The organism is Paenibacillus sp. FSL H7-0737 (assembly GCF_000758545.1).
Taxonomy (GTDB): Bacteria; Bacillota; Bacilli; order Paenibacillales; family Paenibacillaceae; genus Paenibacillus_AQ.
On record NZ_CP009279.1, the window covers coordinates 173,015 to 230,685 of the forward strand.

At 44.2% G+C, this 57,671-nt stretch carries 52 protein-coding genes, 1 tRNA gene and 1 other RNA gene (2 of these 54 running past the window's edge); 45 read left to right on the forward strand and 9 right to left on the reverse strand.

Annotation, left to right across the window (positions count from 1 at the left end; all coding sequences use genetic code 11):
• The 20 genes from hisIE to H70737_RS00940 form a co-directional block, all read left to right on the forward strand.
• Positions 1-138, forward strand: the end of a protein-coding gene (hisIE, locus tag H70737_RS00845; RefSeq protein WP_042184008.1) for a bifunctional phosphoribosyl-AMP cyclohydrolase/phosphoribosyl-ATP diphosphatase HisIE. Its footprint begins 579 nt before the window's first position; 138 of the gene's 717 nt are visible here — the last part of the coding sequence; its start codon lies off the left edge, out of view; the stop codon is at positions 136-138.
• A 15-nt stretch (positions 139-153) separates the two neighbouring features.
• The gene (gene hisJ, locus H70737_RS00850) at positions 154-981 is read left to right on the forward strand and encodes a histidinol-phosphatase HisJ (protein ID WP_042184010.1); all 828 of its coding nucleotides are present in this window, start codon (positions 154-156) and stop codon (positions 979-981) included.
• A 23-nt stretch (positions 982-1,004) separates the two neighbouring features.
• The gene (locus tag H70737_RS00855) at positions 1,005-1,955 is read left to right on the forward strand and encodes a ribose-phosphate diphosphokinase (RefSeq protein WP_042123288.1); all 951 of its coding nucleotides are present in this window, start codon (positions 1,005-1,007) and stop codon (positions 1,953-1,955) included.
• A 235-nt stretch (positions 1,956-2,190) separates the two neighbouring features.
• Entirely contained in the window at positions 2,191-3,927 is a 1,737-nt protein-coding gene (locus H70737_RS00860) for a tetratricopeptide repeat protein (RefSeq protein ID WP_042184012.1), read from the forward strand.
• A 40-nt stretch (positions 3,928-3,967) separates the two neighbouring features.
• Positions 3,968-4,921, forward strand: a complete 954-nt coding sequence (gene trxB / locus H70737_RS00865) for a thioredoxin-disulfide reductase (RefSeq protein ID WP_042184014.1) — start codon at positions 3,968-3,970, stop codon at positions 4,919-4,921.
• Between the two features lie 160 nt (positions 4,922-5,081).
• Positions 5,082-5,870, forward strand: a complete 789-nt coding sequence (locus tag H70737_RS29555; protein WP_052404101.1) for a class I SAM-dependent methyltransferase — start codon at positions 5,082-5,084, stop codon at positions 5,868-5,870.
• A 212-nt stretch (positions 5,871-6,082) separates the two neighbouring features.
• Positions 6,083-7,510 (forward strand): glucuronate isomerase, encoded by a 1,428-nt coding sequence (gene uxaC / locus H70737_RS00875; RefSeq protein ID WP_042184016.1) that lies wholly within the window; start codon positions 6,083-6,085, stop codon positions 7,508-7,510.
• A gap of 57 nt (positions 7,511-7,567) precedes the next feature.
• Entirely contained in the window at positions 7,568-8,566 is a 999-nt protein-coding gene (locus tag H70737_RS00880) for a LacI family DNA-binding transcriptional regulator (RefSeq protein ID WP_042184018.1), read from the forward strand.
• Positions 8,567-8,728: 162 nt separating this feature from the next.
• A complete protein-coding gene (locus H70737_RS00885; protein ID WP_042184020.1) occupies positions 8,729-10,198 on the forward strand; it encodes a tagaturonate reductase in 1,470 nt (489 codons plus the stop codon).
• Positions 10,199-10,232: 34 nt separating this feature from the next.
• Complete coding sequence (locus H70737_RS00890; RefSeq protein WP_042193094.1) at positions 10,233-11,723, forward strand: UxaA family hydrolase; 1,491 nt, start codon at positions 10,233-10,235, stop codon at positions 11,721-11,723.
• A 202-nt stretch (positions 11,724-11,925) separates the two neighbouring features.
• Entirely contained in the window at positions 11,926-12,153 is a 228-nt protein-coding gene (locus H70737_RS00895; protein ID WP_042184022.1) for a DUF1858 domain-containing protein, read from the forward strand.
• Positions 12,154-12,193: 40 nt separating this feature from the next.
• Positions 12,194-13,456 carry a DUF438 domain-containing protein gene (locus H70737_RS00900; RefSeq protein WP_042184024.1) on the forward strand — a complete coding sequence of 421 codons (1,263 nt, stop codon included), beginning with the start codon at positions 12,194-12,196 and terminating at the stop codon, positions 13,454-13,456.
• Between the two features lie 209 nt (positions 13,457-13,665).
• Entirely contained in the window at positions 13,666-14,616 is a 951-nt protein-coding gene (locus tag H70737_RS00905; RefSeq protein WP_042184026.1) for an ROK family glucokinase, read from the forward strand.
• A 45-nt stretch (positions 14,617-14,661) separates the two neighbouring features.
• Positions 14,662-15,561: an RNase adapter RapZ gene (rapZ, locus tag H70737_RS00910; protein ID WP_042123306.1), complete on the forward strand. Its 900-nt coding sequence runs from the start codon at positions 14,662-14,664 to the stop codon at positions 15,559-15,561.
• 57 nt (positions 15,562-15,618) lie between these two features.
• The gene (locus tag H70737_RS00915) at positions 15,619-16,566 is read left to right on the forward strand and encodes a gluconeogenesis factor YvcK family protein (RefSeq protein WP_179085868.1); all 948 of its coding nucleotides are present in this window, start codon (positions 15,619-15,621) and stop codon (positions 16,564-16,566) included.
• Between the two features lie 144 nt (positions 16,567-16,710).
• Complete coding sequence (whiA, locus tag H70737_RS00920) at positions 16,711-17,640, forward strand: DNA-binding protein WhiA (protein WP_042123310.1); 930 nt, start codon at positions 16,711-16,713, stop codon at positions 17,638-17,640.
• 97 nt (positions 17,641-17,737) lie between these two features.
• The gene (locus tag H70737_RS00925) at positions 17,738-18,007 is read left to right on the forward strand and encodes an HPr family phosphocarrier protein (RefSeq protein ID WP_036687106.1); all 270 of its coding nucleotides are present in this window, start codon (positions 17,738-17,740) and stop codon (positions 18,005-18,007) included.
• Positions 18,008-18,157: 150 nt separating this feature from the next.
• On the forward strand, positions 18,158-18,913 hold the full coding sequence (locus H70737_RS00930; protein ID WP_042184030.1) for an SIMPL domain-containing protein: 756 nt from the start codon (positions 18,158-18,160) through the stop codon (positions 18,911-18,913).
• Between the two features lie 126 nt (positions 18,914-19,039).
• On the forward strand, positions 19,040-20,140 hold the full coding sequence (locus H70737_RS00935) for a PdaC/SigV domain-containing protein (protein ID WP_052404102.1): 1,101 nt from the start codon (positions 19,040-19,042) through the stop codon (positions 20,138-20,140).
• Positions 20,141-20,225: 85 nt separating this feature from the next.
• Entirely contained in the window at positions 20,226-20,864 is a 639-nt protein-coding gene (locus H70737_RS00940) for a GDSL-type esterase/lipase family protein (RefSeq protein ID WP_042184032.1), read from the forward strand.
• A 95-nt stretch (positions 20,865-20,959) separates the two neighbouring features.
• Here the strand turns inward: H70737_RS00940 and clpP are convergent, their stop codons facing one another.
• Positions 20,960-21,556: an ATP-dependent Clp endopeptidase proteolytic subunit ClpP gene (gene clpP, locus H70737_RS00945; RefSeq protein ID WP_042184034.1), complete on the reverse strand. Its 597-nt coding sequence runs from the start codon at positions 21,554-21,556 to the stop codon at positions 20,960-20,962.
• Positions 21,557-21,749: 193 nt separating this feature from the next.
• A tRNA-Arg gene (locus tag H70737_RS00955) sits at positions 21,750-21,824 on the reverse strand.
• 433 nt (positions 21,825-22,257) lie between these two features.
• On the opposite strand from H70737_RS00955, the gene H70737_RS00960 reads away from it, so the two are divergent.
• The 11 genes from H70737_RS00960 to H70737_RS01005 all read left to right on the forward strand — a co-directional run bounded on the left by H70737_RS00960 (position 22,258) and on the right by H70737_RS01005 (position 35,430).
• Positions 22,258-23,310 carry a sugar-binding transcriptional regulator gene (locus tag H70737_RS00960; RefSeq protein ID WP_042123320.1) on the forward strand — a complete coding sequence of 351 codons (1,053 nt, stop codon included), beginning with the start codon at positions 22,258-22,260 and terminating at the stop codon, positions 23,308-23,310.
• Positions 23,311-23,412: 102 nt separating this feature from the next.
• Positions 23,413-24,423, forward strand: a complete 1,011-nt coding sequence (gene gap, locus H70737_RS00965) for a type I glyceraldehyde-3-phosphate dehydrogenase (protein WP_036687120.1) — start codon at positions 23,413-23,415, stop codon at positions 24,421-24,423.
• Between the two features lie 116 nt (positions 24,424-24,539).
• Positions 24,540-25,721, forward strand: a complete 1,182-nt coding sequence (locus H70737_RS00970) for a phosphoglycerate kinase (RefSeq protein WP_042184036.1) — start codon at positions 24,540-24,542, stop codon at positions 25,719-25,721.
• Between the two features lie 27 nt (positions 25,722-25,748).
• Positions 25,749-26,501, forward strand: coding sequence for a triose-phosphate isomerase (gene tpiA / locus H70737_RS00975; RefSeq protein WP_042123325.1), 753 nt, complete (start codon positions 25,749-25,751; stop codon positions 26,499-26,501).
• Between the two features lies 1 nt (position 26,502).
• Positions 26,503-28,047 (forward strand): 2,3-bisphosphoglycerate-independent phosphoglycerate mutase, encoded by a 1,545-nt coding sequence (gene gpmI / locus H70737_RS00980; protein ID WP_042123328.1) that lies wholly within the window; start codon positions 26,503-26,505, stop codon positions 28,045-28,047.
• A gap of 68 nt (positions 28,048-28,115) precedes the next feature.
• Positions 28,116-29,402 (forward strand): phosphopyruvate hydratase, encoded by a 1,287-nt coding sequence (gene eno / locus H70737_RS00985; RefSeq protein WP_042123330.1) that lies wholly within the window; start codon positions 28,116-28,118, stop codon positions 29,400-29,402.
• Positions 29,403-29,613: 211 nt separating this feature from the next.
• Positions 29,614-29,847 carry a preprotein translocase subunit SecG gene (gene secG, locus H70737_RS00990; RefSeq protein WP_042123332.1) on the forward strand — a complete coding sequence of 78 codons (234 nt, stop codon included), beginning with the start codon at positions 29,614-29,616 and terminating at the stop codon, positions 29,845-29,847.
• A gap of 346 nt (positions 29,848-30,193) precedes the next feature.
• Positions 30,194-33,061: a ribonuclease R gene (gene rnr / locus H70737_RS00995; RefSeq protein WP_042193099.1), complete on the forward strand. Its 2,868-nt coding sequence runs from the start codon at positions 30,194-30,196 to the stop codon at positions 33,059-33,061.
• A gap of 731 nt (positions 33,062-33,792) precedes the next feature.
• On the forward strand, positions 33,793-34,272 hold the full coding sequence (gene smpB / locus H70737_RS01000; RefSeq protein ID WP_042123338.1) for an SsrA-binding protein SmpB: 480 nt from the start codon (positions 33,793-33,795) through the stop codon (positions 34,270-34,272).
• Between the two features lie 198 nt (positions 34,273-34,470).
• Positions 34,471-34,835, forward strand: a transfer-messenger RNA (tmRNA) gene (gene ssrA / locus H70737_RS30090).
• Positions 34,836-35,064: 229 nt separating this feature from the next.
• A complete protein-coding gene (locus H70737_RS01005) occupies positions 35,065-35,430 on the forward strand; it encodes a hypothetical protein (protein ID WP_042184038.1) in 366 nt (121 codons plus the stop codon).
• Between the two features lie 347 nt (positions 35,431-35,777).
• On the opposite strand, the gene H70737_RS01010 is transcribed toward H70737_RS01005, so the two are convergent.
• The gene (locus H70737_RS01010; RefSeq protein WP_042184040.1) at positions 35,778-36,521 is read right to left on the reverse strand and encodes an NADPH-dependent oxidoreductase; all 744 of its coding nucleotides are present in this window, start codon (positions 36,519-36,521) and stop codon (positions 35,778-35,780) included.
• 161 nt (positions 36,522-36,682) lie between these two features.
• On the opposite strand from H70737_RS01010, the gene H70737_RS30095 reads away from it, so the two are divergent.
• The 3 genes from H70737_RS30095 (at position 36,683) to H70737_RS01025 (ending at position 40,270) form a co-directional block, all read left to right on the forward strand.
• Positions 36,683-37,171, forward strand: a complete 489-nt coding sequence (locus H70737_RS30095; protein WP_081951000.1) for a MarR family transcriptional regulator — start codon at positions 36,683-36,685, stop codon at positions 37,169-37,171.
• Between the two features lie 443 nt (positions 37,172-37,614).
• A complete protein-coding gene (locus H70737_RS01020) occupies positions 37,615-38,922 on the forward strand; it encodes an aminoacetone oxidase family FAD-binding enzyme (protein WP_052404105.1) in 1,308 nt (435 codons plus the stop codon).
• A gap of 31 nt (positions 38,923-38,953) precedes the next feature.
• A complete protein-coding gene (locus H70737_RS01025; protein WP_042184042.1) occupies positions 38,954-40,270 on the forward strand; it encodes a BaiN/RdsA family NAD(P)/FAD-dependent oxidoreductase in 1,317 nt (438 codons plus the stop codon).
• A 142-nt stretch (positions 40,271-40,412) separates the two neighbouring features.
• Here the strand turns inward: H70737_RS01025 and H70737_RS01030 are convergent, their stop codons facing one another.
• The gene (locus H70737_RS01030; RefSeq protein ID WP_042184044.1) at positions 40,413-41,402 is read right to left on the reverse strand and encodes a zinc-binding dehydrogenase; all 990 of its coding nucleotides are present in this window, start codon (positions 41,400-41,402) and stop codon (positions 40,413-40,415) included.
• A 128-nt stretch (positions 41,403-41,530) separates the two neighbouring features.
• On the opposite strand from H70737_RS01030, the gene H70737_RS01035 reads away from it, so the two are divergent.
• Together H70737_RS01035 and H70737_RS01040 are read left to right on the forward strand one after the other, a co-directional pair.
• On the forward strand, positions 41,531-42,388 hold the full coding sequence (locus H70737_RS01035; RefSeq protein WP_042184046.1) for a LysR family transcriptional regulator: 858 nt from the start codon (positions 41,531-41,533) through the stop codon (positions 42,386-42,388).
• An 87-nt stretch (positions 42,389-42,475) separates the two neighbouring features.
• Positions 42,476-43,729 (forward strand): mechanosensitive ion channel family protein, encoded by a 1,254-nt coding sequence (locus tag H70737_RS01040; RefSeq protein ID WP_042184048.1) that lies wholly within the window; start codon positions 42,476-42,478, stop codon positions 43,727-43,729.
• A gap of 141 nt (positions 43,730-43,870) precedes the next feature.
• Here H70737_RS01040 and H70737_RS30925 read toward each other — a convergent pair whose 3' ends face one another.
• Positions 43,871-44,047: a hypothetical protein gene (locus H70737_RS30925; RefSeq protein WP_179085866.1), complete on the reverse strand. Its 177-nt coding sequence runs from the start codon at positions 44,045-44,047 to the stop codon at positions 43,871-43,873.
• Between the two features lie 335 nt (positions 44,048-44,382).
• Here H70737_RS30925 and H70737_RS01045 point away from each other — a divergent pair, with 335 nt between their 5' ends.
• The 5 genes from H70737_RS01045 (at position 44,383) to H70737_RS01065 (ending at position 50,607) form a co-directional block, all read left to right on the forward strand.
• A complete protein-coding gene (locus tag H70737_RS01045; RefSeq protein WP_042184050.1) occupies positions 44,383-46,524 on the forward strand; it encodes a pectate lyase family protein in 2,142 nt (713 codons plus the stop codon).
• A gap of 241 nt (positions 46,525-46,765) precedes the next feature.
• On the forward strand, positions 46,766-47,020 hold the full coding sequence (locus H70737_RS01050) for a hypothetical protein (protein WP_042184053.1): 255 nt from the start codon (positions 46,766-46,768) through the stop codon (positions 47,018-47,020).
• A 302-nt stretch (positions 47,021-47,322) separates the two neighbouring features.
• Entirely contained in the window at positions 47,323-48,006 is a 684-nt protein-coding gene (locus H70737_RS01055; protein WP_042184055.1) for a Crp/Fnr family transcriptional regulator, read from the forward strand.
• A gap of 144 nt (positions 48,007-48,150) precedes the next feature.
• Positions 48,151-48,774 (forward strand): hypothetical protein, encoded by a 624-nt coding sequence (locus H70737_RS01060; protein ID WP_042184057.1) that lies wholly within the window; start codon positions 48,151-48,153, stop codon positions 48,772-48,774.
• A gap of 12 nt (positions 48,775-48,786) precedes the next feature.
• Entirely contained in the window at positions 48,787-50,607 is a 1,821-nt protein-coding gene (locus H70737_RS01065) for a cyclic nucleotide-binding domain-containing protein (protein WP_052404106.1), read from the forward strand.
• Between the two features lie 338 nt (positions 50,608-50,945).
• Here the strand turns inward: H70737_RS01065 and H70737_RS01070 are convergent, their stop codons facing one another.
• The gene (locus tag H70737_RS01070; protein ID WP_042184059.1) at positions 50,946-51,416 is read right to left on the reverse strand and encodes a MarR family winged helix-turn-helix transcriptional regulator; all 471 of its coding nucleotides are present in this window, start codon (positions 51,414-51,416) and stop codon (positions 50,946-50,948) included.
• A 261-nt stretch (positions 51,417-51,677) separates the two neighbouring features.
• On the opposite strand from H70737_RS01070, the gene H70737_RS01075 reads away from it, so the two are divergent.
• The 3 genes from H70737_RS01075 to H70737_RS01085 all read left to right on the forward strand — a co-directional run bounded on the left by H70737_RS01075 (position 51,678) and on the right by H70737_RS01085 (position 54,928).
• Positions 51,678-53,066 (forward strand): MFS transporter, encoded by a 1,389-nt coding sequence (locus tag H70737_RS01075; protein ID WP_042184061.1) that lies wholly within the window; start codon positions 51,678-51,680, stop codon positions 53,064-53,066.
• Positions 53,067-53,280: 214 nt separating this feature from the next.
• Positions 53,281-54,168, forward strand: a complete 888-nt coding sequence (locus tag H70737_RS01080) for a DMT family transporter (RefSeq protein WP_042184063.1) — start codon at positions 53,281-53,283, stop codon at positions 54,166-54,168.
• A gap of 103 nt (positions 54,169-54,271) precedes the next feature.
• Positions 54,272-54,928, forward strand: coding sequence for a 2OG-Fe(II) oxygenase (locus H70737_RS01085; RefSeq protein ID WP_371915751.1), 657 nt, complete (start codon positions 54,272-54,274; stop codon positions 54,926-54,928).
• Between the two features lie 83 nt (positions 54,929-55,011).
• Here H70737_RS01085 and H70737_RS01090 read toward each other — a convergent pair whose 3' ends face one another.
• Positions 55,012-55,620 carry a zf-HC2 domain-containing protein gene (locus H70737_RS01090; protein WP_042184067.1) on the reverse strand — a complete coding sequence of 203 codons (609 nt, stop codon included), beginning with the start codon at positions 55,618-55,620 and terminating at the stop codon, positions 55,012-55,014.
• Positions 55,617-56,099 (reverse strand): RNA polymerase sigma factor, encoded by a 483-nt coding sequence (locus H70737_RS01095; RefSeq protein ID WP_042184069.1) that lies wholly within the window; start codon positions 56,097-56,099, stop codon positions 55,617-55,619. Before H70737_RS01095 ends, H70737_RS01090 begins: the two co-directional genes overlap by 4 nt.
• 196 nt (positions 56,100-56,295) lie before the next feature.
• On the opposite strand from H70737_RS01095, the gene H70737_RS01100 reads away from it, so the two are divergent.
• Entirely contained in the window at positions 56,296-56,637 is a 342-nt protein-coding gene (locus H70737_RS01100; protein WP_042184071.1) for a nitrous oxide-stimulated promoter family protein, read from the forward strand.
• 52 nt (positions 56,638-56,689) lie between these two features.
• On the opposite strand, the gene H70737_RS01105 is transcribed toward H70737_RS01100, so the two are convergent.
• On the reverse strand, positions 56,690-57,671 hold the 3' portion of the coding sequence (locus H70737_RS01105) for a uracil-xanthine permease family protein (RefSeq protein ID WP_042184073.1). Its footprint extends 371 nt past the window's final position; the window shows 982 of its 1,353 coding nt (coding positions 372-1,353); the start codon falls outside the window, past its right edge; the stop codon is at positions 56,690-56,692.

Here is a 57,671-nt window from a genome sequence, read left to right on the forward strand (position 1 = left end):
AATGCCGAGCTGCGTCTTGAAGTTAGTGATCTGATCTACCACTTACTAGTACTGCTACAAGAGCGCAAGCTTCCGCTGGATGAAATCATGGAAGAGTTGAGTACCCGCCACGAGCGCCCACGCCGGGACCAGTACTAGGGAGGGAACTGACGGATGCATATCGATTACCACACGCATCATGAGCGCTGCGGTCATGCCGTGGGCAAGCTTGAGGAGTATGTGCAGCGTGGGATACAGCTTGGTCTTCAGCAGCTAGGGTTATCCGACCACTTGCCGCTCATCCATGTTGATCCCGCTAGCTATTACCCTGAAATGGCCATGCCAATGGCTGAACTGCCTCGTTATGTGGAGGAATGCCTGACGCTGAAGGAACGCTACCGCGGAGTCATAGATCTGCGGGTAGGGCTGGAAGCAGATTATATTGAAGGTTACGAGGATCAAATTAGTGAGATTTTAACTACTTACCCATGGGATTATCTGATAGGCTCTGTGCATTTTCTCGGGGAGTGGGATATCACAGATTATCGACAGGTTGATGGCTGGGAAGGCAAGGATGAACTAGAGGTATATCGCCTTTATTATGATGCTGTAAAGAAGTCGGCGTTATCAGGATTATATGATATTATAGGACATATGGATGTTATTAAACGGTTCGGCTATGGTCCTCAGACACCAGAAGGTAAAGCAGAGGTGAGAACGCTGGAGCTGGAAACCTTAAAGGTTATAGCGGATAGCGGAATCGCCATGGAGCTGAATGCTTCAGGACTTACCAAGCCATGTGCTAAGATGTTCCCGGCGGAACATCTGCTACAGGAGGCTTTTAAGCTCAGTATACCGCTTACGCTCGGCTCGGATGCACATGACCCTGCCAAGCTTGGCGACGGCCTGCAAGAGGCACGTAGCATGCTTTGGCACACAGGCTTCCGTGAGCTGGCTGTATTTGAGGGACGCCGTCGTACCACTGTTCCGTTCAAACTATAATTTATAATCCGCAGGAGGGTATTATGCATCATCAACAATTACGTATTTTTTCCGGTTCGTCGAATCCAAAGCTGGCGGCAGATATTGCAGAGCGACTTGGTGTTGAATTGGGGCAGATTAAGCTGACCCGTTTCATGAGCGGCGAGATTTACGTGCATTACGAAGAGAGCATCCGGAACTGCGACGTATTTTTGGTGCAATCCCTATCCCATCCCATTAATGAGATGTTCGTGGAACTGCTCGTGATGATAGATGCTGCTAAACGGGCATCAGCACGTACAGTTAACATTATTGTGCCGTATTATGGATACGCTCGACAGGAACGTAAGTCTGCACCTCGTGAACCGATCTCGGCTAAGATGGTAGCTGATGTACTTACGACCGCGGGCGCAACCCGTGTAATCACTATCGATTTGCATGCAGCGGCAATTCAAGGCTTTTTCAACATTCCGGTCGATCATTTGACTGCTCTCGATTTGATCAGCAGCCATTTGAAGGCCAAGGCTATGTCTGATTTGGTCATTGTTTCTCCGGATGCGGGACGTGCATCTATGGCTGAGAAGCTCGCAAATAAGCTGGATTCACCTTTTGCCATTATGATCAAGAAGCGTCCAGCCCATAATGAATCTGTAATCACTCATGTCATTGGTGATGTCGAGGGACGTACACCGATCATTATCGAGGACCTTATTGATACAGGGACTACCATCGTGAATGTGGTTGAGGGTCTGAAAGAGAGAGGTGCGAAGGACAGTATCGTCTGTGCAACGCATGGATTGTTCTCAGGACCTGCGCTGCAGCGGCTTGACCATCCCTCTGTTCAGGAAGTGGTCATTACGGACTCTATTGCACTGCCAGATGATCATTCAAGTCGGTTTACGGTCTTATCGGTGGCACCGATGCTTGCACAAGCTACACGTATTATTCTTGAGGGCGGTTCGATCGATAAGCTTTTCAGAGACGCGGGAATTTAATTCCCCGTCTTTTTTTATTTTTATGTGAAAAAGTTGCTGTTTGTGGAGTGGTAGAGTCTTTCTCAACTTGAGAATCTCGCGGTCACATGTGGTATACTGTGTGAAGATAGCCGCACCCATAAAGGGAACGGAATAGCGATTAAGTTTGGAGCTCCGGTATACCCCATTGGGCGCCGTCCTCCTATTTTTTCGTTAGTATAAAAGGAAGCTTCTTATAAGGGGGTGCCTTGCTTCCATGATGGAGAGAACTTCAGAGTATGAGGAGAATGGTAATGTTATTCCTGTCACTCTGAATGCCAATTTTTTCTTTGAAAGAGCCGTTCGGTCCTTGGATCGCTTTCAATATGATAAGGCATTAAAGAATTTTCGCAAAGCTGTAGAGTACGAACCGGAGAACCCGGTAAATCATTGTAACGTAGCAGGTGTATTATCAGAGATGGGTAATTATGAGGCGTCTAACGACATTTTGACCCATGTGCTGGAGAATATTGATCCTGGAATGACGGAATGTTATTTCTATATGGCTAACAACTTCGCCAATATGGAAAGCTATGAGGAGGCAGAACGCTCACTCGTTACTTATCTCGAAGAAGATGTGAACGGTGAATTTCTGGCCGAATCGGAAGAGTTGATGGAACTTCTGCAATATGAGCTGGATCGTCCTGCACCACTTATCCGGATTAGAAGCCGGGAAGGGGTAATAGAGCATGAGCGGGCCAGAGCGCTGTTGGAGGAAGGCAAGTTTACACAAGCCGTAACTTTGCTTGAAGAGATTGTGAGCAATACGCCAGACTTCTTGGCGGCGCATAACAACCTAGCCCTTGCGTATTTCTATATGGGTCGTTTTACCAAAGCCAAAGAATGCATTATGCGGGTGCTTGAACAGGACTCTGGGAATTTGCACGCACTTTGTAACTTGGCGATCTTTTTGCAGTATGAAGGTGACCGCGGGCAACTTGCTGGATTATTACGTCTGCTAGAGACGACTATTCCTTTTCACCAGGAGCATTTATTCAAGATGGCCACTACGATGGGGATTCTGGGACGGCATAGAACCGCCTATGGTCATTTTCGGCGCCTGCTGAAAGATGAGGAAGTCGGCGGTGACGCCAGTTTGTACCATTACTGTGCGGCTGCAGCAAGTAATAGCGGTCTCTATGCAGAGGCTCAGCGTTGCTGGCAAAAAGCTGCTAAGCTGGATCCGGAATCGGCTGTGCCGAGATTTTTTCTGGCCCAACTGCAGCAAGCGCAGGGGGAAGGCAAGGCGTTGTCTTCAATCAGTTACAACTATCAGCTCCCCTTTCAAGAGCAGCTGAAGCTGTGGAAAGACAACAAAGGCAGCTTTGCTGAAGAGGTGCGGAACAATCCGCTGCTTCGATCTTCCTTCTTCTGGGCACTTCGCTACGGTGATGCCAATACGAAGCTTCAGGTTACGGAAGCTCTGCGCTGGATTGAAGATGAAGAAATGTCCGAGATTCTACAAGGACTTCTGAAGCAACAGCCATTGCAGGAAGAAAAGCTGCAGGAAGCTGCGCTTCTGAGCCTACAGCGACTGATTGGTAGTGTTCCGGAGGAAAATGTACTTCAGGAAGCCAAAGAAACTTCTAATGCGCGTCTGAAGGGATTGCCAGAATGGAGAGAAGATTGGCAAAAAGTCATCGACCAGACGGTAAGTATGATGGACCGGAGATTTGATGCCGTTCAGAAAAAAGATGCTGAATTACTTTGGAAGCAATTCGTGAGTAGCATATATCCAGATGTTCCTTTTATCCGTCAAACGGAAGGCTGGTGTGCTGCCTTAGAATATCTGATCGCAAAAATGCATAACCTTCCAGTCACCTACCGCGAGGTAGCTCAGCGTTATGACGTATCCGTGTCGATGGTCAGCCGTTATGCTCGGCGTATCGATGATGAATGTAGTTTTCAGGGAAGTGTGAGCGACAGTCTTCCCCCGTTTACTGAAAATATCTAAATTCTTGATGCATAAACCCTATTGTGAGGAGGCCACTGTTATGTACAAAACGATTGTAATCGGAACAGGCCCGGCCGGGCTTACTGCTGCTATTTATTTGGCACGTGCCAACCTTAACCCACTTGTAATTGAAGGGATGCAGCCAGGTGGACAACTGACAACGACAACGGAAGTGGAGAATTTTCCAGGTTTTCCCGAAGGGATTCTCGGCCCGGATTTAATGGACAACATGCGGAAGCAGGCTGAACGTTTTGGTGCTGAATTCAAGAATGGTTGGGTGGATTCAGTGGATTTTTCACAGCGTCCATTTAAAGTGACAGTAGATGGTTTGGGTGTATTAGAGGCAGAGTCGGTAATTATCTCTACCGGTGCTTCTGCCAGATATTTAGGAATACCAGGGGAGCAGGAGAATGTGGGCCGTGGGGTCAGCACTTGCGCTACTTGTGATGGCTTCTTTTTCCGGAACAAAAAGATTATCGTGGTCGGTGGTGGTGACTCTGCGATGGAGGAAGCCAGCTTCTTAACAAGATTTGCTTCTAGCGTAACCGTGGTTCATCGTCGTGACGAGCTCAGAGCTTCAAAGATTATGCAGGACCGCGCACGCGATAACAGTAAGGTTGCGTGGGCACTTAACCGTACACCGCTTGAAGTAACAACCGGCGACTCTGGAGTTAAGGGACTGACGGTTCGAAATAATGATACAGGACTTGAAGAACTCATCGAAGCGGACGGAGTGTTTGTCGCTATTGGTCATACGCCGAATACCGGATTCTTGGGCGGTCAGATTACGACCGATACCAATGGTTATATTGTAGTAAATCCAGGTACTACTGAGACGAACATTCCGGGTGTATTCGCTTGCGGCGACGTACAGGATACCCGTTACCGACAAGCGATCTCCGCAGCGGGCACCGGCTGTATGGCAGCAATGGACGCTGAGAAATATCTTGAGGGCACAATGGTACATGACTGGAGCGAAAACTTGGGTAGTTGATTTAGTGAGAAATCGTAGTTCAATGATATATAAGCAGGCAGTCCTTTTCCTAAAGGTTGCCTGCTTTTTTGTTAAAAAACACTAATCTTCTTAGCATTTGTGAAACTTTACACGTAATTATCCCGTAAAACAATCTATGAAATCATGGGGAGTGATGAGCATGGATACTATGGATTGGATGAAACAAAGTAAAAGTTTTAATAAGGCTGCGGATTACTACGATATGTTTAGACCTAGTTATCCATCGGAGGTAATTGATTGTATTGAAGCTAATACCCTTCTCCACGCAGCTTCCAAAATACTAGAAATCGGAGCGGGTAGCGGAAAAGCTACGGAATTATTCTTGAACCGGGGATATGAACTCTTGTGTGTAGAACCAGGGCCACAATTGGCCGAAATTGGCGTGCAGAAGCATAGAGATAAAAAGGTGCAATATGTGGTCACTCGATTTGAAGATTGGGAGGAGCCCCGAAAAGGCAATGATTTGGTGTTCTCCGCTCAAGCCTATCACTGGGTTCCACAACCTGATGGATATAAGAAATGTGCCGAAGTGCTTAAGCCGAACGGGCATTTGGCTCTTTTTTGGAATTTCTATTTATGCGGAGATAGTAAATTGGATAAAGAGATTGCTGAGCTTTGTAAACAATATCATGCTTTTACCATTTCCAGTAAAGGAGAGATAGATGAAAGAATAAATAGGACTTCAGCTGAGATTTTGAATAGCGGATATTTTGAGGCGCCGTCCATTTATCAATTTCCATGGTCCCATCAAGAGGATGTTGATAGCTTCATTGGGTTCTTAAATACTACGAGCTCTTTTCTGGTTCTTTCGAAATCAGAGCAAAACAAGTTTATTGCTGAGTTAAGGATGCTTTTCTCCAACAATGGTGGGGTTGTGTCCAGATATTATGTATGCTGTTTATTTATTACCTCTCGGAAGTTAGAATAACTGTAACAATGTCCTTAGAAAAAGACTTGCGCATTTTAGAAATACGTTTACAATGAAGACATAATGTTAACGTGAACAATTATCTTTAAATCTTTATTATATTTGTTTATCTTTAGTTTAACATAAATATTTAAAATTACATGATCAATAAAATGTTCACGTTAAATTAGTTGTTGATTCCAATTTAATCTTAAAGGAGAGCAGCAAACCTCATGAGCAAAAAATTCATGGATGAGAACTTCCTGTTGTCGAGCGAGACCGCCATTAAGCTGTTTCATAATCATGCGAAAGATATGCCTATTATCGACTATCATTGCCACCTCAGTCCTCAAGAGATCTATGAGAACAAGACGTTCAACAATATTACCGAAGCTTGGCTGTATGGCGACCATTACAAATGGAGAGTGATGCGGGCAAATGGTATAGAGGAGAAGTTCATTACTGGTGATGCTAGTGACTATGAAAAGTTCTTGGCATGGTCTAGAACCGTTCCTAAGATTATCGGGAATCCGCTCTATCATTGGACACATCTTGAGTTGCAGCGTTTCTTTGGAGTATATGATTTGCTAAATGAGGCTAATGCTCCGAAGATTTGGGATGAAGTGAACAGACAGTTGCAAGGTGAAGGATATGGAGCAAGAGATCTAATTGTTAAATCGAAAGTAACTGTTGTATGCACCACCGATGACCCAGTAGATTCTCTGGAATATCATGAAAAAATCAGCAGCTTGAGTGGATTCGATGCCAGCGTAGTTCCGGGGTTTCGTCCAGATAAAGCCCTTGAGATTAATCGTCCTACCTTCAAGCCTTGGGTAGCTCAGCTAAGCGAAGTCTCAGGAATGGATGTTGAGAATTATAGTCAGTTTCTAGAAGCATTGGAGAGCAGAGTGAGATTCTTCCATGCCAGAGCGGGCCGTGTATCCGATCATGCTTTGGATGCAGTAATGTTTGAGCCTGCTACCTTGGAGGAAGCTACGGCTATATTCAACAAAGCTCTTCGTGAAGGCGCTGTAAGTGAGAGTGAAGAAAAGAAATATAAAGGGTTCACCCTTGTGTTCCTCGGCAAATTATATAGCGAGCTGGATTGGGCCATGCAATTCCATATCCATGCGCTACGCAATAATAACAGCGTAATGTTCGGACAACTCGGCCCTGATACCGGCTATGATTCGATTAATGATGGCGTGATTGCTAAACCGCTGGCAGGTCTGTTAGATGCGCTGGATCGTGAGAATGTGCTGCCTAAGACGATTTTGTACTCGCTGAATCCAAATGATAACCATGTCATTGCTGGTTTAATGGGCTGCTTCCAAGGCGGCGGAATTCCAGGGAAAATTCAATTCGGGACGGCATGGTGGTTCAACGATAACAAGGATGGCATGCTGGAACAGATGAAGACGCTTGCTAATCTAGGTGTGCTTAGCCAGTTTGTCGGAATGTTAACAGACTCCAGAAGCTTTTTATCATATACCAGACATGAGTATTTTAGAAGAATTCTATGTGATCTTGTAGGTTCTTGGGTAGAGGATGGAGAAGCCCCGGATGATATGGAACTGTTAGGCGGTATGATTGAGAATATCTGTTACAATAACGCTGATCATTATTTCAATTTCTCGAAACAGGCATTGGTGACTAGGTAATCGTTATGATATCCTTACATGGAAGAGCCAAACCCGTTTGATAAGGAAGGTTGACCCATGGCACCTACAATCAAGGATATCGCCAAACTGGCGAATGTTTCACATACAACTGTATCAAGAGCACTTAACAACAGTCCCCTAATTAAAGAAGTTACACGTAAAAAAATTGCCGAGATCGCTGCGCAAGTGGGTTATGTCCCCAATTACAATGCCAAAAGCCTTGTGATGCAGCGGTCATACACCATTGGCTTGTTCTTCACGAGTATCGCCAACGGCACCACGTCTGGTTTCTTCTCTGATACGATTCGTGGTGTAAATAGTGTCATAGATGTAGAGTATAATCTGTTCATCCGTGGGATCGACGATTATGCGGAATATTCCTCTATTCATCGCAAACGCTTTGATGGAATTATTCTAATGAGCCAGAGTGAAGCAGATAATAAATTCATTTACCATGTTGTCCAGCAAGGCATTCCAATCGTTGTGCTGAATCGGCAGATAGATGATCGCTCCATTATTAATATCATCTCGAATGACCGGGAAGGCGCTTATCATGCAGGCAAACACCTGATTGAGTCCGGGCATCAAGACATTGCGATCATTGAAGGTGTTGAGGGCTTTAAATCCACGCAGGAACGCAGAGACGGTTTTATAAAAGCTTTGATTGACCATAATATCCCTGTTCGTAACGATTATATGAGAAATGGTAATTACGATATGCAAAGTGGATATGAGGCGATGGGCAAGCTGCTAGATTTGGAAAAACCGCCGACGGCAGTATTCTGTTCCAATGACGATATGGCGATCGGGGCTATGAAAGCTGTGTTTGAGCGCGGGCTGCAGGTGCCGAACGATGTTTCTATTGTTGGTTTTGATGATATTGGATTTTCGCTCTTTGCGAATCCTTCGCTTACCACAGTTAAACGTCCTATTGAGAAGATCAGCGAGCAAGGAGCCCGCAAGCTGCTAAGCTTAATTAAAGAACCTTTGGAGAATGACGGGCTAACCTCCATTGATACGGAGTTTATTGCGAGAGAATCGGTTAGGAAACTGTAGAAGCAAAAAGCTGAGCATAGCAGCTTGATCCTTTCACTCGTAAAGGATTTTGAATTAAAATTTTCACGTGTGCATAAATTAACAATAAAATAATATAAACATTGTATTATAAAGGATAATTAATTAGTTTATCGTGTTCATTAATAATCAGGAGGCGTTTATATGAACAGATTAAATAGTGATAGTTGGAAAGCTTACAAGCAACATCCTGAGAAGGTACTGCAATTTGGAGAAGGCAATTTCATGCGCGCTTTTGTAGATTGGCAGATTCATATCATGAATCAAAAAACGGATTTCAATGGTGGCGTGGTGGTTGTACAACCGCTGGGCAACGGACTTGCAGATATGCTAAATGCTCAGAACGGTTTATATACGCTTTACCTCCAAGGAATCAAAGATGGAGCAGCGGTAAAAGAACATGAGGTCATCAACTGTATTACACGAACGCTTAATCCTTTTGCCCAGCATGAGGAGTATATGAAGCTTGCCGAGAATCCAGAGCTGCGCTTTATCGTGTCCAACACCACTGAGGCGGGAATTGCTTTTGAAGCAGGCGACAAGTTAACCGATGCTCCGCAGAGCAGTTTTCCAGGTAAACTGACGGCCTTATTGTATAAGCGTTTTGAATTTTTTAACGGTGATGCATCTAAAGGTTTTATCATCATTCCGTGCGAGCTGATTGACCGAAATGGGGATGAGCTTAAGAAGGTTATTTTGAAATATGCAGATTTATGGAATCTTGGAGAGGGCTTTGTAAACTGGCTGAATGAAGCTAACACCTTCTGCTGTAGTTTGGTGGACCGCATCGTTCCTGGATATCCAAGAGACACCATCGCTGAGATTACGGAAGAATTGGGCTATGAGGATAAGTTGGTCGTTGTCGGTGAGCAGTTCCATCTTTGGGTAATTGAAGGGCCGCAGTGGATTAAAGAGGAGTTCCCAGCTGAACTAGCAGGTCTTAATGTGCTCGTGGTAGATGATATGACCCCTTACCGGACGCGTAAAGTGAGAATTCTAAACGGAGCTCATACCGCGTTGACACCAGTAGCGTATTTGTACGGCATTGATACGGTTGCCGAGGCCATTGAGCACGAAGAGGTTGGGGCGTACGTGAAGTCCTTAATCTACGATGAGATCATTCCGACGCTGGATCTGCCGGTAGAGGAATTGAATTCTTTTGCAGACGCGGTATTGGAAAGGTTCCTGAACCCTTATGTGCAGCATTACTTGATGAGCATCTCCCTTAATTCTATCTCGAAATTTAAGACAAGAGATCTGCCTTCTTTATTGCAATATGTAGAGTCCAAAGGACAATTGCCCGAGAAGCTTGTTTTCTCAATGAGTGCATTAATTGCCTTCTATAAAGGACGTAGAGGGGAAGAAGAGATTCAGCTGGCGGATGATGCGGATATTTTGGAATGGTTCGCCTCCTTGTGGGGAGGATGGGATGGCACAGACACTGGGTTACGGGCACTGGCTGTCGAGGTATTAGCAGCGACAAATCGCTGGGGCTGTGACCTGAATGAAGTGGCTGGTCTTACTGACAAGGTGACAGAAGGGCTCATTGCGATTGAGAGAACAGGTATGAAGCAAGCGCTGCAAGCGTACGTGAAGAGACCTGCACACAACTAATACACAGGAGGTGGATAACGACATGATTAAGACTATGAAAGAGGTACTGCAGATCAACGAGGCTGATAACGTGGCAGTTGCACTTAAAGACTATCAAGCAGGCGACACCATTGTGATTGGTTCAAAAGAGATAAAAATTACGGAAGATATTGCTAGAGGTCATAAAATTGCACTAACCAGTATTAGCGAAGGCGAGAATGTATTGAAGTATGGTTATCCCATCGGTCATGCTAAAGCGCCTATCGTGCCGGGCCAGTGGGTGCATACCCATAATACGAAGACAAACCTAACAGGGGTTGAGGAATATACTTTTGAGCAGAAGCTGACCCCCAATCCTTTTAAAACGGAGAATTTGACCTTTAAGGGGTATCGTCGCTTTGACGGATCTGTAGGTATTCGTAATGAGCTGTGGATCGTCCCTACGGTTGGTTGTGTGAATGGAGTGGCGGAGCAGATCATCAATATTTTTAAGGCAGAGGTTGGGGATATTGCGCCGTTCGACAACGTGCTAGTACTTAAGCATAACTATGGTTGCTCCCAGCTGGGTGATGATCATGACAATACTCGTACAATACTTGCTAACGCGGTTAAGCATCCAAATGCGGGTGCCGTTCTTGTGCTCGGACTAGGTTGTGAGAATAACAATTTGCATATTTTTAAAGACATGCTGGGTAGTTACGATGAGGATCGAGTGCGTTTTCTTGTCTCCCAAGAGGTTGGAAACGAGATTGAAGAAGGCGTAAAGCTGCTGAAGGAACTCTACAATAACGTACAGGGCGATCATCGGGAAGAAGTCTCACTCTCTGAGCTGAAGATTGGTCTGAAGTGTGGAGGCTCGGATGGCCTGTCCGGGATTACAGCGAATCCCCTTCTTGGACGTCTGTCTGACTATATGGCTGCCCAAGGCGGCACAACTGTACTCACTGAAGTACCTGAAATGTTTGGCGCCGAAAAGATTCTGATGGAACGTGCTGCAGACGAAGCTATTTTCCACAAAATTGTTGATCTCATCAATGACTTTAAGCAGTATTTCATGGACTATAAACAGCCGGTATATGAAAACCCTTCACCAGGCAATAAAGCCGGAGGGATTACTACGCTTGAGGATAAATCGCTGGGTTGCACTCAAAAATCCGGTAATTCCACGGTAATGGATGTACTCAAGTACGGAGAGCTTATCACTAACAAAGGCTTAAATCTTCTTAACGCGCCGGGCAATGACCTAGTGGCTTCGTCGGCTCTGGCTGCTGCTGGCTGCCAATTGGTGATCTTTACGACCGGACGGGGGACACCTTTTGGTACATTCGTGCCAACAATGAAGGTGTCTACCAATACCCCATTGTACGAAGGCAAACGTCACTGGATCGATTTTAATGCGGGTGTGTTGGTTGAAGATGGTTCTCCAGATGAGGTCCTGCGTGACTTCATTAACTACATTATCAGCGTGGCTAGTGGGGAATGGGTAAATAACGAGAAGAATAACTTCCGCGAGATATCCATATTTAAAACAGGAGTAACTCTATAATAAATAATTTATTACGAATTAGACTGTCCCTTATGCTATTTAGCGTAGGGGGCAGTTTTTTTAATTTCACATTATTCATAATCCATCTTTAAAAGAACAGTCCTTGCTTTCTTCTGATTTAGTGATTGCAATCACTATTGCTTTGTACGGCCTATGCTAATCTGTTGTTGAGAATAGTTCTCATATAAAGGAGAAGAGTCCAATGGAAAAAATGCTGCGAATGGATGAGTCTATCTTCGAGATGGTATCCCGGCATCCAGAGGTCGTTGAGATTATGGTAGAGCTGGGCTTTAAGGACATTGCTAAGCCAGGTATGCTGCAGACTGCTGGCCGTTTCATGACCTTATCCAAAGGAATCAAGCTGAAGAAAATGGATCTTAACACCGTGAAGTTAGCATTTGAACGACACGGCTTCGAGATTATGAAATAAAGGAATCTATCATCAAAATTTCATTAAGGAGAGATCAATAATGAGTGAATTGATAAATAACCGCGAGGTTGATGTACCGGAGCAAACTCGTCGCCAAGCCATGCTCAAGGAGATTATTAAAGAACTGCATGCAGGCAAAAGTGTTGAAGAGGTTAAGGCACGCTTCGAGGAAGCTGTAGGTGATGTTACTGTTGCGGAAATCTCTGCAATGGAGCATTCGTTAATGACTGAAGAGGGAATTCCAGTATCCGAGGTACAGCGGCTTTGTTCGGTGCATACAGCAATATTCAAAGGCTCTATTGAGCAAATTCACCGCTCCTCAAAGCCTGAAGAACAACCCGGTCACCCAGTCCACACCTTCAAGCTAGAAAACCGTGAGATTGAAAGACTTGTGAACTTCCGTTTAGATTTGCATGCTGCAAAATTCCAGAAGAATGACAGCGAGGAGCTGATCTTTAAGCTGCTGGAGGATCTTAGCTTACTGCTGGATCTAGATAAACACTATAGTCGAAAAGAAAATCTGTTGTTCCCTTACCTTGAAAAATACGGCATTTATGGACCAACCAAGGTAATGTGGGGCGTGGATGATCATATCCGTCGTATGATTAAAGAGGCAAAAGCAGCGCTCAGCAGCTACAGCGGAAATGCAGCAGATATTGGTGTTCAACTTACGGAGATCATCAAGGAAGTTAATGAAATGATTTTTAAGGAAGAAAATATTTTATTGCCTATGTCGCTGGATAAATTGACGGAAGACGAATGGGTCAAAATCGCTCGGGAGAGCGATGAGATCGGATTCTGCCTAACGGCGCCGGAACAGGAGTGGATACCCGAACGTGCCGCAGAGCCGGAAGGTGCAGCATTGCAGGGTGAAGCAGTGGGAGCCGCTCCGCAAGAAGGGTTCATCCGTTTTGAGACAGGGCTGTTGTCATTGCATCAGCTCGAAACAGTACTCAATCACCTGCCAGTAGATCTGACATTCATTGATGAGAATGATGTCGTTCGATATTTTTCACACGGGAAGGAACGTATCTTTGCCCGAACTAAGGCAGTTATCGGCCGCACGGTACAGAACTGTCATCCGCCTCAAAGTGTTCATGTGGTGGAGAAGCTTCTGGAAGACTTTAAGGAAGGTCGTAAGGATGCTGAGGACTTCTGGATCAACATCAAGGATAAATTTATCTATATCCGTTATTTCGCTGTCCGCGACGAGACTGGTCGGTATATGGGTACGCTGGAGTTTACACAGAATATCGCACCTATCCGTGCACTGGAGGGGCAAAAGCGTATTTTGTCAGAATAAATGGGTGATTTAGGTTATTTTCCAGATAATAATATAGTCAGAAGACTCTCTTACTTAGTCGTAAGGGGGTCTTTTTAGAATATAATAGAGTATAGTATTAAAATAAGGAATTCCCGGGTGTGTTGTCTTTCCTTGACCACAGAGGGGGCTTCTATTATAGTTGGTACTTAGGATTAACTATTTTAGTATAAAAAAAGGTGGCTTGTTACATGTCTGAGAATATCTACGTTGGCGTGGATTTGGGTGGAACTGCAATTAAGGTTGGAATCTGCAATGCTGAGGGAACGCTACTGCATACTTATGAGGGACCCACAGGAACTGCAGAAGGTGTCGATACTGTTATCGATAATATCGAGAAGTATGTACGCCAAATTGTGGAGGATTCCCCGTACTCTTGGGATCAGCTTGCAGGTGTAGGCGCGGGCGTAGCAGGGTTCACAAATATTCGTGAAGGAATCATTATCCTTGCGCCCAACATAGGATTTAAAGATGTGCCGATTCGTTCCATTTTGGAAGACCGCTGGAACAAGCCTGTCAAAATAGACAATGATGCGAACGTGGCTGCACTGGGTGAAGCCTGGAGTGGTGCAGGACGCGGGATTGAAAACTGTGTCTGCTATACGCTAGGAACAGGTGTTGGTGGCGGAATCATTATTAACGGAAAGATTTATCAAGGTTTTGCAGGTCTAGCAGGTGAGCTTGGCCATATCACTGTAGTGCCGGATTTGGAAGCCATTCAATGTGGTTGCGGTAATATGGGATGTCTGGAAACCGTTTCCTCTGCTACAGGAATTATTCGTATGGCTAACGATGCAGTAGCTCGTGGTGATCGTACTTCCCTCTCAATGGTAGAGAAGATTGCTGCGAAGGAAGTCTTTGATGCGGCTAAGGCTGGCGATGAAGTAGCGATTCGCATAGTAAACCGTGCAGCATACTACCTGGGTAAATCTATGGCTTCTGTTGCAGCCGTGCTTAACCCTGAGGTCTTTATCATTGGTGGTGGTGTGTCTAAGGCTGGAGATATTCTATTTGATGAAGTTCGTCGTGTGTTTGCTAAGCTCGCACCGGCTCCGCTTCAGACTGGTGTTTCGATTATTCCTGCAGAGCTTGGTAATGATGCAGGTATTGTGGGTGCAGCAGGTCTTCTGCTTCGTTCTTAAAAGATAGGGAGTATTCATATACTAATTTAGGGAGGGGACGCTTTAATGACCGAATTGGACAATACTCCAACGGCTGGAGCCACCCTGATCATTATTACCGGAATGTCAGGTGCGGGTAAGACAATTGCTGTGCAGAGTCTGGAAGACCTAGGGTTCTTCTGTGTCGATAATTTGCCGCCGGTGCTGATCCCTAAGTTTGCAGAACTGATTGAGCAGTCGAAGGGTAAGATCGCCAAGGTAGCGCTTGTGATTGACCTGCGCGGTAGGGAATTCTTCACTGCTTTGTCCGAGTCTCTAGCCTATATTAAAGATGAGTCAACCATTGGCTGTGAAATCTTGTTCTTGGATGCTACGGATTCGGTGCTTGTGCAGCGTTACAAGGAAAGCCGGCGTCATCATCCTCTAGCGCCTAAGGGACTTCCGCTTGATGGTATCAAGCTGGAACGTAAAATGCTTGAGGAATTAAAGAATTCAGCTACATTATGTCTGGATACTAGCAGTATGAAACCAGTGCAGCTCAAGGAGAAGATCGTTTCTCGGTTCTCGCATTTAGGAAAAAGTACACTCTCCGTCAACATTACATCGTTCGGATTTAAGTATGGTATTCCTATTGATGCAGACCTCGTCTTCGATGTTCGCTTTTTGCCTAACCCACATTATGTGGATCACCTGCGGCCAAAAACAGGTCAGGACAGCGATGTCTATGACTATGTAATGAAGTGGCCTGAAACACAGGTGTTCCTGACCAAACTGCTCGATATGCTTCATTTCTTAATTCCGCAATATCGTAGGGAAGGTAAATCCCAGATTATTATCGGCATTGGCTGTACAGGCGGGAAACACCGTTCAGTAGCCATTTCTGAATATTTGGGCAAAATGCTGGGCGTCAGCGAAACGGAATCCGTAGCCGTTAGTCATCGGGATTCCGAGCGTGATCGGCACTAATGAGAGAAGGGGTCCATAGTGGCTGAAGAACAAAGACAGCGTCCACGTATCGTCGTTATGGGCGGTGGCACGGGGCTATCTGTCATGCTTCGCGGCTTAAAAGAAAAGCCGTTAGATATTACAGCTATAGTTACCGTAGCAGATGATGGAGGAAGCTCGGGCATTTTGCGCAGTGAACTGCAAATGCCGCCTCCTGGGGACATCCGTAACGTATTAACAGCTATGGCTGATGTAGAGCCGCTCATGGCGGATATTATGAGATATCGTTTCAACACGGGCGAAGGCTTGGCGGGTCATAGTCTTGGCAATTTAATTCTTGCCGCGCTTACAGATATATCAGGCGATTTTGTCACAGCTGTTCGTGAGCTTAGCCGATTATTTGCTGTTCGCGGAAGGGTATTACCCGCTGCGGGGGATGCCGTAGTATTGCGTGCAGAAATGTCAGACGGCACGATTATCACGGGTGAGTCTAAGATACCGGAAGCAGGCGGGATCATTAAACGGGTTTCTTTGGAGCCTGCTGATGTTGAACCGTTGCCTGAAGCACTTGAAGCGATTCGAAATGCTGATGCAATTCTTTTGGGGCCAGGTAGTCTATATACGAGCATTCTTCCGAACCTACTTGTTCCGAAGTTAGCAGAAGCAGTTGTATCTTCTGATGCAATCAAAATTTTTGTCTGCAATGTAATGACTCAGCCTGGTGAAACGGATAATTATACTGTAAATGACCATCTACAAGCCGTTTATGATCATATTGGGATTCATTTATTTGATTATATTATTGTGAATGACGGTGAAATTCCAGAGCAGGTGCAGTCGAAATACGCTGAGAAGGGTGCACGTCCGGTACAGCTCGACAAGGATGTACTAGAAGGCAGTGCATATAAAGTTATAGCGGATAAGCTAGTGTTATTCCGAACTTATTTAAGGCATGATACCGATAAGCTTAGTCATCATATCTATCAGCTTGTGCAAGATTGGATAAACAGAAACCCTAGGGTATAACTTAAAATATAAGAAAATATAAGTTTTACACCTATACTTTCTTATATTTCTCGCTTAAACGCTTACCGTCCTCAAAAGGACGCCGAAGGTGTTTATGCTTGTATATATGAATGACGTACTTATTTTCAGAAAGAGGTGAGACCCTTGTCTTTTGCGGCCCTTACAAAAAAAGAGCTGACGATGGTGGAGAGTGAGCCCTGTTGTGAGAAGGCGGAAATGTCAGCGCTTATCCGTATGAATGGATCTGTGCAGCTTTCAAGCAAAAAGGTGATTCTCGACATTTCGACGGAGAACGCCGCGATTGCAAGGCGGGTATATTCTTTGCTTAAGAAATATTACCAGGTCCATATTGAGCTACTCGTGCGTAAAAAAATGCGTTTGAAGAAAAATAACGTTTATATCGTTAGAATCCCTAGTCGCGTACAGGAAATCTTAAATGATCTCAGAATTGTGTCCGAAGGATTTATTTTTACCGACGGTATTGATAAAGAGATTGTTGGGAATAACTGCTGTAAGCGTGCTTATTTGCGGGGTGCCTTTTTGGCGGGCGGATCCGTTAATAATCCGGAGGGTTCCTCTTACCATTTGGAGATTTCCTCGATGTATGAGGAGCATTGTAAGGCGCTGGTCGATCTGGCTGGTGAATTTCACCTAAACGCACGCTGCATTGAACGTAAAAAAGGGTTCATTCTATACATTAAAGAAGGCGAGAAGATTATCGAATTCTTAAGTCTGATCGGGGCGCATCAAGCGTTGTTCAAATTTGAGGATGTAAGAATTATGCGCGATATGCGTAATTCCGTGAATCGGATCGTGAACTGCGAGACCGCGAATCTCAATAAAACGATAAGTGCCGCGGTGCGGCAGATTGAGAATATCAAACTGCTGCAGCGAGAAGTGGGTCTGGAGAGCTTACCGGATAAACTGCGAGAAGTTGCAGAAATTCGAATGGCACATCCAGATATCAACCTTAAAGAGGTTGGTGAAATGCTGAAAGGTACGGTTAGTAAGTCCGGAGTAAATCATCGACTTCGTAAGATTGATGAACTGGCGGACAAGGTTCGAGGCGGCTAGTCACTTTTTTTCTAGTGTGGTTTACGTTATAATGATATAATAATATAAAATTAATGTGAAATTTTTGGGGAGAACTCAATTAGGGGGTAAGCGTTTCATGACAAAGCACCCGGTAGTTGTTCGGTTGAAGACAGGGCTACACGCTCGACCGGCAGCATTGTTTGTGCAAGAAGCTAACAAGTTTTCGTCGGAGATTTTCGTGGAAAAAGACGATAAAAAAGTAAACGCCAAAAGTATTATGGGTATTATGAGCCTAGCGATCAGTTCCGGCACGGAGATCTATATCAGCGCGGATGGTGCAGACGCGGATCAAGCTGTAAACGCTTTGACGAGTCTCGTCAGCAAAGAAGAGCTTGAGAACCAATAATCTTTTGAAATGACTTTCTATCGCATGACTAAAAAGCCCCCAGGGGCTTTTTTTTATACCAAAAAATAGATTTCAACTGTGCAACATTTACCAAAAAGACTCGTCTAGAGGATAATAACAAATCACAAAAGATGAAAGGGGCTGGCAAATATGAAAGGTTTGGTAAAGAAGATTGGTTCAGTGTTGATCGTAGGGAGTTTGTTAATTGGAGGGATTAGCATGAGTGGTGTCTTCCAAGGTCCTGCAAAGGCTTATGCAGATGAAGTGCAGAAAAACGTCGTTAGTGTAGTAGGTAAAGGCGAATTGTCCATCAAGCCGGATATTGTATACCTGTCCATCGGTGTGGATACTACGGCTACAACTGCGCAAGAAGCGCAAAAAACAAATGCTGCTAAAATCCAAAAGATCACTACACTACTGAAGGGGACTTGGAAAATCGCAGATAAGGATATTCAAAGTACCCAATTCTATGTGCAACCCAACTACAGTTATAGCGAAAAAGAAGGACAGCAAGTGAAAGGATACAACGCGAATCATACACTGTTAGTGTCCTACAGAGATCTGACCAAGGTTGGTGAATTGCTAGACGCAGCATCTGCGGCGGGGGCAAATAATATCGGAAATGCACGTTTTTCCGTGGAAGATACTTCTGCCTTTGAAGCTCAGGTGATTGAAAAGGCGATGGCGAACGCAGATGTTAAAGCAGGTGCTATTGCTAAGGCAGCTAAACGTAGCTTGGGTCAAGTAATCACGGTCAGCCAAAATGATGGCAATGTCACTCCGGTTTATTTTGAACAGAATCTAAAAATGGAAATGGCTGCAGCAGATGCTGGTGCAAGCACATCCGTTCAACCGGGAGTAGTTAAAGTTACAACACAGCTGAGCGTAATGTATGAATTGAAATAGTAGCAGAACAAGATGATTGCAGAGAGGAGAGGTGATCTTCCACTAGTAATAGTGGGGGGCGCCTCTTTTTTTGTGTAAATTCTCTAAGATTAGGTTTAATAAACTGGAAAGGAGTGGGAAAATTAGATGGTGAATATCTCAAAAGAAACAGTACGCAAATGGGGCATAGGTTTGATGTCGGCGGGATTATTGCTTGGTGGAGGATTGCTGCCTAGTAATAAGGGTTATGCAGCGTCTGATCAGACGAAGAGCAAGGCTATTGCTGCAAGTATAGCTTTAAAGGCGAACGGGGTAATTTCTCAGCAGACAGGTGTTTTGCAGGAAGGGAAGGTCTGGATTCCGATTACCTTTATGCGTGATGTGCTGCAATTACCTCTAACTTATGATAAAAAAGAAAATGCATACACGATCGGAAAGGGAACGACTAAGGCCAAGTTGCTGTTATCTAGCTATGGTACTTCAATTTGGGTGAATAATTATTACATTCGAGAGTATGAAGGAAAGCTAATAAACAACCGGCTCTATGTTCCATCCGGTCTGTTAAATGATTATTTGGGCTATAAAGTGGATTGGAGTCGGGGCTCTAGTAGGTTGAATGTGGTGAATAGATCACAGAATGCGTTGATAGTAACCACGGAGACCTATGCTAAGGATCGGAAAGAGGCTTTGATCCAGCTTGATTATCCGAAGTTTAGTGGATTAAGCAATTCCAATGCACAGCAGGCCATGAATGATATTTTGAAAGAAAGTGCCATGAAATTTGCTGCAGGCGCAGAGAAGGATATCTCGAATCGATCCGGGTCAGAGCCTAAGTATACCTATGATATAGATTATGTGGTGACCTACAATCAGAATGGTGTGATCAGTTTGGTAATGTCACAGTATAGCGATACGGGCGGCGCTCATGGCATGACCAACCGGGAGGCTTTTACCTTTTCGCTCAAGGATGGCAAGCGTCTACTATTGGGCGACCTGTTTGGAGCCAATCCAAACTACAAAAAAGAGTTGAACGCTAAGCTGAACAAGCTAGTAAAATCGGAGGAAAGCTATTTGGGAGGATTCAACGGATTGAATACGGAAAAGTATTTTTATCTGAAGGATGATCAGGTCGTTCTGTTCTTCCAATTGTATGAATACACAGCTTATGCTGCGGGGTTCCCCGAATACATCTTTACTTTCAAAGAACTGTTGCCGGAAGGCGGTAGCCCATTTGCTGCTGTAAAATAAATAGAACTGGACATCTCCCCCTTACCAGAATCACCTCGAATTCATATGCTAAATGGAGTAACTAGTTTATGAACGGGGGAGAGCTATGAGCTATCAATACACTGCAATTGGCGATTCCTTGACGACTGGATTTGGCGCTCTGCCAGGTAACGGTTTTGTACCGGTGTACCGTAGAATGGCGGAAGGGAGACTGCGTTCTAACGTAGCCTCCACGAATTTGGGCGTGAATGGATTGACTACTTCTGAATTGGAACAGCGGCTACGCGGAAGCTCTATGACTCGTGAAGCCATTCGAGCAGCGGATATTATCACTCTATCCATTGGTGGTAATGATTTAATCCATGCAGCGAAGGCTGCAGCTAGACAACCTGAAAATTTATCTAAAGAGCTGCGAAGATCATTGCAAGAGTGCAAACAGAATTTTGCTGCAATTATGAGTATCCTCTTTCAATTGAAGGCGGGAACGCGTAGACCTTATATCATTCGAATTGTGGGATTGTATAATCCCTATCCTCAGGTAGTAGGCGCTACAGAGTGGGTAAGGCAGTTTAACAGTTATGCCTCACAGTACAGTAGCCGGGTATGTGGATTTGCTTCTATTTATAGTGAGTTTGCAGGAAACGAGAGAGGGCTTTTATCAATTGACCACTTACATCCTAATGGTCGAGGCTACCGTGTGATTGCTGAGAAACTGGATGCGCTTGGTTATGGTGGTTTGTATTAATTGAGATTCGTATGAAGTAGTGGTCTGAAAAGTAAAGAGGCTGTGCACTAACCATCAAGTGGATAGGGCACAGCCTCTTTGTGTTGTTTTATAGCTTACACACCGCTAGGCAGTGTTTTCTCGATGACTTTATCAACGATACCGTAAGCTGCCGCATCTGCAGCAGTCATGAAGTAATCACGATCTGTATCCTTCTCAATACGTTCTAGCGGTTGACCCGTACGTTCTGCAAGAATACGATTCAACTTATCACGCAATTTGAGGATACGACGGGCACGGATTTCGATATCCGTTGCTTGACCTTGAGCACCACCCAGAGGTTGGTGAATCATGATCTCACTGTTAGGCAGTGCGAAGCGTTTGCCTTTAGCGCCAGCGTTAAGTAGGAAAGCTCCCATAGAAGCTGCCATACCCACACAGATGGTGGAGACGTCCGGTTTAATGTACTGCATTGTATCAAAAATAGCCATACCTGCAGTAATGGAACCGCCGGGGCTATTCACGTAAAGGTGAATGTCCTTCTCCGGATCTTCGGCAGCCAAGAACAGCATTTGTGCGATGATAGAATTGGCTACCACGTCATTAACCTCCGTTCCAAGGAAAATGATGCGGTCCTTCAGCAGGCGGGAATAGATGTCATAAGCGCGCTCACCGCGGTTGCTCTGTTCTACTACCATAGGAATATAACTCACGTGGAAAACCTCCTTGATATTGGTTCTTCAAATGTATTCATTTTTACTCTTGCCGTATTACCCACATGATAAACAAATTCAAACAAAAAGTCAAAGAAAGTCAAACTTATATTCAAAAAAAAGAGCCGACACGCGGCTCTTTGGTTAAGTAGTAGTATAGGCACTACTAAATTATGTACAAAAGTGAAATTAATGGCGCGCCCGCCAAGAATCGAACTTGGATCTCAGGCTTCGGAGGCCTACGTCATATCCATTGGACCACGGGCGCAACAAAAATGATTATAATACAATTTCTGTGCAATTGCAATGGACAGGAAGAAACGAAGCTGTCGTCCTTTATTGACGACAACCGTTTCTCGTAGAAATATAAGGATGATATATAACGTGAAACCTGTAATTTCTTATATTTTTAATAATACTGTACACAGGCTCTATCCCTAGTCTTCAAGGTGGACAAGCGTACATTGTATTTCACTCAGCTAAAGAATCTGGATTGTTAATGACAGGTTTTTTGGAGCTGAACCTCTTTCCCAATCCTATAAATGTATAAGAAGACAAGCGCTTGAGAATTCTACTCTCGGAAGACTTGCACTTCGAGCAATATTTGGTTAGAATATGAGTGGGACTTAAAAAGTTTACCCGGGACATTTTGAGACCATGAACAAGGGAATAGAGGAAGACGAAGTTGCAGGAGTGAAAGTATGCGTAATTTATTAGATATCCAAAAGCAGCTTCTGCCTGATCTCATGGAAACCCTTAAGAGACGGTACACGATTCTTCATCAGATCATGCTGTCCGATATAATTGGGCGCAGAACGCTTGCCGCTTCGCTTGATATGACTGAGCGGGTACTGCGTGCCGAGACGGATCTTCTGAAATCGCAAGGGCTCATTGAGATCGAGAGCGTTGGCATGCGCATTAGCGCTGCTGGGCGTAGACTGCTTGATTTGCTAGAGCCGGTCGTTAAGAGCCTGTTTGGTCTGGATGAGCTGGAAGAGAAAATTCGGGCAACGTACGGTCTGGATAAAGTTATTGTGGTGCCGGGTGATTGTGAGTCATCGCCGTTCACCAAACGTGAGCTTGGCCGAGCGGGTGCAAAAGCGCTGCTCAGTGTACTTCGTACAGATGATATAGTTGCTGTCACAGGTGGATCAACGCTTGCCGATATGGCTGATCAACTGACACCGCCGTTATCCCTTTCCTATAAGAACGCTTGGTTTGTTCCGGCGCGTGGTGGATTAGGAGAGAGTATGGAGATTCAAGCCAATACGATTGCCTCAACAATGGCAAAGCGGGTAGGAGCGAATTACCGGTTGCTGCATGTACCTGATTTACTTAGTGGGGATGCCTACCAGTCACTAGCACTTGACTCTAATATTGGAGAGATTGTACAAATCATCCGCAGTTCGCGTATTATTGTACATGGGATTGGGGATGCCATTGAAATGACTCGCCGCCGCAAGCTGGATGAGGCAACTGTCTCAGAAATCCAGGGTGAGGGAGCCGTGGCTGAATCCTTTGGGTATTACTTTAACGAAGATGGTCAGGTTGTCCATACGATGCTTACGATGGGACTACGTCTAGAAGATATTGTTCGGACGGAGACAGTCATCGGTATTGCTGGAGGCAAACCAAAGGCCAAAGCCATTCATGCCATGCTGCGTTTCGGGCAGGAGAATATACTCGTCACCGACGAGGCTGCTGCTGTGGAAATCGGCAAGGAAATTGATAATCAGTTACAGATATCCTCGTAACTCACTAGAGCATACATCTTGCATCATACTTAACATTGTTGTCATGACAGGCTTCACGGTCTGTTTTGAATAAATAAAACGAATTCTAGGAGGAACTATTCAATGAGTGTAAAAGTTGGAATTAACGGATTTGGACGTATTGGACGCCTTGCTTTCCGCCGTATTCAAAATGTAGAAGGTATCGAAGTGGTAGCAATCAACGACTTGACTGACGCTAAGATGCTTGCTCATTTGCTTAAATATGATACAACTCAAGGTAAATTCCAAGGTGATGTTGAAGTGCATGATGGCTTCTTCAAAGTCAATGGCAAAGAAGTTAAGGTTCTTGCTAACCGCAACCCTGAAGAATTGCCATGGGGCGACCTAGGCGTTGATATCGTACTTGAGTGCACAGGTTTCTTCACAACTAAAGAAGCAGCTGAAAAACACTTGAAAGGTGGAGCTAAGAAAGTAGTTATCTCCGCTCCAGCTACTGGCGACATGAAAACTGTCGTTTACAACGTTAACGATGACATTCTTGATGGTACTGAGACTGTTATTTCCGGCGCATCTTGCACAACGAACTGCCTAGCTCCAATGGCAAAAGTATTGAACGACAAGTTCGGTATCGTTGAAGGCTTGATGACTACAATTCACGCTTACACTGGTGACCAAAACACTTTGGATGCTCCACACGCTAAAGGTGACTTCAGACGCGCTCGTGCAGCAGCTGAGAACATCATTCCTAACACTACTGGTGCTGCTAAAGCAATCGGTCTTGTTATTCCAGAACTTAAAGGTAAATTGGATGGCGCGGCTCAACGTGTTCCAGTTGCAACTGGTTCCCTGACTGAGCTTGTAACTGTTCTTGATAAGAGCGTTACTGTTGAAGAAATCAACGCAGCAATGAAAGCAGCTTCCGATCCAGACACTTATGGTTACACTGAAGATGAAATCGTATCTTCCGATATCAAAGGTATGACTTTCGGATCCCTGTTCGATGCTACACAAACTAAAGTATTGACTGTTGGCGACAAACAACTCGTTAAGACTGTTGCTTGGTATGACAATGAAATGTCCTACACTGCACAATTGGTTCGTACTTTGGAGAAATTCGCTAAAATCGCTAAGTAATTGACTTGATATAAGTAACATCTATAGAGCGGAAACAGAAGTTCCTTGTTTCCGCTCTTTCTAAATGTATTTCTTGTTTCCTGCTAGAAACAACTTTGGGTGTGGAGGAATTAATCATGAACAAAAAGAGCGTCCGTGATGTAGAAGTAAAGGGTAAACGCGTATTTGTACGCGTGGATTTCAACGTACCTGTAGAAGACGGTAAGATTACTGATGATACTCGTATTCGCGAAACCCTTCCAACCATTAAATATTTGATTGAGAACGGTGCAAAGATCATTCTTGCGAGTCACATGGGTCGTCCTAAAGGTCAATTCGTAGATTCCATGCGTTTGACTACTGCTGCTGAGCGTCTGTCCGAGCTTCTTGGCAAACCAGTAGCTAAAGCTGACGAAGCTGTTGGCGAAGCTGTCAAAGCAAAAATTGCTGAGCTAGGCGAAGGCGACGTACTTGTACTTGAGAATGTTCGTTTCTACCCAGGCGAAGAAAAGAACGATCCTGAATTGGCTAAACAATTCGCTGAACTGGCTGATTTGTTCGTCAATGATGCGTTTGGTGCGGCTCACCGTGCACATGCATCGACAGAAGGTATCGCTCATTTCTTACCAGCTGTATCCGGTCTTTTGATGGAGAAAGAATTGACCGTTCTTGGTAAAGCTCTTACTAACCCAGAACGTCCTTTCACTGCGATCATCGGTGGTTCGAAAGTTAAAGACAAGATTGATGTTATTGATAACTTGTTGTCTTTGGCTGATAACGTCCTGATCGGCGGTGGATTGTCTTATACATTCACTAAAGCACAAGGCTTTGAAATCGGTAAGTCACTTGTAGACAACGACAAACTTGACGTTGCTCTTGGATTCATCGAAAAAGCTAAAGCACTTGGCAAAAACTTCATGCTTCCTGTTGATGTTGTGGTTGCTGATAAATTCGGTGCTGATGCTAACACTAAGATCGTTAATTACAATGAAATCCCAGAAGGTTGGGAAGGACTTGATATCGGACCTAAGACTCGTGAACTTTATGCCGATATTATCAAGAACTCCAAGCTGGTTGTCTGGAATGGACCTATGGGCGTATTCGAAATCGATAAATTCGCTGAAGGTACACTTGCAGTAGCAAAAGCTTGTGCAACAACTGAAGGTTACACTGTTATTGGCGGCGGAGATTCCGCAGCAGCAGCAGAAAAATTCCACCTGGCTGACCAAATGGATCACATCTCCACTGGTGGCGGTGCATCCCTTGAGTTCATGGAAGGCAAGGCGCTTCCTGGCGTAGAAGCACTGAACGACAAGTAAGACGTATAGAAGGAGGCAATTTAATTCATGAGAACACCAATTATTGCGGGTAACTGGAAGATGTTCAAAACAGTTCCTGAAGCAGAAAGCTTTATTGCTGACATCAAAGGCAAAGCAGAAGTAGAAGGCGTTGAGACTGTAATCTGCGCCCCATTTACTAACCTGCCTGCACTTGTAGCAGCTGCAAAAGGTACAGACATCAAGATTGGCGCACAGAACCTGCACTTTGAAGATAACGGTGCTTACACAGGAGAAATCAGTGGTGTAATGCTTAGCGATCTTGGCGTAGACTATGTAATCATTGGTCACTCAGAGCGTCGTGCTTATTTTGGCGAAACAGATGAAATCGTGAATAAGAAAATGCATGCTGCATTCCGTCACGGTATCACTCCAATCGTATGTGTTGGCGAAAAGCTCGAAGAGCGTGAAGCTGATCAAACTAAAGCAGTATGTAAAGTACAAACTGAAGCTGCATTCCAAGGACTTAGTGCCGAGCAAGCAGCAAAAGTTGTCATTGCATACGAACCTATCTGGGCTATTGGCACAGGTAAATCTTCCACTTCCCAAGATGCTAACGAAGTTATTGCTTACATCCGCAGTCTTGTAAAAGATTTGTATGATGTTGCAACAGCTGAAGCTGTTCGTATTCAATACGGCGGCAGCGTGAAGCCTGAGAATGTAACTGAGTACATGGGCCAAAGCGACATCGATGGTGCGCTTGTTGGCGGTGCCAGCTTGCAGCCTGCTTCCTTCGTTCAATTGGTTGAGGGGGCGAAGTAAGATGTCAGCTCCAAGACCTGTAGCTTTGATCATCATGGATGGTTTCGGTTTGCGTGGAACATCTGAAGGTAACGCCGTTGCTCAAGCTAACAAACCTAACTATGACCGTTACTTGAAACAATATCCTAATACTACCCTTACTGCTTGTGGTGAAGCTGTTGGTCTTCCAGAAGGCCAAATGGGCAACTCTGAAGTAGGGCACTTAAATATTGGTGCAGGACGGATTGTATACCAGGATTTGACTCGTATCGATAAATCGATCCGTGAGGGCGAATTCTTCGATAATGAAACACTGGTAGCCGCAGTTAGAAATGCTAAGAACACAGGTAAAAAGCTTCATCTTTACGCGCTTGTATCCGACGGAGGGGTACATAGCCATATTAATCACCTGTTTGCTATGCTTGACCTGGCTAAGAAAGAAGATATGCACGAAGTGTATATCCATGCTTTCATGGATGGCCGGGACGTACCTCCAGATAGTGGTAAGAAGTTTGTTCAAGATCTGGTTGCTAAGATTGAAGAAGTTGGAGTAGGTACAATTGCAACGGTATCCGGGCGTTATTACGCAATGGACCGTGACAAACGTTGGGATCGTGTAGAAAAAGCTTATCGTGCTATGGTTTATGGCGAAGGACCGAAATACACAGATGCTCTGCAAGCTATCACTGCTTCTTATTCAAATTCCGTATTCGACGAATTCGTTGAACCTAGCGTGATTGTAGACAGTGAAGGCAAGCCGGTAACGGCAGTAGAGAGCGGCGATTCCGTCGTGTTCCTCAACTTCCGCCCTGACCGTGCTATTCAGTTGTCACAAGTGTTCACGAATCAAGATTTCCGTGGTTTCGACCGGGGTCCTTTGTTCCCGCAAGACTTGCACTTCGTATGCCTGACTACTTTCAGTGAAACGGTACAAGGTTATGTAGCCTATTCACCGAAGAACCTGGATAACACATTGGGTGAAGTACTTGTGCAACACAACAAGAAGCAACTGCGCATCGCGGAAACTGAGAAGTATCCGCACGTAACGTTCTTCTTCAGTGGTGGACGTGATGAGGAACTTCCAGGAGAAACTCGTATCTTGATCAACTCTCCTAAAGTGGCAACCTATGATCTTCAACCCGAGATGAGTGCTTACGAAGTGGCTGCAGCCTGCGTAGCAGAAATCGAAGCGGAAAGACAGGATGCTATTATCCTTAACTTTGCAAACCCTGATATGGTTGGACACTCCGGTATGCTGGAGCCAACAATCAAGGCTGTAGAGGTAACTGATGAGTGTGTAGGTAAAGTAGTGGACGCAGTAGTTGCCAAGGGTGGCGTTGCGATCATTATCGCCGATCACGGTAATGCAGACATGGTATTTGATGAGAACGGTCGTCCGTTCACAGCTCATACCACTAACCCGGTTCCGTTCATCCTTACGGATGAAAATGTTGTATTGCGCGATCGCGGTATCCTTGCTGATGTAGCACCAACCATTCTGGATCTGATGGGAATTCCGCAACCTGCGGAAATGACTGGTCAATCCATGATCGCTAGTCGCAAATAAGGAAACAATACCTAAGATTAAGCTTCAACAATCAAAACCAAAACATTGTTTAAAGGAGATTAACTAAAATGACTATTATTTCTGATGTTTATGCTCGCGAAGTCCTTGACTCCCGTGGTAACCCTACTGTAGAGGTTGACGTTTATCTTGAATCCGGTGCTAAAGGCCGCGCTATCGTTCCTTCCGGTGCTTCCACTGGCGCTCATGAAGCTGTAGAGCTTCGTGATGGCGACAAATCCCGTTACATGGGTAAAGGCGTTCTGAAAGCTGTTGAGAACGTAAATGAAATCATCGCTCCAGAAGTTATTGGTATGGACGCTCTTGACCAAGTGGGCATCGACAAATTGATGATCACTTTGGACGGAACTCATAACAAAGGTAAATTGGGCGCTAACGCAATCCTAGCTGTATCCATGGCCGTAGCTCGTGCAGCTGCAGCAGCATTGGATATTCCTTTGTACGTATACCTGGGCGGATTCAACGCTAAAACTCTTCCAGTACCAATGATGAACATCATCAATGGTGGTGAGCATGCGGACAACAACATCGACGTTCAAGAGTTTATGGTTCTTCCTGTAGGAGCTCCAAGCTTCAAAGAAGCTCTTCGTACAGGTGCTGAAATCTTCCACAACTTGAAATCCGTACTTCAATCCAAAGGCCTGAACACAGCTGTTGGTGACGAAGGTGGTTTCGCACCAAACCTTGGTTCGAATGAAGAAGCAATCACTACAATTATCGAAGCTATCGAAAAAGCTGGTTACAAACCAGGCGTTGACGTATTCTTGGGTATGGACGTTGCTTCCACTGAGTTCTACAAAGACGGTAAATACACACTTGCTGGCGAAGGTAAATCTTACACTTCCGCTGAGTATGTTGACCTTCTTGCTTCATGGGTTGAGAAATACCCAATCATCACAATCGAAGACGGTATGTCCGAAGACGACTGGGATGGTTGGAAATTGCTTACTGAAAAATTGGGAGACAAAGTTCAATTGGTTGGTGACGACTTGTTCGTTACAAACACTGAGCGTCTTGCAACAGGTATCGAAAAAGGTATCGGTAACTCCATCTTGGTTAAAGTTAACCAAATTGGTACATTGACTGAAACTTTCGATGCTATCGAAATGGCTAAACGTGCTGGTTACACAGCAGTTATCTCTCACCGTTCCGGTGAATCCGAAGATAGCACAATCGCTGACATCGCTGTTGCGACTAACGCTGGTCAAATCAAAACAGGTGCTCCTTCCCGTACAGACCGTGTTGCTAAATACAACCAATTGCTTCGCATCGAAGACGAGTTGGGTGAATTGGCTCAATACAACGGCCTGAAATCCTTCTACAACCTTAAAAGATAATCTGCTTTTATAGCAGAGTACGAAGACCCGCCATTATGGCGGGTCTTTTTTTAATATGTGTTTATCCTAATCTTTCAAGAAAAGCTACGACTTAACAGTCTAGGCGGTTGTATTACCGGCACTGCTATGATAAAATAAGAGTACTGTTTATGTATCGTGATAACCTCAATTACCATAGATAGTGATGCTTAGGCGTAGGAGGTGGAAGTGAATGGATATCTTTTTGAAAGTTGTGCTCCTGATTTTTTCCGTCGGTCTTATTGCGGTCGTTCTTCTGCAAAAGGGGAAAAGCGCGGGTCTTTCCGGTGCCATCTCCGGTGGTGCTGAGCATCTCTTTGGTAAAACAAAAGCTCGTGGTATGGAACTCGTACTACAACGTGTAACAGTTGGACTTGCTGCAGGATTCTTCATTATGGCGATTCTAGCTGCTGTTTTCATTGACTAAAGTACCTACAGTAAGCCCTCGCTCTGTTCTGAATGGAATGGTGCGAAGGCTTTTTTGTTATAATAAAAAGGGGATAAAGCACCTGCAGGTGCTTTTCTTTGCATAGCAGAAAGAATAAGATTCGATACGGTAAAGCCTTAATAAATAAGCTTTCTCCTTCGATGTGAATGAAATTTCGTACTGCGTTTACCTTTGGATGACAGTAACAGGGATGCGCAGGATTGATTTCGTGTATACTAGGGTATGAAGTAGGTAAAGGTAAATTTTACTTGGCATTACTACAGAGCAGGACAAGACATACATATTTGCCAGCGGCTTGGAGCCGCGGAGGGCTGGGGTGACGAACATGATAACACAAGAAATATTACTCGATTTCATGCGGGAAACTGCATATAAACCAATGACTTATGAAGAGCTGGTGAGCCATTTTGCTCTAGAAGATAGCACAGGGTTTAAAAAGTTCGAGGAACTACTAATTGAATTAGAGCAGGACGGAAGAATTGTATTAACTCGTAATGCACGTTATGGCGTGCCGGAACGAATGGATTTACTGCGAGGCCGGTTACAGGCTCATGCGAAAGGCTTCGCTTTTCTTATCCCGGATGATCGTGATCATCCTGACGTATATATCCATGCGAATGATCTTAAGGGAGCTATGAATGGTGATATCGTCCTTATCCGTATTACCTCTAAAAGTCCGTCCGGCGGACGTATGGAAGGCGAAGTTGAGCGCATTGTAAAACGGGGAGTATTGCAGACGGTTGGCGTATTTCAAAATCTGGAGACCTATGGCTTTGTGCTGCCTGATGATAAACGGATTAACCGCGATATTTTTATTCCGAAGCAATCCTTCATGGGGGCGGTAGACGGTCAAAAGGTCGTTGTACGTATCGTGAATTATCCAGAAGGCCGATCAGCGGCAGAGGGTGAAATTATTGAGATCCTCGGACATAAGGATGATCCAGGAGTCGATATTCTATCTATTATCCGTAAGCATCAGCTGCCAGAGGCCTTTCCGGCTGAAGTGATGAACGAAGCGGACAACGCTCCGGATTCAATCACAGAAGAGGAAATTGCTGAGCAGGGACGTCGCGACTTGCGCGGACTAAACATTGTCACGATTGATGGTGAGGATGCTAAGGACCTGGATGATGCGGTTAATGTTCAGCGACTGGAGAACGGAAACTACAAGCTAGGCGTGCATATTGCGGATGTAGGTTATTACGTACGCGAGAGCTCTGAGCTCGATAAAGAAGCCTATGATCGGGGCTGTAGTGTGTACTTGGTGGATCGGGTGATTCCGATGCTGCCTCACCGTTTGTCTAACGGTATTTGTAGTTTGAATCCACAGGTAGACCGCTTAACGATGTCCTGCGAGATGGAATTTAACGAACACATGAAGGTCGTGAAGCACGATGTCTTTACAAGTGTGATTCGCACCAAGGAAAGAATGACTTATTCCAATGTCCGCAAAATTTTGGAGGATGAAGACGCTGAATTGCTGGAGCGCTATAGTCCATTAATTGATGATTTCCGTCTCATGAAAGAATTGGCGATGAAGCTGCGTGATGCACGGATGCGGCGAGGCGCGGTTGATTTTGATTTTGAAGAAAGCAAAATCATCGTAGATGAGAACGGCAAGGCTGTAGATATTGTGAAGCGTGAGCGTTCTGTAGCTGAGCAGATTATCGAGGAATTTATGCTCGCGGCGAATGAAACAGTTGCGGAGCATTTTCACTGGTTGAAGGTTCCGTTCCTTTACCGGATTCATGAAGATCCAGATCCAGAGAAGCTGCAGAATTTTATGGCTTTTGCAGCTAATTTCGGATATCACGTGAAGGGACGTGGCAATTCGGTTCATCCACGTGCTTTGCAGGATCTGTTGGAGCAAATCCAAGGGACTAAAGAACAGACCGTTATTAGCACAATGATGTTACGCTCCATGAAGCAGGCGAAATATGATGCGGAGAGCACAGGCCATTTCGGACTGGCTGCGGAATACTATTCCCACTTCACTTCGCCGATTCGCCGTTACCCCGATCTGGTCATTCACCGCGTAATGCGTGAAGTGATTGAGAATGGAGGGGCGCTGAGCCAAAAACGACATGATTATTTGGCCGGCCGGATGCCTGACATTGCTCAGCAGTCCTCGGAGCGTGAGCGTGTAGCGGTAGAAGCAGAACGCGATACAGAACAGCTGAAGAAAGCTGAATACATGCAGGATAAAGTAGGCGAGGAATTCGAGGCAATGGTCAGCAGTGTGACCAGCTTCGGAATGTTCATCGAGCTGGACAATACCGTCGAAGGCCTTATTCGTCTCAGCGCTATGAGCGACGATTATTATCACTTCGACGAGGCCCATATGGCGCTCATCGGCGAGCGCACATCACGGGTGTTCCGTATTGGCGACGAGGTGAAAATTCGAGTCGCCAAGGTAAACATGGATGACCACACGATCGATTTCGAGTTGGTCGACATGAAACCACGCGCGCCAGGTGAGCATCGCGGCGGTGGTTTTGGAGGCGGCCGCGGTGGCAAAGGCGGCCGTCCAGGTAGCGGCGGCTTCAAGGCGCCAGCCGGGGGTAAAGGCGGCGCGGGCAGCAAGGGCCGCGGCGGTAAAGGCAAGCCCGGCGCTGCTGTAGGCGCGGGCAAGGGCAAGCCGGGCGCTGGTGTGCGCGTCGGCGAAGCGGCCGGTGTTGGAGCACCGGGCGGACGCGGAAAGCGGAAGCGCGGGCGTGATGCCGGCGAGGATGCGAGCCGGGTAATTGCGGCGCCGGGCGGAAGCACCGGCGCAGAGCGCGGGGGCGAAGCCGGCAACGCAGGCGCGCCACGTGAGCGCAGCGGCGGGCGAGGCCGCGGCGGTGACAACGGCGGTGCCGGTGGTGGACGCGGCATCAGCTTCGGCTTTGGCTCCGGCAAAGGCGGATACGGCGCTCCTGCGTCTGACTCTTCCGGCGGCGAGGTCCGCGGCCTGGACGGCAGCACGAAGTTCCGTAGCCGAGAGGACCGCGGCGGTAACTTTGGCGGTGGAGAAGGCCGTAGCGGCGCTCCAACAGGTAAAGGTCGCCGGAAAAAGAAGAACAAAAGCGGTGTGTTCATCGGTCAATCCGTGACACCGGGCAACGTTCAGACGTCGGAACAAGCCGCTTCTAAACGTAGTGACACTACAGGCAGCGCTCCAGACGGAGCTCCTCGTAAGAGAAAGAAGAAATAAATAACGTTATTGGGCTACATTACGTAGCTCTATGACGCAAAATTAAGCACTGCCCCCTTTGATTGGGGGCGGTGCTTTTTTAATTCTTTTTCGCTGCTCAAGTGTGAAATTCTCATTTCTGACCGAGACTATTGGTTGCCACAAGTTTGTTGATTAATAATCAGAAGAAGCTAGGTTGCAGCGTTGTTTGTAACTATGACACTTGGGTTGGAGCAAAGTAACACGTGCTATCACGATGCTTATTTTTTAATTGCATAATGTGCAGTTAAAATTCCGGCGTTTCAGTAGAGATTGAGGTTAATTGCACTTTGTACATTAAAATGTGATCAGTATCTTCAAAACCGCATGATTTCGAGTTATTAACTGTAGAAAGTACAACTAAACAACCATCGAGCGTTTAAATATATTAAATAGATGTATAAAGTACATTTATGTAGCTTTAGGGTAGCGTCGGAGGGAGAGAGTGAATAGAAAGGGTATGAGTTGACTGGGATGTGTGAATATAGAAACATAAACACTCGTTTATCAATAAATGTAATTAAAGTTAACTATTGGGTAAACTTACTGACAACTAGTTGTCAAAATGGCTGAGAAAGGATTACCTGATCCTTCCTTGCGCACAATCGATTCCATTTGTTACAATATAGATCAGACGTTCGATGACTATGTCGTTTAAGATTAGAGAGACATGGTTACTTTAACTTATGAATATGATTCAAGGAGTGATTCTCATGGGTAAAAAAGCAGACGGGAAAGTACTTGCCCAGAACAAAAAAGCTTCCCATGATTATTTTATCGAGGATACTTATGAAGCTGGCTTGGTGCTGACAGGTACAGAGATCAAGTCGCTGCGTAATGGCCGCGCTAATATTGGAGATGCTTTTGCTACGATCCGTAACGGTGAGATTCACATTCACAACATGCATATCAGCCCTTTTGAACAAGGTAATCGTGCTAACCCTACGGACCCGACGCGTACTCGTAAATTGCTGATGCATAAGGAGCAAATTCATAAACTGCTGGGCTTGTCCAAGCGAGATGGATTTACGATTGTGCCACTCAAGGTTTATGTGCGAAATGGCTATGCGAAGCTGTTAATTGGTCTTGGTAAAGGTAAGAAAGAGTACGATAAACGTGACTCTGCTGCTAAGCGTGATGCTCAGCGTGATATCCAGCGTGTATTGCGTGAGAAGCAAAAGATCGCCAGATAATCTAGGAAGAATGTACGATTCAAATGAGTACCAGTTTCCACCTTCAATTCCTTTAACCTACGTGTTAAAGTATTGATAAATGTGATATACTGAGTAAGTAAGATTATTGCTTCGTTACAGACTTCTTGAAGAAGAAGCTGTGGATAGGATCTCTCTTGCTTGGAAGATCCGCTTGATCCGAAGCGCCCTTTTTAATGAGGGGCCGTTCTTGGATTCGACGGGGGTAGTTCGAGCATGAGTAGCGAGTAGTGGGGACGCGTCCGCTTCATCAACGCTAAAGCCTATTAAACGGCAAACAACAAAACAACTACGCTTTCGCAGCCTAAGAAACTGCGCGCGTGCTTCTACCCTGCATCGCCCATGTGACAGGGATAGGGGCTAACAAGTAGTGGGATACGCCGTCTGGTCTCCGCCTGGGGTCAACGGAAGAAGATAATCAGGCTGACCCAACGTATAGCCGGTTACGGGGCGATACTCGGGTGACATCAAAACTGTGACTACACTCGTAGAAGCTTATGTGCCGTTATCTTCGGACAGGGGTTCGACTCCCCTCGGCTCCATAAGAAAAACCCGCTAAAATAGCGGGTTTTTTGCTGTTTAGTGGTTGGATTGCAGACCGAATGTAGACAAGGAGTTATAGGGAACTAAATGTGTTCATTATTGTAGACATGTTGTCTACATCTAAAATTAGATCATTCACTTTGAAGTTATTAATATCTATAAGAGCCCGAACTGATATAAAATTATAGTATTAAGCATCCAAAAACAAAAACATTCGGAGGAATTACTATCATGAGTTTTACTATTGATTATGTTAAAAACAAAAACAGAATTATTGTAACATCGGACGGTATGGATGTTGAGGATGCCCTTGCGTACGCGGAACAATTTCCGAAAGTACTGAAGAAAACTAAGCGAGGGTTTACAGGTATGACTGTAATTACTGGTGGCCTGGTATTTAAGCAAGAAGTGTTGGCAATTCTTGCTCCAACTAGTGAAGATGCTGTGAAAGCTGGAATCTCTACAAAACACAAATGGGTGTATGTTGCGCCTACCTCTTTCTACAAAACGCAAATGCATCGTATGTTTAAAGATATTGCAAACTTGTACGAATCGATAGAAGAAGCTGAAACGTATCTTGATTCTGCAGGGAATTAGCAACTTCTAATAATTAAGAGGGTCCAGCCATCATCTGTAGCGGCAAAGGTACTTCTGCTTATTAACTTATATAATTGCATCACTATACTAAGGAGTTATTCCTATGATCAGTCTCCTTTTTTAACCATAGATCAGTAATTCTTATACGATTCTATAATTATATAACAAGGAAGAACAGTAATCAAAACCGTGACTACACTCGTAGAAGCTTATGTGCCATTATCTTCGGACAGGGGTTCGACCCCCCTCGGCTCCATATGTTAAATCCACAACCGAATCCGGTTGTGGATTTTGCGTTTCAGGGATAAGAAACTATAGGATAAGGTGCTCTTTATACAGAATTCTCACTATTTCAAATCAAATCCTTTGCTTTTTACGTATTCCGTATAACCATCCAACGGCAAATCTTTATCCAGCATGGCGATGAATTTTCCGGACCAGCTTGCCATTTGTTTGTTATTCGTTCGCGCGCCGTAGTACTCCTCGATTTCCCGGTCATATCTTTCGATCTTTGCTTTAAGATCTGGATCATACTTGTTTTGAAAAAATACGGCAGACCGTGGCAACCGTGGCTTTTGCTCTGGAACCTCGTCGGGAACACCTACTGCAAGACCGACCAAAGGAATGACGAAGTCCGGCAGTCCAAGCCATTCGTCCAGTCCAGGCAGGGCCTCGTTAATTCCGCCAATAATCACGGCTCCGAGCCCCATCGATTCGGCCGTCAGATTGGCATTTTGCAGGGCAAGCGCGGCACTCAGCACAGCGGTTTGGTAAAAATACGAGAAGCTCAGGTTACTACCCATTTTTTCTTGTTGGTCCGGGCCGGCGGCCAACATCATCCGATGAAGATCGGCGCAAAAAATAAAAAAGTACCCACATTCCTCAATCGATGGATTTTTCGAATGCACCGCGATCTTCTTCCGAAGTTCCTGATCGGTAACGCCGATGATCGAGAACGGCTGCATATGCGCCGAGGTCGGTGCCATTTGCGCTGCATCGACAATGGCTTCGATTTGCTTGCCAGTCAACGGAATATTTTTAAACTTACGGATGGAGCGATGCTGGCGGATCACTTGCATGACCTCATTCATTAAAATTCCCTCCCAATCGATGGTTTTTGTGGAAGCTGTAAGAAAATTGTGTTTTGCAAAATGGTTTCCATGGAAACGATGATAACAAGAAAAAGATATCTTGTCAAATGGTTTCCGTGGAAACCATGATATAATAAAAAGAAAAAAGGTAGGCTTGCCTTATGCCAGATATGAATGATGATTTGTTTCAGCTCAAAAACCGTATCGAAAAGTCCATATACCGGATCCTCATCAGCGAAACCGACGAGGACCAGGATCGGCTTTGGCTCATAGAGCACATCTCCGACGACCGGCTAAAAAGGCTGCTGCCCCGCCTATCCGTCTCAAGCCTGCACGTTTTGGACGTCATCAATATGCATGAAGGTATTAAAGGGGCTGATATCGCCCGCGATATGGAGATAACGAAAGGCGCCGTCTCCAAAATCACCCGCAAATTGCTGGATTATGACCTGATCCGGAAAACCCAGCTGCCGGACAACCTGAAAGAAATTTATTTCTCCATGACTCCGCTCGGCACCGAATTGGCCGAACTGCATCGGGTATTCCACCAGGAGAAAGATCAAAAGGTGATGGAGCTGTTGACAAGTTTCGATGCAGCGTCGTTGGAAATTGTGGCAGACTTTTTGGAGAAGCTAGCCCGTCTGCGATAGGGCATGGGTGCTCCGATAGGTAACGGTTCTGCATCGCCACGGTTCGGCTCCATATGGAGTATCAGTGAAAGACACCTTGAAGGGTGTCTTTTTTTATGTTTTTCAAAGTATGATCTAGACTATGTGTAATGGTTCAAAAAAATCGCGTATTTTGCTAGGTCCAGTATCTTACGTGTATGGAATTAAAGATTGCAGTGTAGAAAGCATGCTCGTCCCGTAATCAAAGTTGATAAGCTCTGGAAATGCTATTCATTCAGTCTTAGAGTTGTGAAAGTTTTGAAGGCCAAAAAAATTTAAGGTTCTATATAGGGATAAAAAAGGCAAACATAGGATAGGAAGAGTTAATAGGGAGATATAAATGAAAACCAGTATACTTATGCTATAATTTAATAAAGTGACTCTGTGCTTTTAGAAAAATTGGATAAAGGATGCATTGACCAACCATGTATGAGAATCAGACTTCTATGCACCACAAGCTGTTTATTATCGGCGCAGGTGCTGCCGGACTAATGGCCGCCGTTACTGCGCGTGATATGGGTATCGATACTGCCATTCTGGAAGGTAACGACCGGATTGGAAAGAAGATATTAATGACAGGTGATGGCCGCTGCAACATTACAAATGAATCGACTGCAACGGGTACGGATGAAGCAATTGCTTTATCGCGCAAGTATCACAGTAATCAGGCCGGATTTCCACTTGCGGTATTGCAGCAATTTGGCATCCGTCAGACCATAGATTTTTTCTCCTTTCTCGGGCTTCCGCTTACAAGATTGAAGGAGGGCTTAATGTATCCAATGTCGCTGCAGGCAGCAGCGGTGCTGGATATTTTCCAGCTTGCGCTGGAGGATCGGAATGTTCCGGTATACCTCAATAACAAAGTGTTGGATGTTACTGTTTCGAAGAATCATCCGCGCTTCAAGATAAAATGCCAAACGGAGACAGAGGAGGAGGTTGTTTATACTAGCGACTATCTACTTCTATCTGCGGGTGGCCTTGCCGGTCCAAATGCGGGAAAAGAACCTCCTGGGTATACACTTGCCGAACGTCTGGGACACACCCTGATTAAGCCTTTGCCGGCCATTGTGCAATTGAAATTGCAATATCCGAACATGAGGGCACTGTCCACTATCAAATCTCAGGGACAAGCTCATATCATTGTGAACGGTAAAGTCATCTGCAGTGAACAGGGCGAAATTGCCTTCACGGATTATGGTATTACCGGCCCGCCAATTCTTCAGCTAAGCAGGAAGGCTGCGTATCATCTTGCAAGAGGAGAACAGGTAACATTGTCGGTTGATCTGATGCCGGGCCGCACGGAGGAAGAGTTAGTTGAGTTTTTAGAAAGGCTCTGGGAGACCTTTGGACACCGGACTGTGGCGGATTGCCTTGTTGGCATCTTCAATAAGAAGCTTGTTTCTGTCCTACTAAAAGAGACTGGCTTAGATCAACAGCCAGAGCTGCTTTGCCAGGATCTATCGATGAAAACCAAGGGGAAATTTTATCGAATCTTGAAGCGTTGGGAATTTAAAGTGACGGATACCAATGGCTTTACGAATGCGCAAGTGACAGCCGGCGGCATTGATACGTCGGAACTCATCGAAGGAACGCTGGAATCCAAGCTGGTGCCTGGGCTGTATTTGGCTGGCGAAGTGATGGATGTCGACGGAGATTTCGGCGGCTATAACCTGCAATGGGCCTGGAGTTCCGGATATGTGGCCGCGATGGCGCTAGCTAAGTCAATTCAATAAATTTATTAGGAAAAGGGATGCATCAATTAACATGTATAAGGATCAGACTTCTAAGCACCACGAGCTGTTCATTATCGGTGGGGGTGCTGCAGGTCTAATGGCTGCAGTTACAGCGAGGGATCAAGGTATTGATACAGCAATTATTGAAAGCAATGACCGGCTTGGGAAGAAAATAATAACGACGGGTAACGGGCGTTGCAACATTACGAACCAATCCACCGCCACTGGTACGGATGAAGCGGCCGCTTTATCACGCAAGTATCACAGTAATCAGGAAGGATTCCCAATACATGTATTGCGGCAATTCGGTGTCCGCCAAACGATCGAATTTTTCTCCTCGCTCGGGCTTCCTTTTGTAAGCTTGGAGAATGGCCGGATGTATCCGATGTCGCTGCAGGCGGCTTCGGTGCCGGGTGTATTTAAGCTGGCGCTGGAGGATCGGAATGTTCCCGTATATTATAAACATAAAGTGTTGGATGTTACCGTTTCGGCGGGACATCCGCGGTTCGCGATAACCTGCCAGACGGAGACAGAGGAACAGGTTGTGTATACCAGCGACTATCTTTTTCTATGTGCAGGCGGCCTTACCGCTCCCAAAACGGGAACAGACGGCTCCGGTTATACGCTTGTCCAACGTCTGGGGCACACCCTGATCAACCCGGTGCCAGGCATTGTACAATTGAAGCTGGATTATCCGTATTTGAAGGAACTATCGGGCATCAAATTTGAGGGAGAGGCCCATGTTATCGTAAACAATGAAGTCATCCGCACTGAGTCTGGTGAGATTCTTTTTACGGACTATGGTATCTCGGGCCCGCCCATACTTCAGCTCAGCAGAAAGGCTGCGTATAATCTCGGAATAGGAGAATCGGTGACATTGTCGGTTGATTTAATGCCGGAGCGCACGGAGGAAGAGTTAATTGATTTTCTGGAGATCCACTGGGGGATCTTCGGACACCGGACGGTTGCCGATTCTTTTGTGGGTATCGTCAGCAAGAAACTGATTCCAGTTCTGCTGAAGGAGGCTGGAATTGATCAACAGCCGCACTTGCTTTGTATGGATTTATCATGGAAAACCAAGAAAATATTTTATCGAATCTTGAAACGTTGGGAATTTAAAGTGACCGATACCAATAGCTTCACGAATGCACAAACAACAGCCGGTGGCATCGATACGACGGAGCTAATCGAAGGAACGTTAGAATCTAAGTTAGTCCCTGGGCTGTATTTGGCAGGTGAAGTGATGGATGTCGATGGAGATTGCGGCGGCTATAACCTGCAATGGGCCTGGAGCTCCGGCTATGCTGCCGCGATGGCGCTTGCTAAACGACGTGTTAGCGCCACGTAATAGGATAGATGGTTGCTGACTCTTGGCATGTTGCAGTGGAAATACTTGCATGCTCTAGAACACACGGAGGCTAATGGATTTGCCATGCCACGCCTGGGTTCCATATGGAGTAAATAAAAGACACCTTGAGAGGTGTCTTTTTTCAATTAATTCTTATTCCAATATTGCCAGACTGCTGCCCTTGTTGCATTCGCTGAAAGGCTTGAAGGGTGTCTTGTAAAGGATACACACTATCAATGATAGGGCGTATCGAGTGGGATTCCATAAATTCAAGCATCGCAATAAACTCTTCACTGCTTCCCATTGAGGTGCCGATGATACTAATTTGGGGGTAAAATATGGATCGTGCAGCTATTTCCATTCGATCTCCTGAGCTTGCTCCGAACGTAACGATCCGGCCATTTGGCTTAATGATATCAAAGTACTGTTGGAACGTAGCTGGCCCGATACTGTCCAAGATGAGATCCACTGTATCTCCTTTCATACTTTCCTTCCAATCGCTATGACTGTCAAAGGCATGATCTGCCCCATGTGCAAGAGCAACTTGCCTTTTTGTTTCACTTCGTGATGTGACACTGACTCTTGCACCCGCTGCTGAAGCCATAAGCATGGCATAAGTAGCCACACCGCCACCAATACCCGGAATAAGGATATGTTCACCTTGCTGTAAGCGGCCTCTCGTAAACAAAGCCCGATAGGCTGTCAAGGCAGATAAGGGCAACACGCCCGCTTCTTCCCAAGACAAATAAGCTGGCTTGCTGATGGCATTTTGCGCAGGGATGACGATAGACTCGGCAAATGTACCATCTGAAGGGCCGCCCACTATGGCCGGAACGTTCGGGACATCGTGGGTGATTTCCCATCCGATACACGGATTAATGATTACATCGGTACCTACTGTAAGTGATGTTATGCCTTCACCTACCGCTTCAATTATACCCGCCCCATCAGAGCCCATAATCAGGGGAGCATCCTCATTTTTTCGATCCGCTATGAGAAATAAGTCTCGATGATTTAACCCTGCGGTTTTCAGCCTTACTTTTACTTCACCGAAGCCTGGCTGTTTATCAACAACGTCTTCATATGTCAGGCTCTTCAAGCCGTTCATCCCAGCATGTACGATTGCTTTCATCCTAATCCTCCAGTAATTCGTATTTCAATGAATCTATATTGAATTGTACAGAGTGGGAATCATACAGTAAAATGAACAAAACCGATTGTGAGTATCATAAATGATCATACCAAGCAGGTGACATAGAAATGGAAAGCGGAGATTTAAGAATATTTCAGGCTGTGGCTCGAGAGGGGAGCATAACCAAGGCTGCGCAAATGTTGAACTATGTACAGTCTAATGTGACGACTCGAATTCAGTATCTTGAGGCTCAGTTGAAAACACCCCTTTTTCGGAGATCCAATCGAGGAATGACGCTAACTTTGGCTGGAGAGAATTTACTGGGGTATGCGGATAAAATACTGACTCTGATGGACGAGGCTGTGAAAACAACACAATATTCGGACCATCCTGCAGGGCCTCTTCGGATAGGCTCCATTGAAGCGACAGCAGTCATTCATCTGACTCCTCTATTGGCCGAGTATCAATCACGATATCCGGATGTTAATTTATCGCTCACTACGGGTGTGACACATGCGCTCTTACAAAAGGTGTTGGATTACGAGCTTGATGGAGCGTTCGTCTATGGTCCTGTTGATGATCCAGATATAGAACATATCGCGGCCTTTGAAGAAGAGTTGGTGTTGATCTCTGAGTCGGGACATAACGAAATGTATGAGCTACTCATGAAACCGATGTTGTTCTTTGACGTTGGATGTACGCATCGGGCAAAAGCAGAGAGTTTTCTGAGAGGCACTGGCCTGACCACTTATCAGATTATGGAATTTGGCACATTAGCAGTTATTCTAGATGGCGTTTCCTCTGGACTTGGTGTGTCTATGCTGCCACAGTCATCGATTGCCAAGGCGGAAGAACAGGGCATAATCACTTCCCACCGTTTGCCTGAAGAGTATCGAGATTTGCAGGTATGGTTTGTGCATAGACATGACACAATTTACTCAAGCGCGTTAACCAGGTTAATACAATTAGTTGAAACTAGGCAATAATAGTTCACCCGCAACGATCGATACGTCGAATGTTAGTGCTAGACCATTTCATCAAACAATTTAAGTAACACGCAGCAGGAGGAAATGATGAATTTTATAAAAGATCAACTAGCAGGATACGGTGTAAGCGAACAAATGACAGGTTATCTTTCGAATATAATCATGGTCTTATTTATAGCACTACTCTCTGTACTGGCCAATTTAATAGCAAAAAAAATCGTGCTGAAGATAATTATTCATTTCATTAGTAAGGATCGGTATGCATGGGATAATATCGTTTTGGAGAAAAAAGTGTTTCACAAGCTGTCGCATCTCGCGCCAGCCTTCATCATCTATTATTCTGCGTCTATCTTTCCGCTATATCAGGCCTTTATTGAAAAATCCGCCTTAACTTATATGATTATCGTAACTATCACGGTGTTTAATGCACTACTTAATGCCATCGATGCTATTTATCGCTCATTCGAGGTCTCCAAGATTAGACCGATCAAGGGGTACATTCAGGTTGCAAAGATTATTCTATTTATCATTGGTGTTATTGTGGTGATCTCTAACCTCATTGGTCAGAATCCATTGATTATTCTTAGTGGGTTAGGTGCATTATCAGCTGTTTTTATGCTAATTTTCAAAGATTCTATATTGGGCTTGGTGGCAGGTGTTCAATTATCATCTAATGATATGGTGCGTGTAGGTGACTGGATCGAAATGCCTAAATATAATGCGGATGGTGATGTAATTGACATTACATTGAATACGGTAAAGGTTATGAATTTCGATAAAACAATCACCATGATTCCCAGCTACGCCCTTATTTCAGACTCGTTCAAAAACTGGAGGGGTATGCAAGTATCTGGCGGCAGAAGGATTAAACGAAGCGTTCATATCGATACAAGCAGCATATGCTTTTGTACAAAAGAAATGATGGAGGAATTCCAGAAGATTCACTACCTTTCCGATTTTATAAGGGCAAGATTAAATGAAATTAGCATTTATAATATCGAACATCAAATCAATACGGAGAGTAAAGTAAATGGAAGACATCTCACGAATGTTGGTGTATTCAGAGAATATATCCATGAATATCTGAGGAATCATCCTAAAATTCATAAGGATATGACGCTGATCGTCAGACAGCTAGCACCAGAGGATAATGGACTGCCCTTAGAAATCTACGCGTTTAGCAATGATACTAACTGGGTGGTGTATGAATCGGTTCAAGCAGATATCTTTGATCACATTTTTGCAGTTGTACCGATATTTGGGCTTCGTGTCTTCCAAAACCCGACGGGCTATGATATTGCTCGCTTAAAAGAAAGCAAAGAGTATTCGTCTGAATACTGAAGATAAGAATGATTTGCAGGAGAAGGCATTTCTTAATATCAGTAAAAAAGCGACCATCGTGGTCGCTTTTTTACGTTTTTTTCATTTTGGAAAGGATCATAAAACGCGCGATTTATTGGGGTGCGGACATAGCTGAAGACTCTAATGGAAGTTCCCAGATTCATTTTCTGAGAATTTGCCATCGCTGTCATGCAGAGCTTGTTTGCGGCGATCATTACGGGCTTGTTGCTGCTGTTGGGCTTCCAGGCTGTTTACGGGCGTGGCTTCCAGTTCTTTTACTGTGTTGATTAGATTCTTATCTGGTTGATTTGCACTCATTTGAAAGCTCCTCCCTTGATTATCTAATGGTTGTGAATTTTATTATGTGCTGGCTACTGTGTGGTTATTCGTGTTGTATTTTCACAAGAGCACAGGATACATTGCTGAAAGTACGGGTGTATCAATGCTCTGTCCTATAATCATTAACTCAGAATACTGTTAGATGTGAAAAATATGAGGAAATGATTGTATCGGAACTGATTTCTGTTCTGATATGTTGAGGATGTTTTAGTCCCATAAAATGTAATATTTCAGGAGGTGAAAAGGAAACTTTATATCTTCTTGCAAACGGTTACAATTCTATCTGCAACAAATTAGAATCAGGAGGGAATAAAATGAAAAAAAGTATTGCCAAGGTAATCAGTATTGGTGTGTTGTTTTCTCTTGCACTTTCTTTGATAGCAGGTGGATGGACAAATACAGTAGTTCATGCTGCTGGTCTTTCGATAACAGGCAGTGGAGGCTGGAATGAAGCGGCATATGTGGAATGGTCACCTGTAAGTAATGCGACAGGATATAACGTATATGTTAAACAGGCAAGCGCATCAGATTCGGGGTACCAACAGATTGATAATGAATTGATCCGCAAATATTCTTCCTATTGGAGAGCAGATGCTGTAGGGCTTGCAGCTGGAAGTTATGTAATGAAGGTTGAAGCTACCCTGTCAGGGGGAGGAACGGCAAGTGCGGTATCAAATACGTTATCCGTAACGTCATATGATCGATCTGGGTTTGCTTTTTCGGTAAGCTCGCCATTTGGTACGGGTTCTGGCGCTTATAATGAGAATGGAACCCTCAAAAATGGTGCTCAAGTGCTGTATATAACATCTCAGAATGCGAATACCGTAACACTTGATGTGAAAATCAACAGCTCAGGTGCTGTACAAACAGGCGTTGGTCTTGGTAGCATCTTGGCTCTGAGACAAAAGGGTTATGATACAACCCCACTTGCCATCCGAATTATCGGTAAAGTTACAGCCGCTGACCTGAGTGGTCAGCTTAACAGCAGTGGATATCTTGAAGTCAAAGGTAAAAACAATTATTCAGAAATGAATATTACAATCGAAGGTATCGGAAAAGATGCTTATGCATACGGCTGGGGATTGCTGCTTAGATATGTTGGTAATTTGGAAGTAAGAAATCTGGGTGTAATGTTATTTCCTGACGATGGCATTTCAATGGATACAGGCAATGCGAATGTATGGGTGCATAATAATGATATTTTCTATGGATCTGCAGGGAGCGATGCGGACCAAGCCAAAGGTGACGGGTCTACGGACCTCAAAAAAGGATCAACGTATATTACGATCTCGTACAACCATTACTTTGATTCCGGAAAAGCTGCTCTAGTCGGACTTAGTGAGTCGGCAGAATTCTTTGTTACCTTCCACCATAACTGGTTTGATCATTCGGACTCCCGTCATCCGCGGATCAGAGTGGCCTCTGTTCATGTCTATAATAACTTCTATGATGGAGTCTCGAAATATGGTGTCGGCGTTACAACCGGAGCTTCGGCCTTTGTGGAATCCAATGTTTTTAGAAATACTAAAGACCCAATGCTTAGTTCCTTACAGGGTACAGATGCTTTAGGTGAGGGTACGTTCTCGGGTGAAAATGGAGGTGTGATTAAAGCTTATAACAATCTAATTGTTGGTGCTTCAAGTCTTATCTACGCTAACTCCAATACAGGGACAGCTCCTGCTAATGCAACCTCATTTGACGCCTACTTAGCTTCGTCGAGAAATGAAACCGTCCCAAGCTCATACAAAGCATTAAAAGGCGGAACAGCTTATAATAACTTCGATACGAGCATCCAAACTGGAGTGAACGTATCGAATATTGACAACGTAAGCAATGTAGAACAGGTTGTTACGGCAAAAGCCGGACGCCTGAATGGCGGAGACTTCATATGGGCATTTAATGATTCCGTGGATGACGCATCGTATGCACTGAACACAGCACTGATGTCTGCAATCAGAAGCTACACAACGGGGCTTGTCTCTGTAGGGGGCAATTCAAACCCGACGATCCCTTCGCCGACTTCATCAGCAACACCTGTGCCAACAGCGACTCCATCTCCAACAATAGCACCAACAGCAACACCTGTACCGACAACGACACCGACGGCAACGCCAGTGCCAACAGCGGGAGTAACCGTTCATAACTTTACCACTGATGGAACAACGAGCAGCTTCTTCAATATCCAAGGAAATCTCTCAACAAGTAAGGGAAATGTGACATATCAGGGTTTAACCCTAACCCAATGTCTAAAAATCGAGAGTGCAACCAGTATTCAGTTCACAGCTGCTAAAGCTTCAACCCTAACCCTAGTGTTCAATACAGAAGGAACTAGAATCAAAGTGGATGGAACAAATTATCCTATAACGAATGGCATTGCCACTGTCTCCCTTACGGCGGGCGCACATACCATTACGAAGGATAGTACGGCGAATCTGTATTATATGAAGTTGGAATAGATAGTTTTTTTCTAAACCGTGCTTCCATAAACTTTTCAAGCAGCGGTTCGACGTGCCTCAGCTTCAAAAGGATCACAAGAAAAGCGACCTTTAAGGGTCGCTTTTCTTGTGATCTTATTACTTGAATCATGCCGACGCAGCCGTGGTCGGATGCGCTAACGCTGATCTTACGATTGCTAGACAGTTTAGTACGATTTGCTAATATGTACTTAAGTAAATAACTTAATAGAGGAGGAATCCAATGGATAAATACAATATCCATAGCGACTTTGAACCCTACGCGAAGACGACACTTCCATTAAATCCTTTGTTATTACCAATTTTGAATAAACTCATTGCGAGAAGTGTGAATAAATTCAACTCACCTGAAGGTATGAATGTAACGACAGAAGTTATTCCAGGCTATAAAAGCGGGACAGTCGAGATGACGATAATTGAACCTGGGTTGAGGTTGAAGTGTATTATACCAAGGGGACCATTCATGGGTATGATATAGCGGAAAAAAAGTGAAATTGTGCAGGAGAGTGTAGCAAGAAGAATTGAGGCCTTACGAAGAGCTTTTAAGTAGAAAATAAGAGTCAAGCCATGAGCATCCTTTCGATGATCCATGCGTTTGATTCTTTTTTATTTAAATATCCATAAAATGTAAAAATGTCATATGATAATTTGATGACTACAGTCACTATTTATCTTAATTTAAAAGTATTACAATAAAGGATGGTCCTAAAGATTTAACTTTTGCTAGAGTTGAAGCCTAATAGAAATTATAAAATGATACACTGGAGGCTGCTCTTGAAGATGAACCCACAACTGTTACGAGATTTCCCATTCTTCGAACATCTTGATGATGAATATTTAGCTGAAATTGCCAAGTTATGTAGCGAGCGTACTTATATAAAGGGAGAGTCTATCTTTTTTGAAGGTGAAGAGGGAGAGGAACTCTATCTGGTTATATCTGGAGTTGTTCAAATCTATCAAGATAACCACTCAAGGGATGTAATCCTTTCTATTTTTAGAGAAGGTGATTTCTTTGGAGAGATGGCTTTATTGCAAAATGAAAGAGCACGTTCTGCGTCTGCAAGAACCATTGAGAAATCCACCTTATGTATTCTGAAAAAACGCGATTTCATACCCTTATTAAAAAGTAATCCAGAAATATTAATCGGCATTTTGGAAACAGCGTTAGATCGTCTACGTGATGCCAATAAATTAATAACAGACTTGACCGTTATTGACGTGCGTACGCGCATTGCTCGCGTGTTGTTGCGTCTAACAGAACAGCATGGAGTGCCCTCTGATGAGGGTGTTCTAATCGATTTGAAGCTGACGCATCAACACCTGGCGGATATGACAGGAACGGCGCGTGAGACCGTGACAAAATCATTGCTTGGATTACAGGATGAGCAGTTAATACGTATTGATCAGAGGAAAATACTCGTGTGCAACATAGATAGACTTAGAAATATACTTGATGTAATTTGAGTCCGACTATTTGGAAATTGTAATTGGGGTTACAGACCATTAATCACCCAAAATGATATAACAATATTAACAAAGAAAGCGCATATTTGGATTTGTTAATCGCAATGACGCAATGATCATCCATAAATGAAAAGAGGAAATGAAATGAGCGTGAAAAAATTAGTTTTATCTATGTCAGGTACTTTTGTACTGGGGATCATTGTAGGAGGGGCTTTGTTGTATAACAATTCGGTGTATAACTCTGTTAAGGATGCCCTGAATGGAAATGCCACGCAAAATTCGGTAGGTAGCGTTGATATGAGTGGTATGACACAGGTTAACATTCAGGGCATGGATCTTGAAGCAGCAATGATGGCTGTACAGTCGAATCGTGCAAGTATGTTAGAGGATCAGTTGAAAGATCAAATCGCATCCGTACAAGCCAAGAATGAAACAATCTCAAAACTGAATCAATTGCTAGGAGTGATCAATGAAGAGCTAGCGAAGCTTCCTTCAGGTGCCGAGGCCAACGCTGCTGTAAAGCTGGCAGATGACAAGGGGGCCATGTTTACTGCTATGAGTATGGCTATACCGCAAACAAAAGGGCAACTTGAGAATCTGTTGGGACAAATCAAATCACAGATTGATAGTGCAAGTAATAGTCAGCAAATGGACATGCTGCGCCTGCAAAGTCTAACGAATAAACGTAACGAAGCTTTTGATACAATGACAAATTTCATTAAAAAAATGCAAGATTCCAGAAGTAGTGTTATTGGAAATATGCGGTGATGAGTTAAACCTATGATACCAAGTGCTGCAGTAGATTTTCTACGTGATCATCCGTTATTACGAGGTATTCCTGATGATGAGCTACGAAATGTAATTAATGCTATAAAACTTGTGTCTTTAGAGGATGGACAACGACTTCTTATGGAAGAGTCCACCTCTAAGGACTGTTTCATTATATGGCAAGGGAAAGTGCAAGTCACCTCAGTGAACTTAGTTGGAAAGGCGTTGCTCTTAGCTGAACTTGGACCGGGAGAGTTAGTAGGAGAGATTGGTCTTATTCGGAACGTACAAAGATCAGCTAGTGTTACGGCAATCGGGACAGTAGAAGCGTTGCGTCTGGACCGTTCCTCGTTCGAATATTTGGCGAGCCTGAGTCCGCTATTTTATGAGAGTGTGCTTGTGAACATACGGATTCGAATGATCCATAGTATGCTTCGCAAAGCGACAATCTGGTCGGTCATCCCTGATGCTGAACTTCGGGGTCTTGCAGAGATTACGACGATCAAGAAAGTAACGAAGGGCGAAGAGATTATCGTAGAAGGTGCGGTAATGGATCAATTTTTCATGATTAGTAGCGGGAGTATCGAACTTCACGGTCAAAAGCGGCGCAAGACTGTTCTTCGTGAAGGGGATTTTTATGGAGAGACAGAGTTACTAACAGACGCAGCCTCCTTGCACACGTTGATCGCGTTAGAAGATAGTGAACTGCTAATCATGGGTAAGTTAGAATTCTTAACTATACTTGACTATTATGCTCCGGTTCGTCAACAACTCATAGAGGTTCTAAATATACGAACACCCCATATGTTGGAGAAAGCGACCATCGCCTTCGGCGGGGAGTCTGTTGCAGAGGATAATAAATCGCTACCTAAGGCCAAGGACAAGTGGATGGAGCAATTACTCTGGTTGGTCGGTGGATTCCTTGTCTTATCCTTCTTGGCACTGTTCCTTCATAGCCAATGGTGGAAGATCGCCGCCTTAATTGTTGGAGGTGTGGTGGGTCCCCTAGCATTCGTAGCTTTTGTGAGAAATCAGCAGTTAATAGGCTTTCGTCAGAGGAGGCTTGGTTTAGTTTTTGTGTCTACCGCCATTGTTGCTATCCCTCTGGCTTGGTATTTAGAGCGGATTTGGCTTTTTGAAGTCAAAGCAAGTTCCTTTGACTTTTCGCAGTTTTACGTGCCTTTGTCTGTAGCTCTAATAGAAGAAACTGCAAAATTATTAGTCTGTGTGATGCTCGTTCGAACGCGAAAAATCCATTTTCTGATGGATGCAGTGGTGTTTGGTGCCGCAGCAGGAATGGGATTCGCTGCAGTGGAAAGTATTATTTATGGATGGGTGCATATAGACGAAGCCTCTTCACTTGGGATGCTCGCCGTCCTATGGATGAGAGCATTATTATCGCCATTCGGTCATGGAACATGGACTGCGATTGCAACTGTGGGTATCTGGTATGCAAGCAGTATGCATAAGCACTCGAATTTGGGGGACGGTAGACCGTGGACGAGAGGGCTACGTGCAATGGGGATGTTTTTGGCAGCAGTCGTGATGCATGCACTATGGAATTATCACTTTGAATCGGGTCTGATGAAGGCGGGGGCTATGGCTGTAGTCGGGTTTATAGGACTCTATTTATTATTCTCACTTATTCGTAGGGGAAGAAAAGAGGAGTTCCATGCATTGAATATGTTGAATCCAACCACGCATGAGGCGATAAGGCATGACGATCAAGTGAAGCCCATGACGCAGGAGCTTTACTGTGAAGGCTGCGGGTCATTGTCTCCTCAGGGTACCCGCTATTGTGCACGCTGTGGCCAAGCATTAAGGGTTAAATGATAATTAACTCTGACATAGATCCAAAAGCTCCATTCCTAGAGGAACGGAGCTTTTTTACGTGTTTATTTAGAAGCATGTGAAGGATTGGATGGATTGCAAGCTCAATCCAGTGTAGACCCGAAATATTCCACTTCACTGAAACCCCGCAACCGAGGTGCGTCCTACGAAACCGGGTAAAACCAGAATATTCACGAGCTAAACGTACGTATTCCGAAACAAACAATCAGCAATTGCTCCCGGATCGACAGCCAAGGGTGAAACCGCAGATTGCTGAGGGATGAATTCCGGGGGAGGTGAGCTGGGTGCCGTGAGTTCCTGTTCCTCGATGTGGCTGCGACTCACTTAGCTTCTTCACATAAATCGGAGATTGCTATGTTTTTGGTTAGTTGCAATAGAAGGTCATAGAATTGCTTTCTTTGCTCCATTGAAAGATTCTCCAGCATGTTGTCAGCGACTGTATCCTGGAAAGTAAGAACTTCCTCAATAGTGGATTGTGCAAGCTCCGTAAGCTGGATCAGTGTAGCTCGACGGTCGGTTGGATCAGGAATTCGAACGAGGAGCTTATCCTGCTCAAGTGCATCAACAAAATCGGTAACGGTGCGTGCTTTGATCCCTAACTTAACAGCTAACTCATTCATACGGATATTGCCTGTTTCGGCAACGACTGAAAGCAGACGTAACCTGGGACCGGAGAGATGATAAGGCGTATTAAGCGCTAATAACTGGGATTGAAATTCTGTTTTAATGTAGTTGGTTGATCTCATTAATATGTGAATGACGTCTATCGCCTTGGGATGATCTGTGTTCATGGATGTAGTGCCTCCTTGACTTTATTGTCAATTTTTCATTTTCAATTCTTGGCAACGTGAATATGTGTGCACTCTTAATGAGTACACTCTTTATATTATACTCTTATAAGGCGTATCCAGCTATAGTTCCATGTAAAGGATATAACTTGACAGGTGAGAAAATAATGAGTATCCTCAGTAATGTATAATACTGAGGATACTCATTATTTATCTTTTTACTTATAGTTCATTATGAATTTAATCAGAAAAGAGGTTTAGATCATGACGGATACATCATCACAAAATGCAGATAAGCTGCTGAAAATACTTGTAGTTACCTTAATATTCTCGGTTATGAACGGTACGATGTTCAATGTAGCTCTCCCTGAGATCGGCAAAGAGTTTAATCTCGTTCCATCGCAGGTTAGTTGGATTATGACCAGTTATATGGTGGTTTACGCGGTAGGTTCTATCGTCATGGGGAAATTGGCGGATAAGTATCGGTTGAAGGATTTGTTAACGTATGGACTGCTTATATTCGCTCTCGGTTCATTAATAGGTCTGCTTGCTAGTGAGTTTTGGATTATTATTCTGGGCCGTGTAATTCAAGCTGCCGGTGCTTCCGTTCTTCCTGCAACAGCAATGATCATTCCGATCCGATATTTTGCTCCAGAGAAGAGGGGGAGAGCACTTGGGACTTCTGCGGTTGGGTTAGCGCTTGGTAATGCTTTGGGACCGGTCGCTGCAGGCCTTATCACCAGCTTTGGAAGCTGGAGACTCATGTTCGTCCTTTCCTTGCTTCCGCTACTGACGCTTCCTTTCTTCCGAAAGTATTTAGATAATGCGAGAGGGAAGGCAGGAAGTATTGATGTCCTTGGTGGCGGGTTACTAGCTGCAGCAGTTGCAATCTTCTTGCTTGCCATCACACAGATGCAAGTATGGCTGTTCCTTGTAGGACTTGTTTTGTTAGCCTTATTCATCATTCGGATTCGGAAAGCAGTCGAGCCCTTTATTAAACCTGTTTTGTTCCGTAACAAAACCTATTCAATCGGGTTACTGCTTGCCTTTACGACGACAGCTATGAGCTTTAGCATGACATTCATGACACCGCAATTTCTAGCGACAGTGAATGGTTTGTCCCCTTCGACCATTGGGTTCGTGTTAGTACCAGCTGCTATTGCTTCGGCTATCATGGGACGCAAGGGTGGCAGGTTGGCTGATGATCGCGGTAATTTCGCACTTGTGTTCGTCGCTTCAGTATTATTATTTCTTGCTTTCTCCCTACTCTCTACTTTTATTGGATTATCGGCATATTTCATTGCCATCATTTTAATATTAGGGAACGTGGGCCAGACTTTCATGCAAATCTCGATGTCCAATACGATTTCGCGGACGCTGCCAAAAGAGGAAACAGGAGTGGGTATGGGACTACTCTCCATGATCAATTTTATCTCTGGCGCGATGGCCATGAGTGTAGTCGGGAAAATGCTCGACAAGGGTACTGCTGTTGTGCAGTTCAATCCTTTGAATACTAACGCTACTGCTCATGTGTATAGTAATATTTTTCTCGTCATGTCCCTAGTGATTATTGCGGTAGTTGTGATTTACCGTTATCAGTTTGGTACGGGTGCTCCCGGGTCGATGAGTATTAAGAAAAAAATGGAGGTTTAAGTATGCCGCATTCAGCGCCTTATGGATATTATTCCCTCTATAAATTCAGCGCATGAAAAACCCATGGAGGTTATAATAGATACAAAGAAGAACCGATGTTTGCTAACCAACAGTACAATAGACCCCGTATCTTACGATGGGTGGGGTCTATTTTTTTTGGCGTAAGGCTGTAATGGGAAAATTGTGGAGTCGGTATTATTGAAAGGTGATTTAAATGTTAAAAGCTTATGGTTGGCTCACTTTTTGTGTAGTCGTATGGGGCAGTAATTTTGTGTTTGGAAAGATCTTAGTTGAGGACTTCTCCCCCGGTCTATTAACTTCACTGAGACTTTTATTTATAGTGTTATGTCTAGTAGGAATAACGGCTTACAAAAAGAATTTTAAGCTGGTGAGTAAATCGGATGTATTCCTAATCTTATCTCTAGGTGTTATTGGTGTGTTTATTAATCAATGGTCCTTTTTTAAAGGGCTGCAAACAGCTGATCCAACAACATCTGCAATCATTTTAGCTATGACTCCTATTTTAACGGGTTTATTAGCGGCAGTTTTTTTAAAGGAAAGATTAACGATCCGTATGTTGATGGGGTCTATTCTAGCGATCATAGGCATTTATTTTGTCGTTGTAAAAGGGGGATCCTCCTCTTTGCATTTTGATAAAGGACTACTGTGGATTGTTGTAACGATGATAACCTTCTCCATTATGATTATTATGACTAGGGTACTCTCACAAAGAATAGATCCGTTCACGATTACTTTATATTCGAATCTGGTGGGCTTTATTGTATCGATCCCATTTGCCTTCTCGTTAGATACACCTTTACGAATGAGCTCGAATATTACGGATTGGGCTCTGCTGATCGGAACCGCTGTTGTTGTACATGGTGTAGCTACACTGGTTTGGAATAACAATATTCGCCATGTTGATGCTTCAAAAGCGTCTGTATTATCTAATTTAGAGCCTTTTGTAGCCATGCTTATGGGATTAATATTATTGTCCAAACCTATTACAGGTGTAGAAATATTAGGGTCTTTGTTTATTTTAGTAGGAGTTATGCTATCTACGTATCAACGAAAAATGCGATATAAGCGTACATTAGGCTGATTTTATGAGTCTTTAGATGTTCTGAAGTTAATCAAGCAAATGAAACCATTTTATGGTATGTTTTTTGCGATGGATGTTATAACTTGGGAGCTGCATAAGGATGATAGGGAATACGACAGGGAATGCGACAGACAAAGAACGGACGATATTTGATCATGCTGGAAATACGATTAAGACAGAAGATCGAGAGATTCGAATTCTTGCCAAGTATGAGGAACCGTTGGTTGTCTTGTTAGGAAATGTGCTTAGCGATGAGGAGTGTAATGAGTTAATTGAATATTCTAGGCAACGATTGCAACGTTCAAGAATTGGTGAAGACCATGCTGTCAATCCGATTAGAACGAGCAGTGGTGTGTTCTGTGAGGAGAATGAGACGGTTACAAGAATCGAGAAACGATTCTCTCAAATTATGAATATTCCTATCGAGCATGGTGATGGCTTGCAAGTTCTGCTGTATATCCCTGGCCAAGAGTATTTACCCCATCATGATTTCTTCACTCAAACGAGTCGAGCAAGTAGCAATAATCGAATTAGTACGCTCGTGATGTATTTGAATGATGTGGAGGAAGGTGGAGAAACAGCTTTCCCTATGCTTAATTTAACAGTGAGTCCTAACAAAGGTATGGCGGTCTACTTCGAATATTTTTACGATAATCATGAATTAAACGAGTCCACCTTGCATGCAGGTACGCCAGTGATCAAAGGCGAAAAGTGGGTTGCAACGATGTGGATGAGAAGACAAGTCCTTCGCTCATCATAGAGGTATGAACAGATACTAAGTTCCACATGGAGTATCAGTAAAGACACCTTAAAAGGTGTCTTTTTTCATTTTAACGGCAATGTCTACTCCACCAAAACGCCATTAATGAACGTCATAGTTTTATCTTTGAATTCAAGGATAAATTTGTTTGGAAAATCCAGATCGGTTTGAATCTCCGTCCCCAACATAACTTTTTTTCCTACATCATCAAAGGGATTGTGAATCAAGCCTCTAGGGGTATACCTAGTTTCGGAACCGATCACATTATTATTTTCATCGCGGATAAATTTAGTTTTTCCTGAGAACACCAAGTCCTTGCCGTTTTGCAAAGTCAGATGAACCTCCAAATGAGTCTTTGTCTTCTGATAATCGATGGTCACATCTTTAGAGGACACAGGGAAGCCAATCACAAAAAGTCCAATAAGAGCTGCAGCCAGTATGATTACCGATAAGATGGAAAGGACGATTACCTTTATGTTTTTTGATTTCACCTTTTTAAAATAATTAAGATTGTTAACTTCTTCTTTATCAACAATAGGCACGTTTAGATTTGCTGTTGCGGTCATTTCATTATATGACTGAAGGCAGCTTTCGCAGGTTTGCAGATGTTTTTCAATCTCTTCGTTGCTATGTAAAGAGGTTAGCTTTTCGATATAGGAGGGCAATAAATCCTGAATGATCTCGCATTTCATGAAGATCTTCCTTTCATTAATTTTTGTTTTCCACGGTAAAAGGTAACTCTTGCCCAGGTTTCATCCCTTCCGAGAATTTCGCCAATTTCCCGAAAGCTGAATTCTCCGGTCAAACGCAGATACAATACTTCCTTGGTATTTGGATCAAGTAAATGAAGCTGTTTAAATAACTCCATTTTGTCTTGAGCTAAAATGAACTCAGTTTCTGTTGAATTTGCGTTAGAAAAAGGAGGGTCTTCTAATTCACAAGTCTTCCTTTTGTTCTGCTTGTCCAGTTCCTGATACCACACATGCTTAGCAATCTGACAAAGCCATACATATACTTTGCAGGTTCCATCGTATTTGTGTATGGACTTTATAGCTCTATAAAAGGTTTCTTGGGTGATTTCTTCTGCCAGTAAGTGATTATGACAAAAACTAAATACGAATTTATATACTTGGGTTGAATATTCCCTGTATAATTCCTCGTTGTCCTGCATCCGTTCACCTCCTCACTTTATATATCCGTAAAAAGCTATAAACGTTACAGCCTTTCTAAAATAATTATGAGTATAACGAAATAACGCCTCGGGTGTGTAGTATGATAAAAATCCTTAGAAATGTAAAAAAAGAATGACTGCTTTTCCTCTATAATTAGATGAGATCTTATTGTACAAGTTACAAGGGGGCTCATAAATGACAATAAAGGTGAACCGAAAGTTAAATGAAGGTCCTAAAATTCAAAAAGAACAAGATATTGTCACGAAAATGATTCGTATATATTGTAAGAAAAAACATCACCATAAGGGGCTTTGCAACGAATGTCAGGATCTAAACGACTATGCTCTGAAGAGGTTAGCTTATTGTAAGTTCGGGGAAGTGAAAACGGCTTGTGCTAAATGCCCTATTCATTGTTATAAACCGGAGTATCGTCAAAGAATAAAAGGGGTTATGCGTTTTTCAGGTCCATGGATGTTACTGTATCATCCCATTGAGTCAATTAGGCATATTCCATTACCCAATAAGCTGAGGAAATAAGTAAAAAACGGACATCATTTGATGCCCGTTTTAAGATCTAGCATTTTACGTTCTATTTTCCACTTGGCAGTAGTTTATTCAATAAGATCGCTGCCAATGAAGCCGCTAGGATAGGTGAGCCCAATAAATATTGCACGAATGAAGGCAAGGAATGCAAGTAGTCGCCAGGAATGAGTACCAAAGCTAACGTGATAATCATCGGTATTGCGATAATATACATTTCTTTCTCGCCAATCGTTACGTTCTTCATTACCTGTACACCATTAATTGCAATGATCCCGCAGACGATAGCGAAGACGCCGCCGATTACAGCGGATGGAATGGAAGAGATCAGAGCAGCTAATTTACCAGAACAACCGAAGAGGACAAACCATCCTCCTACTGCGAGGAAAACCCGGCGGGAGGCAACACCTGTGATGGAGATAATGCCCGCATTGGTAGAATAGCCTGTTACAGGTGTTGAACCGAGTGCAGAAGCAATAAGACAGCCAATCCCCTCACCGATAACCCCTTTATTAATATGTTCGTCTGTTAAAGGTTTATTGATTACGTTGCTGACAGCAAACCAGGTACCTGTTGTTTCAGCTAGCAGTACGAGATAAATAATAACCATGGTGATAATAGCCGAAAAGTTGAACGAGAATCCGAAATCTACAAAAGCGATACGAGGCATGCTAAACCAGTTCGCTTTGCTAATCGCTGAGAAATCTAACACACCCATCAAGTTAGCAGAGATACATCCAACTACTAACGCCATCATGACGGAAATAATTCGGAAGATCGATCCTTTATTACGGAACATAGAACCGAGAATCACGAATAAAAGGAGTGTACCTGCTGAAATAAGGGCTAACAAAACGTTCTGATTGATTGAAGCGCCTGAAGCTCCATAGATATTGTCTCTTATAGCAACAGGTAATAAAGAAAGACCAACTATGAATATGATCGTACCACCTACAATGGGTGGGATAAAGTTCTTAACGATTTTATTAAAGATCCCGACATAGCCCAAAATAATAACTAGAACCGCACCG

What these genes read in the sequence shown, in the direction of transcription:
- hisJ (WP_042184010.1), top strand. Translation starts at nt 154, where the DNA reads ATGCATATCGATTACCACACGCATCATGAGCGCTGCGGTCATGCCGTG.
- H70737_RS00855 (WP_042123288.1), top strand. Translation starts at nt 1,005, where the DNA reads ATGCATCATCAACAATTACGTATTTTTTCCGGTTCGTCGAATCCAAAG.
- H70737_RS00860 (WP_042184012.1), top strand. Translation starts at nt 2,191, where the DNA reads ATGATGGAGAGAACTTCAGAGTATGAGGAGAATGGTAATGTTATTCCT.
- trxB (WP_042184014.1), top strand. Translation starts at nt 3,968, where the DNA reads ATGTACAAAACGATTGTAATCGGAACAGGCCCGGCCGGGCTTACTGCT.
- H70737_RS29555 (WP_052404101.1), top strand. Translation starts at nt 5,082, where the DNA reads ATGGATACTATGGATTGGATGAAACAAAGTAAAAGTTTTAATAAGGCT.
- uxaC (WP_042184016.1), top strand. Translation starts at nt 6,083, where the DNA reads ATGAGCAAAAAATTCATGGATGAGAACTTCCTGTTGTCGAGCGAGACC.
- H70737_RS00880 (WP_042184018.1), top strand. Translation starts at nt 7,568, where the DNA reads ATGGCACCTACAATCAAGGATATCGCCAAACTGGCGAATGTTTCACAT.
- H70737_RS00885 (WP_042184020.1), top strand. Translation starts at nt 8,729, where the DNA reads ATGAACAGATTAAATAGTGATAGTTGGAAAGCTTACAAGCAACATCCT.
- H70737_RS00890 (WP_042193094.1), top strand. Translation starts at nt 10,233, where the DNA reads ATGAAAGAGGTACTGCAGATCAACGAGGCTGATAACGTGGCAGTTGCA.
- H70737_RS00895 (WP_042184022.1), top strand. Translation starts at nt 11,926, where the DNA reads ATGGAAAAAATGCTGCGAATGGATGAGTCTATCTTCGAGATGGTATCC.
- H70737_RS00900 (WP_042184024.1), top strand. Translation starts at nt 12,194, where the DNA reads ATGAGTGAATTGATAAATAACCGCGAGGTTGATGTACCGGAGCAAACT.
- H70737_RS00905 (WP_042184026.1), top strand. Translation starts at nt 13,666, where the DNA reads ATGTCTGAGAATATCTACGTTGGCGTGGATTTGGGTGGAACTGCAATT.
- rapZ (WP_042123306.1), top strand. Translation starts at nt 14,662, where the DNA reads ATGACCGAATTGGACAATACTCCAACGGCTGGAGCCACCCTGATCATT.
- H70737_RS00915 (WP_179085868.1), top strand. Translation starts at nt 15,619, where the DNA reads ATGGGCGGTGGCACGGGGCTATCTGTCATGCTTCGCGGCTTAAAAGAA.
- H70737_RS00925 (WP_036687106.1), top strand. Translation starts at nt 17,738, where the DNA reads ATGACAAAGCACCCGGTAGTTGTTCGGTTGAAGACAGGGCTACACGCT.
- H70737_RS00930 (WP_042184030.1), top strand. Translation starts at nt 18,158, where the DNA reads ATGAAAGGTTTGGTAAAGAAGATTGGTTCAGTGTTGATCGTAGGGAGT.
- H70737_RS00935 (WP_052404102.1), top strand. Translation starts at nt 19,040, where the DNA reads ATGGTGAATATCTCAAAAGAAACAGTACGCAAATGGGGCATAGGTTTG.
- H70737_RS00940 (WP_042184032.1), top strand. Translation starts at nt 20,226, where the DNA reads ATGAGCTATCAATACACTGCAATTGGCGATTCCTTGACGACTGGATTT.
- H70737_RS00960 (WP_042123320.1), top strand. Translation starts at nt 22,258, where the DNA reads ATGCGTAATTTATTAGATATCCAAAAGCAGCTTCTGCCTGATCTCATG.
- gap (WP_036687120.1), top strand. Translation starts at nt 23,413, where the DNA reads ATGAGTGTAAAAGTTGGAATTAACGGATTTGGACGTATTGGACGCCTT.
- H70737_RS00970 (WP_042184036.1), top strand. Translation starts at nt 24,540, where the DNA reads ATGAACAAAAAGAGCGTCCGTGATGTAGAAGTAAAGGGTAAACGCGTA.
- tpiA (WP_042123325.1), top strand. Translation starts at nt 25,749, where the DNA reads ATGAGAACACCAATTATTGCGGGTAACTGGAAGATGTTCAAAACAGTT.
- gpmI (WP_042123328.1), top strand. Translation starts at nt 26,503, where the DNA reads ATGTCAGCTCCAAGACCTGTAGCTTTGATCATCATGGATGGTTTCGGT.
- eno (WP_042123330.1), top strand. Translation starts at nt 28,116, where the DNA reads ATGACTATTATTTCTGATGTTTATGCTCGCGAAGTCCTTGACTCCCGT.
- secG (WP_042123332.1), top strand. Translation starts at nt 29,614, where the DNA reads ATGGATATCTTTTTGAAAGTTGTGCTCCTGATTTTTTCCGTCGGTCTT.
- rnr (WP_042193099.1), top strand. Translation starts at nt 30,194, where the DNA reads ATGATAACACAAGAAATATTACTCGATTTCATGCGGGAAACTGCATAT.
- smpB (WP_042123338.1), top strand. Translation starts at nt 33,793, where the DNA reads ATGGGTAAAAAAGCAGACGGGAAAGTACTTGCCCAGAACAAAAAAGCT.
- H70737_RS01005 (WP_042184038.1), top strand. Translation starts at nt 35,065, where the DNA reads ATGAGTTTTACTATTGATTATGTTAAAAACAAAAACAGAATTATTGTA.
- H70737_RS01010 (WP_042184040.1), bottom strand. Translation starts at nt 36,521, where the DNA reads ATGAATGAGGTCATGCAAGTGATCCGCCAGCATCGCTCCATCCGTAAG.
- H70737_RS30095 (WP_081951000.1), top strand. Translation starts at nt 36,683, where the DNA reads ATGCCAGATATGAATGATGATTTGTTTCAGCTCAAAAACCGTATCGAA.
- H70737_RS01020 (WP_052404105.1), top strand. Translation starts at nt 37,615, where the DNA reads ATGTATGAGAATCAGACTTCTATGCACCACAAGCTGTTTATTATCGGC.
- H70737_RS01025 (WP_042184042.1), top strand. Translation starts at nt 38,954, where the DNA reads ATGTATAAGGATCAGACTTCTAAGCACCACGAGCTGTTCATTATCGGT.
- H70737_RS01030 (WP_042184044.1), bottom strand. Translation starts at nt 41,402, where the DNA reads ATGAAAGCAATCGTACATGCTGGGATGAACGGCTTGAAGAGCCTGACA.
- H70737_RS01035 (WP_042184046.1), top strand. Translation starts at nt 41,531, where the DNA reads ATGGAAAGCGGAGATTTAAGAATATTTCAGGCTGTGGCTCGAGAGGGG.
- H70737_RS01040 (WP_042184048.1), top strand. Translation starts at nt 42,476, where the DNA reads ATGAATTTTATAAAAGATCAACTAGCAGGATACGGTGTAAGCGAACAA.
- H70737_RS30925 (WP_179085866.1), bottom strand. Translation starts at nt 44,047, where the DNA reads ATGAGTGCAAATCAACCAGATAAGAATCTAATCAACACAGTAAAAGAA.
- H70737_RS01045 (WP_042184050.1), top strand. Translation starts at nt 44,383, where the DNA reads ATGAAAAAAAGTATTGCCAAGGTAATCAGTATTGGTGTGTTGTTTTCT.
- H70737_RS01050 (WP_042184053.1), top strand. Translation starts at nt 46,766, where the DNA reads ATGGATAAATACAATATCCATAGCGACTTTGAACCCTACGCGAAGACG.
- H70737_RS01055 (WP_042184055.1), top strand. Translation starts at nt 47,323, where the DNA reads ATGAACCCACAACTGTTACGAGATTTCCCATTCTTCGAACATCTTGAT.
- H70737_RS01060 (WP_042184057.1), top strand. Translation starts at nt 48,151, where the DNA reads ATGAGCGTGAAAAAATTAGTTTTATCTATGTCAGGTACTTTTGTACTG.
- H70737_RS01065 (WP_052404106.1), top strand. Translation starts at nt 48,787, where the DNA reads ATGATACCAAGTGCTGCAGTAGATTTTCTACGTGATCATCCGTTATTA.
- H70737_RS01070 (WP_042184059.1), bottom strand. Translation starts at nt 51,416, where the DNA reads ATGAACACAGATCATCCCAAGGCGATAGACGTCATTCACATATTAATG.
- H70737_RS01075 (WP_042184061.1), top strand. Translation starts at nt 51,678, where the DNA reads ATGACGGATACATCATCACAAAATGCAGATAAGCTGCTGAAAATACTT.
- H70737_RS01080 (WP_042184063.1), top strand. Translation starts at nt 53,281, where the DNA reads ATGTTAAAAGCTTATGGTTGGCTCACTTTTTGTGTAGTCGTATGGGGC.
- H70737_RS01090 (WP_042184067.1), bottom strand. Translation starts at nt 55,620, where the DNA reads ATGAAATGCGAGATCATTCAGGATTTATTGCCCTCCTATATCGAAAAG.
- H70737_RS01095 (WP_042184069.1), bottom strand. Translation starts at nt 56,099, where the DNA reads ATGCAGGACAACGAGGAATTATACAGGGAATATTCAACCCAAGTATAT.
- H70737_RS01100 (WP_042184071.1), top strand. Translation starts at nt 56,296, where the DNA reads ATGACAATAAAGGTGAACCGAAAGTTAAATGAAGGTCCTAAAATTCAA.